The sequence below is a fragment of the Spirosoma endophyticum genome (assembly GCF_900112365.1).
Lineage (GTDB): Bacteria > Bacteroidota > Bacteroidia > Cytophagales > Spirosomataceae > Spirosoma > Spirosoma endophyticum.
Genome location: NZ_FOLQ01000001.1, coordinates 922,267 through 979,937, shown reverse-complemented (window position 1 = coordinate 979,937; position 57,671 = coordinate 922,267). Strand labels below are relative to the sequence as shown.

General features: G+C 49.7%; 44 protein-coding genes (2 of these 44 only partly in view). 26 read left to right on the top strand and 18 right to left on the bottom strand.

Annotation, left to right across the window (positions count from 1 at the left end):
• From BM202_RS03825 to BM202_RS03790, 8 genes are all read left to right on the top strand, one after another.
• Nucleotides 1–195 carry the end of a SusC/RagA family TonB-linked outer membrane protein gene (locus tag BM202_RS03825; RefSeq protein WP_093823114.1) on the top strand. It extends 3,282 nt beyond the left edge of the window, so only the last 195 of its 3,477 coding nucleotides appear in the window; the start codon falls outside the window, past its left edge; its stop codon occupies nucleotides 193–195.
• Nucleotides 196–291: 96 nt separating this feature from the next.
• Nucleotides 292–1,725, top strand: coding sequence for a RagB/SusD family nutrient uptake outer membrane protein (locus BM202_RS03820; protein ID WP_093823113.1), 1,434 nt, complete (start codon nucleotides 292–294; stop codon nucleotides 1,723–1,725).
• A gap of 59 nt (nucleotides 1,726–1,784) precedes the next feature.
• Nucleotides 1,785–3,794, top strand: a complete 2,010-nt coding sequence (locus BM202_RS03815) for an FAD-dependent oxidoreductase (protein WP_093823112.1) — start codon at nucleotides 1,785–1,787, stop codon at nucleotides 3,792–3,794.
• A gap of 167 nt (nucleotides 3,795–3,961) precedes the next feature.
• The gene (locus BM202_RS03810) at nucleotides 3,962–4,297 is read left to right on the top strand and encodes a DUF6660 family protein (protein ID WP_093823111.1); all 336 of its coding nucleotides are present in this window, start codon (nucleotides 3,962–3,964) and stop codon (nucleotides 4,295–4,297) included.
• A gap of 97 nt (nucleotides 4,298–4,394) precedes the next feature.
• Entirely contained in the window at nucleotides 4,395–8,900 is a 4,506-nt protein-coding gene (locus BM202_RS03805; protein ID WP_093823110.1) for a CusA/CzcA family heavy metal efflux RND transporter, read from the top strand.
• 23 nt (nucleotides 8,901–8,923) lie between these two features.
• Entirely contained in the window at nucleotides 8,924–10,087 is a 1,164-nt protein-coding gene (locus BM202_RS03800; RefSeq protein ID WP_245776509.1) for an efflux RND transporter periplasmic adaptor subunit, read from the top strand.
• An 18-nt stretch (nucleotides 10,088–10,105) separates the two neighbouring features.
• A complete protein-coding gene (locus tag BM202_RS03795) occupies nucleotides 10,106–10,732 on the top strand; it encodes a hypothetical protein (protein ID WP_093823108.1) in 627 nt (208 codons plus the stop codon).
• Nucleotides 10,733–10,739: 7 nt separating this feature from the next.
• Complete coding sequence (locus BM202_RS03790) at nucleotides 10,740–12,734, top strand: heavy metal translocating P-type ATPase (protein WP_093823107.1); 1,995 nt, start codon at nucleotides 10,740–10,742, stop codon at nucleotides 12,732–12,734.
• 29 nt (nucleotides 12,735–12,763) lie between these two features.
• On the opposite strand, the gene BM202_RS03785 is transcribed toward BM202_RS03790, so the two are convergent.
• A complete protein-coding gene (locus BM202_RS03785; RefSeq protein WP_093823106.1) occupies nucleotides 12,764–13,585 on the bottom strand; it encodes a DUF5694 domain-containing protein in 822 nt (273 codons plus the stop codon).
• A gap of 32 nt (nucleotides 13,586–13,617) precedes the next feature.
• Nucleotides 13,618–14,016, bottom strand: a complete 399-nt coding sequence (locus BM202_RS03780; protein ID WP_093823105.1) for a VOC family protein — start codon at nucleotides 14,014–14,016, stop codon at nucleotides 13,618–13,620.
• Nucleotides 14,017–14,141: 125 nt separating this feature from the next.
• Between BM202_RS03780 and BM202_RS03775 the strand changes: the two genes are divergently transcribed.
• Together BM202_RS03775 and BM202_RS03770 are read left to right on the top strand one after the other, a co-directional pair.
• Nucleotides 14,142–15,461: an aminotransferase class V-fold PLP-dependent enzyme gene (locus tag BM202_RS03775; protein ID WP_093823104.1), complete on the top strand. Its 1,320-nt coding sequence runs from the start codon at nucleotides 14,142–14,144 to the stop codon at nucleotides 15,459–15,461.
• 86 nt (nucleotides 15,462–15,547) lie between these two features.
• Nucleotides 15,548–16,528 carry a Gfo/Idh/MocA family protein gene (locus BM202_RS03770; protein ID WP_093823103.1) on the top strand — a complete coding sequence of 327 codons (981 nt, stop codon included), beginning with the start codon at nucleotides 15,548–15,550 and terminating at the stop codon, nucleotides 16,526–16,528.
• Nucleotides 16,529–16,743: 215 nt separating this feature from the next.
• Here the strand turns inward: BM202_RS03770 and BM202_RS03765 are convergent, their stop codons facing one another.
• From BM202_RS03765 to BM202_RS03755, 3 genes are all read right to left on the bottom strand, one after another.
• On the bottom strand, nucleotides 16,744–17,277 hold the full coding sequence (locus BM202_RS03765) for a GNAT family N-acetyltransferase (protein WP_177236496.1): 534 nt from the start codon (nucleotides 17,275–17,277) through the stop codon (nucleotides 16,744–16,746).
• Nucleotides 17,278–17,497: 220 nt separating this feature from the next.
• Nucleotides 17,498–18,352, bottom strand: a complete 855-nt coding sequence (locus BM202_RS03760) for an Rpn family recombination-promoting nuclease/putative transposase (protein ID WP_093823102.1) — start codon at nucleotides 18,350–18,352, stop codon at nucleotides 17,498–17,500.
• A gap of 69 nt (nucleotides 18,353–18,421) precedes the next feature.
• Entirely contained in the window at nucleotides 18,422–19,390 is a 969-nt protein-coding gene (locus BM202_RS03755) for a DUF4062 domain-containing protein (protein WP_093823101.1), read from the bottom strand.
• 696 nt (nucleotides 19,391–20,086) lie between these two features.
• Here BM202_RS03755 and BM202_RS03750 point away from each other — a divergent pair.
• On the top strand, nucleotides 20,087–20,422 hold the full coding sequence (locus BM202_RS03750) for a PadR family transcriptional regulator (RefSeq protein ID WP_093823100.1): 336 nt from the start codon (nucleotides 20,087–20,089) through the stop codon (nucleotides 20,420–20,422).
• Nucleotides 20,419–23,076, top strand: a complete 2,658-nt coding sequence (locus BM202_RS03745) for an ABC transporter permease (RefSeq protein ID WP_218160506.1) — start codon at nucleotides 20,419–20,421, stop codon at nucleotides 23,074–23,076. Before BM202_RS03750 ends, BM202_RS03745 begins: the two co-directional genes overlap by 4 nt.
• Here the strand turns inward: BM202_RS03745 and BM202_RS38095 are convergent, their stop codons facing one another.
• The 6 genes from BM202_RS38095 to BM202_RS03720 form a co-directional block, all read right to left on the bottom strand.
• On the bottom strand, nucleotides 23,077–23,373 hold the full coding sequence (locus BM202_RS38095) for a DUF6169 family protein (protein ID WP_262507660.1): 297 nt from the start codon (nucleotides 23,371–23,373) through the stop codon (nucleotides 23,077–23,079).
• Nucleotides 23,374–23,569: 196 nt separating this feature from the next.
• Nucleotides 23,570–23,785, bottom strand: coding sequence for a hypothetical protein (locus tag BM202_RS03740; protein WP_093823099.1), 216 nt, complete (start codon nucleotides 23,783–23,785; stop codon nucleotides 23,570–23,572).
• Nucleotides 23,786–23,819: 34 nt separating this feature from the next.
• Complete coding sequence (locus tag BM202_RS03735) at nucleotides 23,820–24,893, bottom strand: hypothetical protein (protein WP_093823098.1); 1,074 nt, start codon at nucleotides 24,891–24,893, stop codon at nucleotides 23,820–23,822.
• Nucleotides 24,894–24,901: 8 nt separating this feature from the next.
• Complete coding sequence (locus tag BM202_RS03730; protein ID WP_093823097.1) at nucleotides 24,902–25,537, bottom strand: ABC transporter ATP-binding protein; 636 nt, start codon at nucleotides 25,535–25,537, stop codon at nucleotides 24,902–24,904.
• 94 nt (nucleotides 25,538–25,631) lie between these two features.
• Nucleotides 25,632–27,743, bottom strand: a complete 2,112-nt coding sequence (locus BM202_RS03725) for a TonB-dependent receptor (protein ID WP_093823096.1) — start codon at nucleotides 27,741–27,743, stop codon at nucleotides 25,632–25,634.
• Nucleotides 27,744–27,780: 37 nt separating this feature from the next.
• Nucleotides 27,781–28,881, bottom strand: coding sequence for an SMP-30/gluconolactonase/LRE family protein (locus BM202_RS03720; protein ID WP_093823095.1), 1,101 nt, complete (start codon nucleotides 28,879–28,881; stop codon nucleotides 27,781–27,783).
• 193 nt (nucleotides 28,882–29,074) lie between these two features.
• On the opposite strand from BM202_RS03720, the gene pyrH reads away from it, so the two are divergent.
• The 4 genes from pyrH to BM202_RS03700 all read left to right on the top strand — a co-directional run bounded on the left by pyrH (nucleotide 29,075) and on the right by BM202_RS03700 (nucleotide 33,684).
• Entirely contained in the window at nucleotides 29,075–29,803 is a 729-nt protein-coding gene (pyrH, locus tag BM202_RS03715) for a UMP kinase (RefSeq protein WP_093823094.1), read from the top strand.
• 124 nt (nucleotides 29,804–29,927) lie between these two features.
• Nucleotides 29,928–30,488, top strand: a complete 561-nt coding sequence (frr, locus tag BM202_RS03710; protein WP_093823093.1) for a ribosome recycling factor — start codon at nucleotides 29,928–29,930, stop codon at nucleotides 30,486–30,488.
• Nucleotides 30,489–30,515: 27 nt separating this feature from the next.
• Nucleotides 30,516–30,743 carry a hypothetical protein gene (locus BM202_RS03705; protein ID WP_093823092.1) on the top strand — a complete coding sequence of 76 codons (228 nt, stop codon included), beginning with the start codon at nucleotides 30,516–30,518 and terminating at the stop codon, nucleotides 30,741–30,743.
• 949 nt (nucleotides 30,744–31,692) lie between these two features.
• The gene (locus BM202_RS03700; protein ID WP_093823091.1) at nucleotides 31,693–33,684 is read left to right on the top strand and encodes a hypothetical protein; all 1,992 of its coding nucleotides are present in this window, start codon (nucleotides 31,693–31,695) and stop codon (nucleotides 33,682–33,684) included.
• Between the two features lie 396 nt (nucleotides 33,685–34,080).
• On the opposite strand, the gene BM202_RS03695 is transcribed toward BM202_RS03700, so the two are convergent.
• On the bottom strand, nucleotides 34,081–34,335 hold the full coding sequence (locus BM202_RS03695; RefSeq protein ID WP_093823090.1) for a hypothetical protein: 255 nt from the start codon (nucleotides 34,333–34,335) through the stop codon (nucleotides 34,081–34,083).
• A gap of 139 nt (nucleotides 34,336–34,474) precedes the next feature.
• Here BM202_RS03695 and BM202_RS03690 point away from each other — a divergent pair, with 139 nt between their 5' ends.
• Complete coding sequence (locus tag BM202_RS03690) at nucleotides 34,475–37,063, top strand: hypothetical protein (protein ID WP_093823089.1); 2,589 nt, start codon at nucleotides 34,475–34,477, stop codon at nucleotides 37,061–37,063.
• Nucleotides 37,064–37,131: 68 nt separating this feature from the next.
• Here the strand turns inward: BM202_RS03690 and BM202_RS03685 are convergent, their stop codons facing one another.
• A complete protein-coding gene (locus BM202_RS03685) occupies nucleotides 37,132–37,254 on the bottom strand; it encodes a 30S ribosomal protein THX (protein WP_093823088.1) in 123 nt (40 codons plus the stop codon).
• A 62-nt stretch (nucleotides 37,255–37,316) separates the two neighbouring features.
• A complete protein-coding gene (locus BM202_RS03680; RefSeq protein ID WP_093823087.1) occupies nucleotides 37,317–38,303 on the bottom strand; it encodes a glycoside hydrolase family 43 protein in 987 nt (328 codons plus the stop codon).
• Between the two features lie 216 nt (nucleotides 38,304–38,519).
• Between BM202_RS03680 and BM202_RS03675 the strand changes: the two genes are divergently transcribed.
• From BM202_RS03675 to BM202_RS03650, 6 genes are all read left to right on the top strand, one after another.
• Entirely contained in the window at nucleotides 38,520–40,115 is a 1,596-nt protein-coding gene (locus BM202_RS03675; RefSeq protein ID WP_218160505.1) for a carbohydrate-binding domain-containing protein, read from the top strand.
• 137 nt (nucleotides 40,116–40,252) lie between these two features.
• Complete coding sequence (locus tag BM202_RS03670; protein ID WP_093823086.1) at nucleotides 40,253–41,911, top strand: SMP-30/gluconolactonase/LRE family protein; 1,659 nt, start codon at nucleotides 40,253–40,255, stop codon at nucleotides 41,909–41,911.
• A 276-nt stretch (nucleotides 41,912–42,187) separates the two neighbouring features.
• Nucleotides 42,188–42,637 carry a response regulator gene (locus BM202_RS03665; protein ID WP_245776508.1) on the top strand — a complete coding sequence of 150 codons (450 nt, stop codon included), beginning with the start codon at nucleotides 42,188–42,190 and terminating at the stop codon, nucleotides 42,635–42,637.
• 174 nt (nucleotides 42,638–42,811) lie between these two features.
• Complete coding sequence (locus tag BM202_RS03660; protein WP_093823084.1) at nucleotides 42,812–43,210, top strand: hypothetical protein; 399 nt, start codon at nucleotides 42,812–42,814, stop codon at nucleotides 43,208–43,210.
• Nucleotides 43,211–43,272: 62 nt separating this feature from the next.
• Nucleotides 43,273–44,439, top strand: coding sequence for a glycoside hydrolase family 43 protein (locus tag BM202_RS03655; RefSeq protein ID WP_093823083.1), 1,167 nt, complete (start codon nucleotides 43,273–43,275; stop codon nucleotides 44,437–44,439).
• 71 nt (nucleotides 44,440–44,510) lie between these two features.
• Nucleotides 44,511–45,569 (top strand): glycoside hydrolase family 43 protein, encoded by a 1,059-nt coding sequence (locus BM202_RS03650; RefSeq protein ID WP_245776507.1) that lies wholly within the window; start codon nucleotides 44,511–44,513, stop codon nucleotides 45,567–45,569.
• 129 nt (nucleotides 45,570–45,698) lie between these two features.
• Here the strand turns inward: BM202_RS03650 and BM202_RS03645 are convergent, their stop codons facing one another.
• Complete coding sequence (locus tag BM202_RS03645) at nucleotides 45,699–47,051, bottom strand: hypothetical protein (protein WP_093823081.1); 1,353 nt, start codon at nucleotides 47,049–47,051, stop codon at nucleotides 45,699–45,701.
• Between the two features lie 173 nt (nucleotides 47,052–47,224).
• On the opposite strand from BM202_RS03645, the gene BM202_RS03640 reads away from it, so the two are divergent.
• The 3 genes from BM202_RS03640 (at nucleotide 47,225) to BM202_RS03630 (ending at nucleotide 54,515) form a co-directional block, all read left to right on the top strand.
• Nucleotides 47,225–50,398, top strand: a complete 3,174-nt coding sequence (locus BM202_RS03640; RefSeq protein ID WP_245776506.1) for a SusC/RagA family TonB-linked outer membrane protein — start codon at nucleotides 47,225–47,227, stop codon at nucleotides 50,396–50,398.
• A gap of 107 nt (nucleotides 50,399–50,505) precedes the next feature.
• The gene (locus tag BM202_RS03635; protein ID WP_093823080.1) at nucleotides 50,506–51,990 is read left to right on the top strand and encodes a RagB/SusD family nutrient uptake outer membrane protein; all 1,485 of its coding nucleotides are present in this window, start codon (nucleotides 50,506–50,508) and stop codon (nucleotides 51,988–51,990) included.
• 44 nt (nucleotides 51,991–52,034) lie between these two features.
• On the top strand, nucleotides 52,035–54,515 hold the full coding sequence (locus BM202_RS03630; protein WP_093823079.1) for a hypothetical protein: 2,481 nt from the start codon (nucleotides 52,035–52,037) through the stop codon (nucleotides 54,513–54,515).
• A gap of 226 nt (nucleotides 54,516–54,741) precedes the next feature.
• Here BM202_RS03630 and BM202_RS03625 read toward each other — a convergent pair whose 3' ends face one another.
• The 3 genes in view from BM202_RS03625 to BM202_RS03615 are tightly spaced (at most 23 nt apart) and all read right to left on the bottom strand, a layout consistent with a single transcriptional unit that may run on beyond the window.
• On the bottom strand, nucleotides 54,742–55,677 hold the full coding sequence (locus BM202_RS03625) for a phosphatase PAP2 family protein (protein ID WP_093823078.1): 936 nt from the start codon (nucleotides 55,675–55,677) through the stop codon (nucleotides 54,742–54,744).
• Nucleotides 55,678–55,700: 23 nt separating this feature from the next.
• On the bottom strand, nucleotides 55,701–56,990 hold the full coding sequence (locus tag BM202_RS03620) for a DUF4833 domain-containing protein (RefSeq protein ID WP_093823077.1): 1,290 nt from the start codon (nucleotides 56,988–56,990) through the stop codon (nucleotides 55,701–55,703).
• Nucleotides 56,991–57,008: 18 nt separating this feature from the next.
• On the bottom strand, nucleotides 57,009–57,671 hold the 3' portion of the coding sequence (locus BM202_RS03615) for a DUF5686 and carboxypeptidase-like regulatory domain-containing protein (protein WP_093823076.1). It continues 1,905 nt past the right edge of the window; the window shows 663 of its 2,568 coding nt (coding positions 1,906–2,568); the start codon falls outside the window, past its right edge; its stop codon occupies nucleotides 57,009–57,011.

Sequence of the window (57,671 nt, the reverse complement as noted above, 5' to 3'; positions counted from 1 at the left end):
TCGGTGCTCAACAGCCTGAAAATTCAATCGGTACGCGTGTACGTAACGGCGCAGAACTACCTGACCTGGACGAGCTATTCGGGTTACGATCCGGAAGTGAACCGCTTCGGTCAGGACAGCCGAAGTCAGGGTTTTGATTACGCCAGCTATCCGTCCGCCAAAACCATCCTGTTTGGACTTAACGTAGGGTTTTAACTCACAATGATGAATTATGAATGATAAATGATAAATGATTAGCTAGAAGTGCCATCATTTATCATTCATAATTCATCATTAAACTAGACTTTAGCCATGAAAAAAAACATATTCTTTGCCCTACTTCTACTCGGCGCAATGACGTCCTGCGAAGTGCTGGACCAGAAGCCCGAATCGAATTTTACACCCGCGAATTTTTACAAAAACGCCGACGATGCCAAGGCCGCCGTTAGTGCGGTTTATGACCCGCTGAACAACGCCAACCTGTATGGTCAGATCATGTGGATATTGCAGGATCAGGCAACCGACGATGCCGAATGGGGGAATGGTCGTTCGACCGCCAACCAGCCCAAAAACGACCTCGACAAATACACGTTTACCCCGGCTACCAATACGTTTCAGTCGATCTGGTCGACCGTGTATTCGGCCATTAACCGGGCCAACGCCGTGATCGGTCGTGTACCCGCTATTACGATGGATGAGAGCCTGAAAGCCCGCTACGTGGCGGAGGCAAAATTTATGCGCGGCTTTTATTACTTCACCCTGTTGCGCCTGTTCGGTGGTGTGCCTATCATCACCACAGAAACAACGTCGTTAAATGATTTAGCTGTCGCACGGGCATCGGCGGATGATGTATACAAATTGGTTATTCAGGACTTTACCGATGCCGAAGCGGTGTTGCCAACGACTTATTCTACCGCCGATAGAGGGCGAGCTACCAAAGGAGCTGCGAAAGCATTTCTGGCCAAGGTATACCTGACCCGTCAGGATTGGCCGAAAGCCTCGGCCAAAGCCAAAGAAGTTATCGATTTAGGCGTTTACGACTTGTGGGCCAACTTTGCCGATGCCTTCCTGATCGCTAATAAAAATGGGAAAGAGGCCGTCTTCGAAATGCAGGCGCTGAGCGGTGGTTTTGGCGAAGGAAGTCTAATGCAGGGGTACATGCGTCCTAACTTCGACCGCATCAATGGGGTGGCCGGCTTCGGGGATGATCCCGCTACCGAAAACCTGTACAGAGCCTATCGCGCCGATGACAAGCGCCGGAACGTAACGCTGAAACTGTATTCGGCGACCAGCACACCCGCGGCTCCGGCCAGTGTTTTGTTTCCCTGCTACGTCTACAAATACCTGGACCCAGCTTCGACCGGCACCAGCGATGGGGGAAATAATTACCCCATTATCCGGTATCCCGACGTACTGCTGATGTATGCAGAAGCCCTGAATGAGCAGGCCGCCAATAGCACGGAAGCGTATTCGACGATTAACCGCGTTCGAAACCGGGCAGGATTACCAAGTCTGACGGCTAACCTCAGTCAGGCCCAATTCCGTGACAGCCTGCTGCTGGAACGTCGGCTGGAACTGGCTTTCGAGGGCCATCGCTGGTATGATCTGGCGCGTACAAAACGATTGATCAGTGCCATGAAAGCCCAGAATCCGACGATTGTGGTTGAAGAACGACATTATCTGTTCCCGATCCCGCAAACGGAGCGCGATGTAAATCCCAAACTGGATCAGAATCCAGGGTATTGATCCTGACATTTTTTTCATTGTTACCGCCGGGCTTTAACCCGGCGGTAAAATCAATCAGTATGAAAAAATTACTTATTCTTTTCGCTAGCCTTCCCTTTTTCAGTACACTTACCATTGCCCAATCGTCTCCGACAACGGTTGATATCTGCATTTACGGGGGTTCATCGGCGGGTGTCATTGCGGCTTATACCGCGAAGAAAATGGGGAAATCCGTCATTCTGATTGAACCTGGTCGTCATCTGGGTGGATTAACGACGGGCGGCCTGGGTTACACCGATATTGGCAATAAATACGCGATTTCTGGAATTGCCCGCGACTATTACCGCCAGATCGGGAAACACTACGGAAAGTTTGAACAGTGGATTTTTGAACCTCACGTTGCCGAAGACCTTTTCCAGCAATACGTCAAACGGGCCGACGTCAACGTCCTTTATTCGTATCGACTCGCATCAGTGGCGAAACAGAATGGCGTTATTCAGCGCATTACGGTGGAGCCATCGTCGGGAGCCAGCAAAACGCTACGTACCATCAACGCCAAAGTTTTTCTGGACTGCACCTACGAAGGCGATCTAATGGCTAAAGCGGGCGTGAAGTATACAGTTGGGCGCGAAGACAACAAGACGTATAACGAAACCTACAACGGTTTTCAACTGCTCGACAAACACCAGTTTGCTGACGGCGTTGATCCGTATAAAACGCCCGGCAAACCCGAAAGCGGGCTGTTATGGGGCATCAGTACAGCACCCGTGCTGGCTACTGGCACGGGAAGTAAGCTGGTGCAGGCCTATAATTTCAGAATTTGCCTGAGTAGCGATCCCGCCAACATGATTCCCATTACAAAGCCCGAAGGCTATGATTCCACCCGATATGAACTGTTGCTACGGGCCATCGACAAGAATCCCAAACTGGCGTTCAACACCATCCTGAAACCCGACCGGATGCCGAACCAGAAAACGGACATCAATAACAACGGGCCGTTTTCAACCGATATGATTGGCGACAACCAGGACTTCCCGGAAGGCAGCTACGAACGCAGGGCTAAGATTCAGCGGGCGCACGAGCTGTATAATAAGGGTCTGCTGTATTTTATCGGGCACGATCCCCGGATGCGGAAAGACATTCAAACGGAGATGCTCAAGTTTGGGTATCCGAAAGATGAATATACCGATTCGGGTAACTGGTCGACTCAGATGTACGTGCGCGAAGCCCGGCGCATGATTGGCAACTACGTGATGACGCAGGCCAACTGCCAGGGCCGCGAGGTGGTGACGGACGGTGTAGGCATGGCGGCCTACACCATGGATTCGCACAATTGCCAGCGGCTCGTGGTGGAGAAAAACGGCCAGCGAATGGTCAAGAATGAAGGTGACGTACAGATTGGAGGCTTTCCACCTTACCCCATTTCGTACCGCTGCCTGATTCCCAAGGCCGAGGAATGCAAAAACCTGTTAGTGCCCGTTTGTCTTTCGGCGAGTCACATTGCGTATGGTTCCATTCGGATGGAGCCGGTCTTTATGGTGCTGGCCCAATCATCGGCGATTGCGGCCAGTATGGCCATTGACGGAAAAACATCTGTGCAGGCCATCGATGTTAAGAAGTTACAAAGCGTGCTCAAAACTAACCCACTAGCCGACGGCAGTACACCCGAAATACTGGTGGACAATGACGACCCCACCCAGGTTACCCGTGCGAGTAACTGGACCCGTGACAACAATCCAAAAGGGGCGTATGGTCCTAGTTATTTTACTACGTTGGCCTCTGGCGGAGATGTTAAAACGATACGGTTCAGGCCTGCCGTGACCAAAGCCGCTACGTATCAGGTGTATATCTATTTCCCGAAAATTGCGGGTGCTTCGAGCAAAACGAATCTGTTGGTATCGGCGGGTAGTCAGACGAAAGACATAACGATTCGGGAATCCGACATTCGGGTTGAGGGCCAAACATCAGGCGAGTGGGTATTGCTGGGAACCTATAAACTGTCGCCGGGTGAGAAAAACTACGTTGACGTTACGACCAAAGATGCGGATGGCATCGTAGTAGCCGATGCCGTACTGTTCGTGCCGAACTAGAGAATTAATCCTATGTTGATATAACTTTCGCGTCTTACCCCCGACCGTCCTTCAGAGGATCGAGGGTAAGACGCAAATCCCGCACTCACATTACTATAAAGGCCTTTTTGAGCACTGGGAGGATATTTGACTACCGGTTGCATATACGAAAGGTGTATATTTGACACATGAAATCCCCTGTGTGTCTGCTATTGGGCCTTTACCTGCTGATGCTGTCGATGCTTCCCTGCGCCGACCAGTGCGAGCCGGTACGCTTACCCGCGCAGGCAACAACGATTGCGGCTGATGGTCATCAGCACCCGATCAATTCAGCCACGGGTGATTCCTGTTCTCCTTTTTGCGTTTGCAGTTGCTGCGGGTTGCCCATCGATACACCCCCGCCTGTATTCAGCTTTCACTACGTTGACCAGCCGTCAGATTGGCAACGTGCTCTTTTTACGTTGATTGAATCTGATTTTCCTTCCCCCTCGCTGACCACCTGGCAGCCACCCCAAGTAAGCTAAGACTGGATACGTGCGTCTTAACGAACCTGTGCAACTATGTTGCGTATGGAATTTCGTTCGCGCGCTACTCATCTGTTCACCTTAGCTATTTGGTTCTATGCTGGATTCTATCATCCGCTTTTCCATTCACAATAAACTCATTATTGGGCTTTTCACGCTGGCCTTGATTGGCTGGGGCAGCTACTCATTTAGTCAACTCCCCATCGATGCTCTGCCCGACATTACCACCAATCAGGTGCAAATCATTACCCGATCGCCCGCGCTGGCTGCGCAGGAGGTTGAACGGTTGATCACGTTTCCTGTAGAACAGACGATGGCGACCATTCCCCAGGTTGTCGAAGTACGGTCTATCTCGCGTTTTGGCTTATCGGTGGTCACGATCGTATTTACTGAATCGACCGACCTATACTGGGCGCGTCAGCAAGTGAGCGAGCGCCTGACCGATGCCCGAACGGTGATTCCGGCGGGTACGGGCGAGCCGACACTAGGACCTGTCAGCACCGGCCTGGGTGAAATTTACCAGTACGTTATCTACGCCAAACCCGGCTTCGAAAAACGGTATTCGCCGATGGAACTGCGGTCGCTTCAGGACTGGGTGGTCCGTCGGCAATTGCTGGGTACGCCGGGTGTAGCGGATGTCAGCAGCTTTGGTGGATTTGTCAAACAATACGAAATCGCGATTGATCCCGACCGGCTTCGGGCGTATGGCTTGGGTATCAATGATTTGTTTACGGCTCTATCCCGTAACAACCAGAATACGGGGGGCGCTTACATTGATAAAAAACCTAATGCTTACTTTATCCGAACTGAAGGGTTGGTGGGTAATCTGGACGACATTGGACGCATCGTCGTCCGGCGAACGTCGGGTGGTGCTCCGGTGCTGATTCGGGACGTAGCAACCGTGCAATTTGGCTCGGCGGTTCGGTACGGCGCGTTGACTCGTAACGCCGAAGGCGAAGCCGTTGGTGCGCTGGTGCTCATGCTCAAAGGCGAAAATGCCAATCAGGTCATTAGTCGAGTAAAGGCACGTATGGAGCAGATTCGCCGGACACTGCCCGAAGGCGTCGACATTCATGCCTTTCTGGATCGATCGGAGCTGGTTAATCGCGCGATCGGTACGGTGACGAAAAACCTGATTGAAGGCGCGTTGATCGTTATTTTCGTCCTGATCCTGTTTCTGGGAAACCTCCGCGCCGGGCTGATTGTGGCGTCTGTTATTCCGCTGGCCATGCTCTTTGCGATCGGAATGATGAACGTCTTTGGCGTATCGGGCAACCTGATGAGTCTGGGGGCCATTGATTTCGGCCTTATTGTGGATGGTGCTGTCATTATCGTTGAAGCGACGTTGCATCACCTCGCGCTACGAAAGAGTGAAAGAGCGAATGAGCGAATGAGTGAAGTTGGACGACTAGGGCGGAGTGAAATTGATGCGCCAGCCACTCATTCGCTCTCCCGTTCTTTCACTCTTTCACAACAAGAAATGGACGAAGAGGTCTTTGTCTCGGCCAGCCGCATCCGAACGTCGGCTGCTTTTGGGGAAATCATTATCCTGATAGTTTACCTGCCTATTCTGGCGCTGATTGGTACCGAAGGGAAAATGTTTCGGCCTATGGCTGAGGTCGTTAGCTTCGCTATTCTGGGCGCTTTTCTTCTTTCGATAACCTACGTGCCGATGGCCTCCGCGCTATTTCTGAGCAAGCATGGAAATCATAAACAAACTTTGTCCGACCGATTGATGAAGGCCGCTCATCGATTTTACACACCCATCATTCGCTGGGCATTGCAGGCTAAAACTCTGGTTCTGCTGGTAGCCGCCGGGTTTTTAGCTGGTGCTATCTGGCTCTTTACTACGTTGGGTGGCGAGTTTATCCCAACATTGTCAGAAGGTGATTTCGCCGTCGAAACGCGTGTCCTGACCGGCTCGTCCATCTCCCAGACGGTGGAAAAAACCATCCAGGCATCGGGGATACTGAAACGCAAATTTCCTGAAGTAAAGGAAGTGATCGGGAAAATTGGGTCCGGCGAAATACCCACCGACCCCATGCCCATCGAAGCGGCTGACCTGATGATTATCCTCAAACCCCAATCCGAGTGGACATCTGCCGATACACAGGAAGAACTGGCTGATAAAATGGCGGAGGCTTTGAAAGCGATTCCGGGTGTTACGTTCGGATTTCAACAACCCATTCAAATGCGTTTCAATGAACTGGCCTCAGGCGTCAAACAGGACGTGGCCGTCAAGATTTTTGGCGAAGATCTGGATCAGCTCACGCAGTTGGCCGCCCGTATCAGCCGATTGGTCGGTAGCGTCAAAGGAGCAACGGACTTGTATGTCGAACAGGTAGAAGGCTTACCTCAGATTGTGGTAAAAGCTGATCGTGAGGCTCTTGCTCGCTACGGTCTGGCCGTCGATGATATCAACCATACCCTCAGTGCGGCCTTTGCGGGCGAGAGTGCGGGGCTGGTCTATGAAGGTGAACAACGCTATGATGTCGTCGTTCGTCTGGGCGATCAGAGCCGCCGAAGCATTGACGATGTGCGAAACCTGACAGTCGCCATCCCCGGTGGTACACCGGTTCCTCTAGGTCAACTCGCCAGCGTGGAGTTAAAACCGGGTCCCAACCAGATTCAGCGGGAAGATGCCAAACGGCGGCTGACGATCGGGTTCAACGTGCGGGGGCGTGATGTAGAACATGTGGTGAATGAGTTGTCGCAAAAAATTAATGAGAAAATCAAGTTTCCGATGGGGTACTACGTCGTTTATGGTGGGCAGTTTGAGAATTTGATCGAAGCCCGGGATCGATTGGCCGTTGCGGTGCCAGTTGCCTTAATCCTGATTTTTGTGCTCCTGTTCGTTACGTTCAATTCGGTGCGGCAGGCGCTCCTGATTTTTACGGCTATTCCGCTTTCGGCTATTGGGGGCGTGCTGGCGCTGTGGCTGCGCGACATGCCGTTTAGCATCTCGGCGGGTGTCGGGTTTATCGCCCTGTTTGGCGTGGCGGTGCTCAACGGTATTGTGCTAATCGCCGAATTCAACCGCATCCGACGGGAAGAAAACGAACCCGATCTGCACGAAGTTATTTTCCGGGGAACGTACATCCGGTTGCGGCCCGTGCTGATGACGGCGACCGTTGCGTCACTGGGTTTTCTGCCGATGGCCCTGTCTTCATCGGCGGGCGCTGAGGTGCAAAAGCCGCTGGCCACGGTCGTCATCGGTGGTTTGATCACGGCTACGTTGCTGACGCTGATCGTATTGCCGATTCTGTATTATCTGGAGGAAAAGACGTTTGGTAAAAAACAGGCACCTCCGATTCCTATCACACAAACGGCCAGTTGGTGGCCGTGGCTACTCGTTGGTACGTTGCTGGGATTGGGCCATTCTACCCAAGCGCAGGTTACGAATCAGCCAAATTCTGTACGACAAACGGCTTCATTCAATCTTTCACAAGCGCTCGATCAGGCGTATCAGGCCAACCCGACGCTACGCGTGTCAGCACTTGGGGTGGGCTATCAGCGGGCGTTGCGCGGTACGGCAGGCGATGTGGGGAAAACGGATATTTCCGTCTCGGCGGGACAATACAATAGCCAATATTTCGACGGCTCAATCACGGTGGGGCAGCGTTTGCCTGCGCCTGCCCTGGTACGGGGACTGCGGTCATTGGCCGATGCCCGCGTTGATGGAGCCGAAGCCGAAGGACGACTAAGCCGACAGGAACTGGCCTACCAGATAAAATCTACGTACTACGTGCTGACGTACCTCAAAACCTTACGGCGGACGCTGGTTACGCAGGATAGTCTGTTGACGGCGGTTGCGCGTGGCGCGGCTGTGCGCCGACGAACGGGCGAAGGAACCTTGCTGGAGCAAACGGCCGCCGAAACAGCCGCCCGGCAGGCTACTTTATTGCAGCAACAGAACGAAGCTGACCAACAGATACTACGTCGGCGACTGCAAACATTGCTGGGCCTTCCTGCTTTACCCGTAACCGGTGACTCGGTGCTGAGCGCTCGTTCGTTGCCGGTCGTTGATTCGGTGATGTTAGCTGCGAATCCGGAACTGGCTTTGTTACGGCAGCAGATCGAAATTGTTCGGCGCGAAACGGATGTGGAACGGGCCCGGCTCAAACCCGATTTTTTCGTCAGCCTGACCAACCAGTCGTTGCAGGGCGTGGAGCAGGTAAATGGAGCGGACCGCTTCTACGGTTTTGGCAACCGCTTTACGTATGGCCAGTTTGGGCTCTCCCTTCCTATCTTTTCTAAACCTTTACGGGCGAGGGTACAGGCCAGTGAGTTAGCCCAGCAACGAACCGAAGCCAGCCTGACAGCCCGTCAACGTAGTCTGGAAGGGGAACTGGCCGAGCGCCTGGAAGCCTACGCCAAAAACCAGCAAACGCTGGCCTATTACCAGACATCAGCTTTGCCCCAGGCGGTTCAGATTCGGACGCAGGTTGATAAGGCGTATCGAGCTGGCGAGATTGGCTACGTTGAGGTGCTACAAAATCTACGTACCGTGAGCGACATCCAGACGGGCTACCTGACGGCTCTCAACGAACTGAATCAAACCGTTATCACCATTGAACTGCTGTTAGGCATCACCCAACCATGACGCTTTCTAAACGACTCTTTCTAATGATACTTCTGCTGGCTAATCTGGGCGGCTGCAAAGAAACTGACAAACCGGCTGAAACAGGAAACCCGGAAACTTCGGGAGATTCTACCCAGAAGGAAGCCGAAGCGGGCACGGTTGAACTCACCGAAGCCCAATACCAGACGGCGGGTATTAAGTTGGGATCGATTGAATCCCGAACGCTGAGCAACCTTATCCGGGTCAATGGCATACTGAATGCACCCCCTCAGCAACAGGTATCGGTGGCAACGCATTATGGGGGTATTCTGGCTACGGCCAATCATTTAGCGGGTACGTCCGTGCGGAAGGGGCAGGTACTGGCCGTGCTGGAAAATCCCGAATTTATTCGCCTGCAACAGGAATATCTGGAAACGGAAAGTCAGTTGACGTTCCAGCAACAGGAGTACGACCGGCAGCGCGAACTAAGCCGCGAAAACGTGGGCGCGCTGAAAACGTTTCAGCAGGCTACGGCGCAACTGGGTCTTCTTAAAGCCCGCGCCGAAGGGCTTCGACAACAACTCGCTTTATTGGGTATTCCAATGGCTCGCTTACGGGCTGGCACAATCAGTCGCACGGTCGAAATTCGTTCTCCTATTGATGGCACCATCACCGAGTCAAATGTGAACCGGGGTCACTACGTTAACGCCAACGACGTACTTTTTGAACTGGTTGGTACCAGCGGTTTACTGGCTGAACTGACCGTGTTTGAGGGCGACATCGCGAAGGTTCAGATAGGACAACGGGTTCGAATATCGATTGTGGGCGAAACGCGGGAACGAATGGGACGTATCAAACTCATTAATCGCCAGACAGCTACGGACCGCACGGTTAAGGTGTATGCGTCGCTGGATGGTTCTGGTTTGTCGCGACCCGGTACCTTCCTCAAAGCGGCCATTGAAACAACCGCATCGCCTGAATCGGCCTTGCCCGAAGGCGCTATCGTGCAGGCCGGGAATCAATCGCAGGTATTCGTGTTTGACCAGAAGGTGACCCACGACGGTGCGACGCATTACCGGTTTCGGCCGGTGCCCGTGCGGGCGGGCATTGTTGAAAATGGCTATCGGGCCGTTACGTTGCCCGCCGATTTCAAACCCGACTGGAAAATCGTAATCGCCGGTGCCTATGACCTGCTGTCGGTCATGAATAATGTGGAGGAAGAAGAATAAATAAACGTTGGCGAGAGTATGCTCTGGAATCTGCTCATTGGAAGTGTTTTATTAGGCGTTGTTCACGCGGCCATTCCCAACCACTGGTTGCCGGTAGTTCTCATCGGACGGGCCGAAGGCTGGTCGGAGCGGGAAACGCTGGGTGTGGTGGCGTTGAGCGGATTTTTTCATACACTGAGTACGGTATTGATCGGCGTGCTCATTGGGGCTATCGGCCTGGAAATCTCATCCCGACTGGAAGACCAGACCCGGCTCATTGCGTCGGTGCTGCTGGTTTTTATGGGGTTAATTTATTTCGCCATGCACAACGCCAGCGCCCCTCATGAACATATTCCTAAAGGTTTGGATCGTCCCGGCCGCTCGAAACGAGCCATTGTAACGACCTTATCGGTCGCCATGCTGTTTTCGCCCTGTCTGGAAATCGAGACCTTTTTCTTTACAGCCGGTACGCTCGGATGGCCTGCCATCATTACTCTGTCAATCGCTTACACGCTGGTTACCATCGCCAGCATGGTTGCCTTAACGGCTGTGTCTTTCAAGGGCTTAGCGCATTTGAACTGGCACTGGCTCGACCATCACGAGAAACGGATCACGGGTGGTATTCTGATCGTTCTCGGCATTCTTACTTTTTTTATTGAACTCTGATATTCCTATGGCGCATACGCACGACGATGATCACGACCACGACCACGACGATGTGGAATTGATCGAAGAAGGAACTACCCCAGTAGCGGAGGCATCCCCTAAAAAGGGGCCAGAACAAACCTGGACGACCTATTTGCCCGCTCTGCTTAGTTTGGCCGGGCTCCTGATCGGCATTCTCCTTGATAACCTGAAACCGGCCTGGTTCAATGGGCCGCTGCGACTGGGCTGGTACTTGACCACCTATTTACCTGTCGGCTGGCCGGTTTTGCGCCGGGCATGGAGCCGCATTTTACAACGCGACGTATTTACCGAATTTTTCTTGATGGGCGTGGCCACAGTGGGTGCGTTTGGCATTGGTGAATACCCCGAAGGTGTCGCCGTGATGCTGTTTTATACCATTGGCGAATTGTTTCAGGATGCGGCCGTCCTGCGGGCACGCCGATCCGTGAAAGCATTGCTGGACGTGCGACCCGATCAGGTGACAGTGCTGCGAAATGGACAAGCGACTGTCGTTAAAGCCGCTGCCGTGGCAATCGGTGACGTAGTGCAGGTGAAAGCAGGGGAGAAGGTGGGCCTTGATGGCACCATGCGCTCCGACAGTGGCTCGTTCGATACGGCTGCGCTAACGGGTGAATCCGTCCCGCGAACCATCCGAAAAGGAGAATCGGTGCTGGCGGGAATGATCAATCGGCAGTCGTTGGTGGATATGGACGTAACGGCTGTTTACGCCGACTCCAAGCTGTCCCGCATTCTGAAAATGGTGCAGGAGGCTACGGGTCGTAAAGCCCAGACGCAGGAGTTTATTGCCAGATTCGCTAAAATCTACACGCCGATTATCTGCGCATTAGCCCTTCTGATTACGGTATTGCCCTACTTTTTTGTGGCCGATTATCAGTTCAGTCAGTGGCTCTACCGGGGGTTGGTCTTTCTGGTAATTGGTTGCCCCTGCGCGTTGGTCGTCTCCATTCCGTTAGGGTATTTTGGCGGGATTGGTGCGGCTTCACGACACGGTATTCTGGTCAAAGGCTCGGTTTTTCTGGACATTATGACGCAGGTTAAAACCGTCGTGATGGACAAAACCGGTACGTTGACCAAAGGTGTTTTCAGCGTAACCGATGTCCACACGGAGGGTATGGATAAAGATGAACTTGCCCGCCTGACGGCGGCTCTGGAAAGTAAATCGACTCACCCGGTTGCTACGGCGGTGCTGGCGTATGCACCTAAAGACTACGTATCACTCACGGTCGAAGGCGTCGAAGAGATTCCTGGTCAGGGGCTGAAAGGCACGGTGAGCGGGAAACAGGTGCTAGCCGGAAACGCTAAATTGCTGCAACAGTTCGGGGTTACGTTTGATGAGAAACTAACCCAGATTCCGTATACCGTCGTGCTGGTAGCTATCGATGGAAAATTTGCAGGTCACTTCGTCATTGCAGATCAGATCAAAGACGATGCTAAGGACGCCGTTCGGCAACTGCATGAACTGGGCTTGAAAACGGTGATGCTGTCCGGCGATAAATCGGCGGTGGTAAAAGCCGTAGGGGATGCGTTAGGCATTGACACGGCCATCGGCGATCTGTTGCCTGAAGATAAGGTCAAACAAGTCGAAGCCCTGAAAGCGGAGTTGGCCAACACACCCAAAGCAAAATTAGCTTTTGTCGGCGATGGCGTGAATGACGCGCCGGTAGTTGCCCTGGCTGATGCGGGTATCGCGATGGGGGGCTTGGGTTCTGATGCGACCATCGAAACCGCTGATATTGTGATCCAGAACGACGAACCCTCACGCATTGCCACGGCCATTCGGATTGGCCGGGCCACCCGGCGCATTGTCTGGCAGAACATTACGCTGGCATTCGTGGTCAAAGCCATTGTGCTGATTTTGGGCGCTGGCGGGCTGGCTACGATGTGGGAAGCCGTTTTCGCGGACGTGGGCGTAGCGATGCTGGCCATTCTGAATGCGGTGCGCGTTCAAAACCTGAAATTTGATAAATCCTCAGGAAACTGAATGAACCAGTGGCTTCTTGAAGAGCATACTCATTTCAGTACGTCCGCTACCTCGATTACGTCAAAAAACGGGTGCATCTGGAAATAATGCCGCAACGGAAGCATGTGCGCCGACCCAAACAGTACAATGTGTAACTTATCGGTTGGCTCGGCCTGTCGCAAAATGTTGGTGAAAATCTTGGCGTTTCGCTCATACCAGCTCGTGATAAACTCAACACCCGTATAGTCGTTATCATACCCGCCTGCGGGCGCATAGACGAAATAATCCGCTCGGTTTCCGGCGTCATACTCTGCCGAATTGATATAGGTGTAGAAGTCGCGGAGTGTTGAGTTGGCCAGCTTCTGGGTCTTTTTTGGGTACGGATACGGCAGACTCAGTAATTTGTAGGTGGCCATTTTACGTAGCGCCACCGAATCCTTACTGGTGCGCTGGTCGAAGGCTTCCAGTTTGTCATAAGGAAGCGGCTGCTGATGATCGACACAAAACACCCGCGGCAGACCCGCTTTACGCGCTGTTCGGAGACCCACCTGAAAAATCTCGTTGCGTACGACATTGGTGTCGAGTGTGCCCTGACGATATTGGCTGTACAAACTATCCCAGTGCGCCTGCTGACCGGGTTCGTTCTCGACAAAAATTTTATCGGGCTTCAGGCGTGCCAACTGGTTTGTTAGCTGCTGAAGTTCCTGCTGTCGTTTCGCCGAAAATAAGTCATCAAACGACGTTTTTCCCTTGTCCTGTGTTTCGCCAAAATGAAAGGTTCCAAGCAGCAAAATCCTGATTTTAGGCGTCGGCTGCGCGTAAACCGACGTAGTGATAAGGAACGCGACCAGATAATTAAGAATTTGCTTCACGAATGAGTTGATAAAGAGGGTTTTGATACGTACTAGCTAGCCGTTTTAGGTTCAATAAAGTCCCACAGGTTGCCATATAAATCTTCAAAAACAGCTACTGTGCCGTAAGGTTGCTCAACTGGTGGGCGCACAAAGTTTATATTGTTAGCCACCATATTGGGATAATCACGCCAGAGATCATCCGTAAACAGGAACAGGAAAACGCGCCCGCCGGTCTGGTTGCCCACACGGCTTCGCTGCTCATCGCCATCGGCTTTGGCGAGCAATAACGAGAAGCCGTCGCTACCGGCAGGCGCAACTAAAACCCAGCGCTTTGATTCACTGAGGATTGTGTCTTCGACTAGTGTAAAATTGAGTTTCCCGGTGTAAAAGTTGATGGCTTCGTCGTAGTCATCGACGACCAGAGCCATATGGGCGATACGTTGTTTCATTCCGCTAAGAAAGTGATTTTAACTTTATCTATGGCGAAACGTACTGGTTACCCGTGTTTTGTTTGCTATCGCGTCAAAAATGCATATTTTTACCCTACCTCGTTCATCCTCACGTATATACAGCCATGTCGACTCGCAGAACCTTCTTTCGCCAAACCGCAGCCGCAGCCACCGGTGCCCTCACACTCCCACAGTTTTTGCCCGAAACGTTTGCCCGGCCCGTTGCTTTTGCCGATGCCGGACTGAAGTCGGTTACTCAGTGGGCGCAGGACGAAGATTTCTGGTCGTGGGTGAAATCGGAATATACGGTATCGCCAACGTTGCTGAATCTCAACAACGGCGGGGTTTGTCCGCAGCCGAAAGTGGTGCAGGATGCGCACATCCGGTTTTACCAGTACTGCAACGAAGCACCGTCGTATTATATGTGGCGAATTCTGGATCAGGGTCGCGAATCGCTACGCGAAAAGCTGGCTGATTTAGGCGGCTGTTCTGCCGAGGAAATCGCTATCAACCGGAATGCCACCGAAGGGCTAAACACCGTCATTTTCGGCCTGAATCTCAAACCAGGTGATGAGGTCGTACTGACCAAACAGGATTACCCGAACATGCTGAACGCCTGGAAACAGCGGGAAAAACGCGACGGTATCAAACTGGTCTATTTAAATCTGGATCTACCCAGCGAAAACGAAGACTCGCTTGTCGATCAATACGTTAAGGCGTTTACGGCCAAAACAAAAGTGGTACACGTAACGCACATGATCAACTGGATCGGGCAGGTGATGCCCGTTCGAAAAATTGCGGATGAAGCCCATAAACGCGGCATTGAAGTGATTGCCGATGGGGCGCACTCGTTCGCCCTATTCGATTTCAAAATCCCCGATCTCGGCGCTGATTATTACGCGACCAGCCTGCACAAGTGGCTTTGTGCGCCTTTTGGTAGTGGCATGCTCTACATCAGGCAAAATAAGATACGTAACGTATGGGCGTTGCTGTCGAACAACGAACCCGATGGTCCCGATATTCGTAAGTTTGAGAGTCTGGGCACCCGTTCCTTTGCGTCTGAAATGGCGATCGGTACCGCCGTTGATTTTCATAATAGCATTGGAACGGCCCGAAAGTTTGCTCGGGCGCATTACCTCAAAAATTACTGGATGGAGAAGGTCAAGGATTTGCCCGGCGTAAAAATTCATACGTCTCTCAAACCCGAGTTTGCCGGAGCTGTTGCGTTGTTTTCCATCGATGGCATGAAGACCAGCGAGGTGGATGGCCTGTTGCTAAACAAGTACAAAATCCATACAACGGGCATTGACTGGGAAAATATTCACGGAGTACGGGTGACGCCCCACGTTTATCATTCGCCAAAAGACCTCGACCGGCTGGTGGCTGCCATCACAGCTATATCCGAAAAACAGGCCGTAGCAGGCAAGCAGAAGAAAGCCGAGTAAGGTAGAGATCGTTTTTTGGTAGAAAATCCTCGGTTTATCCTTCTTGCGTAACAGGCTAAAGAGCTTGCTATTACGTACTAAACAGCATGGATCAAATAAACTGGGGTATCATTGGTTGCGGAGACGTAACGGAAGTGAAAAGTGGACAGGCGTTTAACAAAGTGCCGCATTCAAGTTTAGTAGCGGTGATGCGGAGGGATGCCGAAAAAGCCGCCGATTATGCCAAACGCCATAACGTACCGGCTTGGTACGACGATGCCGATGCCCTGATTAACGACCCCAATGTCAACGCGATATACGTAGCGACACCCCCCGGTAGTCATGCCGATTATGCCATTCGGGCTATGCGGGCCGGAAAGCCGGTCTATGTAGAAAAGCCGATGGCGCGGAATACCGCCGAATGCGAAGCCATGAGTCAGGTGAGCCGGGAAACGGGCATGCCGCTGTTTGTCGCGTTTTACCGCCGGGCGCTTCCCTATTTTTTGAAGATAAAGGAACTGATCGACACGAACGTCATTGGCGATATTCGCTACGTTCGGATTCAGCTGAACTGGCAACCAGCGGCCCGAGAACTGGGGGAGGGGCCAGAGCCGAACTGGCGGGTTTCTCCGGATATTTCAGGGGGCGGGCTTTTTCACGATTTAGCCTCTCACCAGTTCGATTTTCTGGAATACGTACTAGGCCCCATCAAAGCGGCCAATGGAATTTCCAGAAATCAGGCTGGTTTGTATGAGGCCGACGATATTGCCATGGCAAATTTTGAATTCCAGTCTGGCGTATTGGGGATAGGAAGCTGGTGCTTTACTGTAAATAAAGAGCAACGGCTTGAGCAAACTGAGTTTGTTGGCTCCAAAGGGAAACTGTCGTTTTCGTTCTTCGAAAAATACTTCATCCGGGTCGAAACAGAAACGGGCGTGGCGAATTACGACATTCCCTTTCCGGAGCACGTACAACAGCCCCTGATCGAGTTGATTGTGAAAGATTTGCGGGGTGAAGGGAATAGTCCCAGCACGGGCGAAACCGGCGCCCGAGCCAATGAATTAATTGACTGGATAACCGGCTCGTAGCCAATACAATGGATTGGAACACGGACGCTAAAAAACGCCTAAGTCCTAGAGGGGCTGATGGTCTTGCAAACTACCCAAAACAACAAACGTAGCAGCCCCTTGGTACATTGGGCTGCACAATATCCTCGTGGGCGTGGGTTTGTCGACGGCAGTCTGAAATGCCTGGATAGCGAACAAATCGATTGGTTGTTGTTACCAAATTGTACTATGTACGTTTATTCGAAAAATTCTCCAGGATATGTAACCATACCTGTGACGCCTGATAAACCGCTTTCAGTTAGAGCAATAATCATGCAGTTTGCTTCAGCAACTTTAATGGGTATACTGATAGTATAGTTACTGGTAAGTTCATACCCGAATTTGGGATAGTATTTTGCGTGACCCAGAACAACAATATATGTATATCCGAGATCTTTAGCTATTGAATGGCTTTGCCTTATTAACGCACTGCCAATGCCTTGATTTTGATAGGCTGGCTTTATCGATACTGGAGCTAAAGCAAGGCCTTCATAAGATTGATCTTGGTTTTGGATATGTATTTTAGTCAGTAAAATATGACCTACAATATTTCCATGATCATCTTCGGCAACCAGTGATAATTCAAGTATAAACGAACTTGACTTCCTTAATCTTTCTACCATAAACTGTTCTCTCTTATTACTATAGCCTACGTCTTTGTAAGCGTCTATAATAACATTAGCAATGGCAGTATGGTCAGATTCAGTTTCCTGCCTAACGTTAATTATCATCTATTTCAACTGTGAGAAAATAAGCAAAATTTGTTCTGTAGGTGCTCCTGACAGCTATTTGCCACGGAGACGTTAGTTTGCCACTTTTTATTACTGTTGTTTGTGTCACCCAACACCTTGAAGTGTGATGGAGACCGTAGAAAGCCATTTACACACATGGCCAGTTGAGCTGTCAACGTTAACTTTGGGGCGTGCTGCCTGTCGCTGGCGACCTGTCTTATTACTTTTTGAAAAGCCCTCGCTGAATTTCAAGTACGAAATCAACGCTAACACCACTGTCTTCGGCTATTTCTTCGATGGTGAGTTTGCCACGCTTTAATAATTTCGCAACAGTCTCGGTTTTTATCGACATCTCAGCTTCTTGAATTTTTTGCTTCTCAGCCTTGACCGCTTCAGCGTTGGCCGCTGTCACACGCGCAAAATACGCTCGCTCTTCTGGAGTCATCTTCCGTGTGTCCAACTCGTCAATGGCTCGCTTGAGCCACTCCTCGTTCCAGAAGGCCGGATATTGTGTGGGTTCGGTTGTATGAAGCGTCTTCATGGTATAAACCAGTTTGTCTAAATCACTCTCTATTTCAGCTACTTGCTTGTTAAACTTAGCTAATTCTACGGTAATAAACGTCATTTGAGTGTCAATGATTTTACCCTCCTCACTTCTCAGATTGGCAACGGTGTGAAAATGGGTCATTGGCAAAATGTTCTTGGCTAAAATAGCAATGGCGTAGATTTTGGGCAAATTGGCGTAATCAAACTCACCCCGTTCGACTATAGTGTTGAACTTGTGCAGGGCGTAGAACTTCATTCGTTGCACAAAATGTGGCGCCAAACCTAATTGCATTTCGAAGATGAATTGACTGCCGTTTTCGTCGGTGCAGGCCAAATCGAAAATACCGCTTCGGCTATCAATGGTCAGAGCCTCGAACGAATTCTTATCGAAATGAACTTCGCGGATGGGTGTATCCGATTTGATCAGTGCCTGCAAGGCTGTACGAAGGAACAAACTGTCAGCTTCGTTGCCAAAAGTGGCCTTGAAGCCGTAATCGGAAATTATGGGAATGTAAACACCTGTCTCCATGTAGCAAAGTTACCCGAAACCTCGAAAATGATTTATCAGATGTGGCTTGACTACCTATATACGCTGTTGTTAATCTGAATCTCCGTTTGGATTAGGTATTTCTCCAATTATTCTGAAAGAACTTTCAGGTAAACCAACTGCCTCCACAACTAACCGAGTTAATCTTTGAAAGCTATCAGGGCTTTGGTGAGTACCAAGATACAATTTCGTTAATGGAATTTTATGAGGGCGGCTGACCTTAGATTCATCGAATGTGAAAAACGTCGCCCGGTTATTGTTTAAATTCAAAAGCACATCAGGGTCTTTAATCCGCTTTTGTTCAGCAAACATTCCTAACACTTTTGTTAGCATGTCTCGCCAGTGCTCAACAGTATGTACGTTACCTTGTAGTTCAAATTGTTTCAAAGTACGTTTTGACTTTGATTGCTTAACACCGTCTTTGCGTAGGTTAGTTATCTCCTTTTTTAAATCAGCATTTTCTTGGGTAAGGGCAGATATTTGGCTTATTAGTGGCTTTACATCAACTACCTCGCTACCTCTTACCCATCCTTCTAAATTGTAACGACTATCAATTTCAATCATTGACTGAAAGATAGCCAATTTGATTCCATCCAGGCTATCAAAAAATTTGACGATTTTAGAGAGCACCAGTTTCTTAAATTTCTTATACTTATCAACATTATCTTGCTCAAACACTGATCTGCCAACTTGAGCTATTTTGGTATCAAGAAAAGCATCTGACATTACGACAGCAAAAACTGGCTTTTTCTTTTCGAGCGCGTATCTATATTCGACTTCTGTGTAAGCCAGCTTAGTCTTCGGGTCTAGAGAACCATATCTACCACCTAAAAGAAGCATATAAACATCAGAAGCGTCTATCCATCTTTCTATTGTGTCAAGTTGCGTTTCACTACCAGCGGCAAACAATTCCATACCTGCTGGTATATGACCAGCTTGCAGAATAGTTTCAACACAAGCTTGACGCTCTTCTAATAAATCACTGTATGTAGATGATATAAAGACTTGTAGTTTCTTCATGTTTGAAATCGGTCCCGACTAACCCTAAATGTAAGTATGAAAGCCGAATATGTAGGCTAGGTTAGCTTAAGATTACGTTTTATCGCCGGAAACTAGCCTAACGAGTGTCAAACCAAACCAACGAGAGCGTTCACTTTGTCAATCGGAACCCGACCAACGAACCTAAAGCTTACGTGTTGAGACGTGCGGCCTGTCGCTGGAGACCCGCCTTATGAACCCATCCTAGCCGGTTCACCCAACACATTATTGTACGCGGTTCTACAGAACTATATTTTGCTGTTTGTCAGTCACTTTTAGTTCCGCGGACCTTTCAACTCAGTTATGTTGGCTAAGACGTAAAGGAATGGAATAGCGGTAAAACTTCCAAATGTCGATTCAGCGAAATGCATAAACGGTATATAGAATTGTTGCTATAATGGACTTGGGACGTCGACGCCTATCCTGATTATTTCTTCGATGAGAATGATCGCTTCAATCGTCAGGGATAAGCGACCATCAAGTTCTTTTTCACACCCAGCGCATCAACGTCCATAATGGCACTTAATACGATTATAGCTGACGTTTGTAGGGCGTAAGGGGTTGCGGCTCTACATTGTCAGCACAAAAAATATTTTACATACAAATACAGAATTAATAAAATCAATTTTACATACATTTGATGAAATAATAGGCTTTGACCACTAATTGAACTAGCCCATGAAGGGGAGTAATCTGGGGGAATTTGAAGAACTGGTACTGCTAACGATTGCCGCGTTGGTTAACGACGCCTATAGCGTGGCCGTTTGCGATGAACTGGAAAAACACACGGGACGAGCCGCGAAACTGGGAGTTGTGCATGCTGTCCTGAATCGGCTGGAAGAGAAAGGGCTGGTGAAAAGCAGAATGGGTGAGTCAACCAGCGCGCGCGGAGGCAAACGCAAACGCTATTACGAGGTGACGCACACTGGTAAGGTCGCCCTGACCAAAGCCAGGGAGGTACGCGAATCGCTCTGGAATATTATTCCCGGTTTTAATCTGGAAGGCTCGATATGAAACGATTTGACAGCCAGAACGATCGGTCAGAAGCTGAATCGCCAAAACCACCCCGTTGGGCGCAGCGTCTGATCCGTTGGTATTGTCGGCCCGATCTGCTCGAAGACTTGCAGGGCGATCTGAATGAATACTTTGCCCGCAACCTGAAAGCCAAAGGGGCTGGCCGCGCCCGATTGATTTACTGCCTCGATGCCCTGAAATTTTTCAGGCCGTATACCGTTCGCAAACCCGATTTCCTCAACCTCTTCATTCACTGGATCATGCTTGGCAGCTACCTCAAAACCTCCCGGCGCAGCCTGGTGCGCAACAAATTATTTTCCTTTATCAATATCTTCGGGCTGGCTGTGAGTATGTCGGTGGGCTTGCTCGTTATTGCCCTGACCACGGATTTATGTTCGTATGATGATTTTCAGGTAAAAAAAGATCGGACGTACCGTGTCATCACGACGTATCAGGATCGGGATCAACCCATTATGAACTTTGCTTCTACATCCGTTAAGGTTGGCAAGAAGATTCGCGAAACGGTTGCGGGCGTGGAAGACGTAACGATTCTTAGCAATGGCTTTTCAGGCGATGCACACGTAGGGGAGAAGGTAATTCCTCTCGAAGCGCTGTGGGCGGATCATTCCTTTTTTAGGGTATTTACATTCCCCTTGCTGAAGGGTGATCCGTCTACTGCCCTGAGAGAACCTTATTCATTGGTATTGACGGAAAAAACAGCCCAAAAGCTATTTGGAAAGGCTGATCCATTAGGCAAATTCGTGCGGTTTGATACGTTGAACTACGTAGTGACCGGCGTAGCAAAAGATGTTCCTAAACTCTCGCACATGCGTTTTGAGGCATTGATCTCGTTTGCTACTACTGAAGCGAAACAGCCAAGAACAGATTCCAAGGTTTATAGTTGGGACAATATCTGGCAGAACTACGTATACATCGTTCTACCCTCAACTAGTGATCCAGCATCTGTACAGGCCACACTGAATAAACTGAGTAGACAGGAAAATGCAGCCATAAAGAACAAAAAAATTACGGTAGCCCTGCAACCGCTAAAAGAAGCCGCCTTGGGACGGAAACTTGAAAATGCAATTGGGCCAACCATCATGCCCATTGTCGTGTGGATTCTGGGTGGTCTGGCCTTTATTATTATACTCTCCGCCTGTTTCAACTACACCAATCTTTCCATTGCCCGCTCACTCCGACGCTCGCGCGAGGTAGGTATTCGCAAAATTAATGGCGCTCTGAAAAGCCACGTACTAGGGCAGTTTATGGCCGAATCCGTGATTATCGCCCTGCTGGCGCTGGTCTTTTCATTTGGTTTGTTTCTGTTCCTGCGCACGCAATTCCTGGCACTCGACTCACATATCAGTGATCTGGTTTCGCTAGACCTTTCCCCTAAAATTAGTCTCTATTTTGTCGTGATGGCGATAGCCGTTGGTTTGGTCGCCGGCTTTTTTCCTGCGCTGTTTTTCTCCCGCATCAACGCCCTTCAGGTGATCAAAGACGTATCGACGATGAAAGTATTCCGGCATGTCAGCATGCGCAAAGCGTTGATTGTCATTCAGTATACCATCTCGTTGATTTTCATTGCTACCACCTTAATTGGGTATAACCAATACCGGGGGTTTCTCTCATTCGATTTGGGCTTCACGACCGAGAATATTCTGAATATTCGCTTGCAGCAGAATAAAGGAAATCTGATAAAGAAAGAGTTGGCCGAAATTCCGGAAGTACGTGAAATTGCCCAATCGATGATGATCACCAGTCTGGGGAGCATTCATGGAACCAGCATGAAATACATGAACCCGGACGACTCAACGATGGTCTGGTTGAACTTTGTTGATGAGCATTATTTGCCCGTACATAACCATAAACTGGTCGCCGGGAAAAATTTTACCTTACGACCGAAGAAGGGTGAAGAACGCGAAGTTATTGTGAATGAACAGGTGCTGAAACGGTTCAATATTGCGAATAAAGACCCGCAAAAAGCCCTTGGTAAAATGATAACCGTGGACGGAAAGAAACTGGCAATCGTGGGCGTACTGAAAGATTTCCATTATGGAACGATGGACAAAAAGATTGAACCCGTCATGTTCCGCTACTCGTCCGACGAACCCTGGGGGTATCTGAATGTCAGGATTTCATCCACCGACCTGCCCGCCACGATGGCAAGTATTGACAACGCCTGGCGCCGTATTGACAGGATTCACCCACTGGATGCCAAGTTCTACGATGATCAGATTGAGCTGGCTTATAGCCAATTTGTGGTCATGGTGAAAGTGATTGGCTTCATTGCTTTCCTGTCCATCTGTATTGCTTCCCTGGGTTTGTTTGGCATGGTGGTATTCACGACCGAAACCAGACTGAAAGAGATCAGCATCCGCAAAGTGCTGGGAGCCAGTGAGAGTGGACTGATCTACCTGTTAAGCAAAGGATTTCTAAGCATGCTCCTGATCGCTACGTTCGTTGCCCTTCCGGTTACGTATTTCTTTTTCGACCAGGTCGTTCTAACTAACTTTGCTTACCATCAGCCCATTGGCCTGAGTGAACTCCTGGCCGGTGTTATGATCGTGATGTTCCTGGCCTTTCTCCTGATTGGTTCACAGACGCTAAAAGCCGCCCGGAAAAACCCTGCTAACGTATTGAAAAGCGAATGATTACTTTGGGTCGTTATACCCATTGGCAATGCGCTGAAACTCGGTAATGATGTCGTGAATGTGCGGATTCCAGAGACTTGTGATGAGCGTTATGTAATAGGACTGTCCGTCAATTAGATCGTGAATCATGTAATCGAAGCGGACCATTGTTCCTGGGTTGTAGGTCTGAAACCAACTGGCAAATTTGCGCTCCCGTGACTTTTGCCGCCCATCGGAGGAGTCGCAGATGTAAATGGTAATTGCCAGACTTTTGCGTGTATAAAAATCACGGATAATAGCAGCAAGAGTAGCTGGAATTACAAGGTCGAGCGAAGAGGATTTACCCGTTGGATTATCGACTAAGTCGATTACTAATTCGTAGACCTCATTATGAAAAACCTACTCCTCACTAATGATGTATGGAGTGGGTTTAAATCGGACCAGATATGCTATACCAGTTGATGTTGTAAATGCGTAAATGTTATCATTACCGCCTTCGAAACGAAAAGGATAACTAGTTGGTAGTGGATTGGTTGGTTCCATTCAGTTTCCTGAGTTCGGCGATAGTTTGCTGTAAATGAGGGTCATTCTTATAGCGTTCGGTAGCGGTTTTGCGCTCCTCTTCTTTTTTAATGACCATCCGCTTGACACCTTTGAGGAAACGTTCGTACGCTTCCCGATCTTTGGTTGTTGACTGTTTCGTTTCTATCGTTGTCGTGATTAATATCATCCGAGATACAATTTTTAATCAGAAAAGTTGACTGTTACGTGCTGCTACGTGTGGTAAACGATCTATCCCAGAGTCCAATAGCGCCCAGCCATCCTAAAGCCAGCCACGCGCCAACGGGTAAACCGAACATAATGGCTAGCAAGCCAATAATGAAGCCAGCAAACACGCCCGTTAACCAGCGATCCGGTACGATGTCGCGACCGTATGCAAGGCTGTGCATCAACATCAGCCATCCCCAACCGGTCAGCCAGAGCCAGATGACGTAATCGAGTCGGACTTCAGGTGGGCAGTTACGTAGCAGAATCAGCAATTCGGGGAGCCAGATCAGGCCGTAGATGAGCGCGTATCGGCCAAAACGCTGTAACCAGGATAACGGCAAGTTCTGTAGGAAAAGCAAATACTGCCGCTCAAATGCGCTGATTTGCCCGCCCACCTGTGCGTGCCCCAATATGGCGAGCAGTAGCCCAATTAGTAACAATCGCTGGTCGTAATCATCGGTAGGGTAGAGCCGACAAACGCCCGCTAGCAGTAGGCCCGAAAACGCTTTCGTCAGCACGAGCGAGAGCGGTTCGTGCCGGAGCCAGTACGTCGGAAAAAAGAATTCGTATGGTAATTTGAACGTAAAGTTTGGTAAGCGATACGTATCGGGGCTAGGATGGCGCAGGCGATAATCGTTCAGTGCAGCACCTGCCAGAATCAAACTCACAACGTAGGCAATAATGGCGCTCAGTGAATCCCATTTCTGGTAGGTCGTCGCTATCTGAACCATCCAGCCTGCATAGGCCATGACGGGAAACAGTAGGGCCGTTTGCACCACCAGCCACAGCGCAAAGCGTGTTACGTTCGGCACGAGCCAGAAGGATTGCAGAAACAAATGCTCAGGAGTGCTTAACGCCTGCCGGACGAATGAAATGGTTTTTAATAAATACAGACCCCACAAGACAAACACGATGACTAGAAGAAACGGAGAGCCAAGAGCCGCCGTAATCAGCGCTTTGTGTTCGCGACCACTCAGGAAACCAAACGCCAGCAATAGGATAACCAGAAACGTACCGGCATTTTTGGCGTAGAACGGACCAACGAAAATACGGTTTAGGAATGGCAGCATTGGTTAGTTTAGTTTACGGCTGCAATAACCCGTTCGCCAACCTGCCAGGTGCCCGTTAGGTCAAGGCCCGTCAGGCTGATGTCCTGGTGCGACGTGAGCAGAAACGATACGTTCTGTTCGGTGCGAAGTTGCCGGATATAGTCAAATAGCTTTGCGGCTGTTGCTACGTCTAAAGTCGTCAAAGGTTCATCGAGCAATACAAGTCGGGGCTCTCCAAGAAAGGCCAGTAGTAAGGATAGTTTTTTGAGCATGCCGCTCGAAAAAGTACCCGTCGTTTGTGTCCAGAATTTATCGACACCCAACGTTTCCAGTAACGTATCGACTTGACCAGGTGGGGCTTTCTTGGCCTGTCCAACGAATCCGACCAGGTCTCGGGGCGTTAGAAAGGCAGGGTAAAGAGGTTCAGCTTCCGCATAATTAACGCGAAATCGGTACGCCACCGGATCACGGTTGATTTCGTACTGGTTCTCCAGCAAAATCTCGCCCGAAAATGGCAACAGACCCGCAACGGTTCGGAAAAATGTTGTTTTCCCGGAGCCGTTTCCGCCCCGAAAATAGTGAATGCCGGGCGACAGACGCAGTTCCGGTACCATCAGAACAGTACGACCGCTGTACGCTTTAGTGAGGTTAGTAACGGTAAGCACTAGTGGAATGATAAATGATGAGTGGCAAGTTAAATAGAAGCCATAAGCTGATACGTACCACTCATCATTTATCATTCATAATTCATCATTCCCATTACCATTTCACGCTTAACCGAACGCCACCGAGGCCATTACGGGCGGGAGCTGCGTTAAAATAGCGGTTGCCAACGGCATTCAGGTCGTAGCCCAGCGAGTAGGTTCGATCCAGTAAATTGTCGCCACTGGCGTAAACATCAAGCCCCCAGTTTTTGCCCAGCGACCGACGGTAACCCACCGTGGCCTGTAGCAATTGATAGGGGTCCGACAACGCGGTGTTGGCATCGTTAAGCGGAAATTCTTTCAGGAACTGGAACGTCACGTGCGCATAAAAACCCGAGCGGGTTTCGGCATCCAGGCCCGTAACGTAGGTGGTTGGCGCTACGCCCGGTACCCGGTTGTTCGACAGGTCGGCCGTGCCTTGCTGGTAATCCTTAAAGCGGTAGTTCGTGAGGGTCAGGCTGTTCCAGAATCTAAGCAGGGAGAAAAGAGACGTTGGTGTCGCCGTGGGCGAGATGAAATCATAGGCCAGTTGGGCTTCCAGTCCCTGCTGATCCGTGCGACCCGCGTTGACAAAAAATTCGGCTCCGGCCGCATCCGATCGCCGGACAATGGTTTCGCGGAGTTGAAACTGATAAACGGCTACGTCAAAACGAAGCTTGCTGTTGAAAGCCAATCCACGGATGCCCACCTCATAACTGGTGCCACGTTCGGGATTGAGTGTCGTGTTAAAACCGCCCGCCGAAGGGCGAACTTCCTGACTCGACGGGGCTGAATAACCGGTACTGATGCTCAAAAAAGCCGATACGTTCTGGCCGAACGTGCGGAGCAGTGAGACGCGCGGCAGCCAGACCGGCGTGAAGGTTCGTGCCAGCAACGTAGCGGGTAACGCACCAATGGCCCGCGTTGGAAAGCGGGTGAAATCATAACTGACATTATTGCGACTCAGGCCCGCTGTCAGTCGAAAACGGGCGGGAAGTTCGACTTCGGCCTGGGCAAAAAGAGTCGATTGTCGCGCGATCAATTCTTCGTCAGTCTGGATCGTGTCCGCTACACCAAGTCGATTGCCGAAGTTACGGTCTACCGTAAACGTGCGCAGAAATTCTCCTCCGAACGTAACAGTTGCGGGTAATGGAGCATTCGGGAACCGAACTTGTGTAACGGTTCGGCCGCCCAGTCCCTGATCAGTACGCCGTTCGTAATTGGTGATAAATGGGTTGGCGAAATCAGTGGTGGAACCGAAAATGACCGTTGTATTCTGAATTCGATCATTCCACTTGTATTCGTGTGAAAGCCCCAGATAGCCTACTTTCTGATAAATACCCGCCTGTTGGGCAGCACTGCTCGGCAGCGTTGCGGTGGCCGGACGCGACGCGCGTGGATTTGCTCTAAATTGGGCTTCGGTCAGGCCGCCGGGCGTTTGATAATGCAGGTCTGAATATAAGGCCAGCACGGAAATGGTTCGTTTTGGACTGACTGAAAATGAGCCAATCAAGCTCAGATTGTCGCGCACAACGGCGCTCTGGTCCCGATAGCCATCTGACTGCAAATGATTATAATTGAGGGATATAGCGGAATTGTTCTTGCCGGTTTGTACCGAAATGCCGTTACCGTACAACCCATAACTTCCACCCAGTGCCGACACTTCGACACTGCTTTTATTAGCCGGAACGGCCAGTCCACTAAACAGAATCGTGCCACCCGTGCCCGCTCCATACAAACTTCCCGACGGTCCTTTTATGACTTCAATACGTCCCAATGCCCGCACATCCAACGCGTTGAGGGGCGTGTTTCCGCCCGCGTCTGTAAGCGGCAATTCATTCCAGTACGTCTTGATGTTTCGTACGCCAAAAGGTGAACGTATCGCACTGCCCCGAATGGCCAGCCGGTAACTCCCCGGCGACCGCTCGTCGGCCCGCACACCGGGCAACGTATTGAGCGCGGGTACGAGTGTAGGAATGCCAAAGCGCTGGTTCAAATCCCGCCGGGTCAGTAACCCGACTGACGCCGGTGTTTCCAGTAACCGCCGATTGGTTGCGTAGCCGCGCACAACGACCTCGTTGAGTTGGAGCGTGTCATCTAAAGAGGTTGGGGTAGGGGTTTGGGCGAGAAGAACCGTTGAGGAAGCTCCAAGGATTGAAGTAGCTAGTAGTAAAAGTACGTTGCGCATGTAATTTCAGAAATGTCTGTAAAAGTACAACGTAGCGTTATGGAGTTGGCAATTTCACCCGATATAATCCGAATGGATAGGCCACCTTATCTTCGCCGTTATTGTATCGCTTGGTCCGTTGAATCTGGGCGGCCGTTACGTAGAGATACCCATCGGAGCCAATGCCGAAACTGTCGGGCCAGAGAAGTCGATCGTCCTGTACCAGCGTTTTAAGCTGGTGGTCAGGTGTGAAGTAACGTATCGCTTTATGGGGCGAATCTGTCAGGTAAACGTTTCCGGCTTTGTCGGCAATCATGCCGTGCGAGACGCCTGTTTCGCCCATTATCTCGACGTGTGAAGCTAGCTCGGTGGGCGTGAGTGCCGGATTCGCCAGGTAATCGGTAGCAATACGGAACAGTTTGGTTTGGGTAATCGGTCGAAAGTAGAGGTACTTAAAGTCGTGGGTCAGGGCAATACCGTTGACGTTGCTCTTAAAAGGATTTCCCTTGCTGTCCCGCACGTCTTTACTGTCGATGTTCAGCACAAAATTCGGATCAGCTTTCGTGGATTTATCGTTTTCCAGAACCGTCCGGCTTTTGCCCGAAGACAGATCCAGCACAACAATGGCTGCCCGACCGGGGTCTGACAAATACGCTAACTGCCGGCGTGTATCAACCTGCACATCATTCAGGCCCGTACGTTCGCGCGGTAAATCCTCGAAGCGATAGATTTTCTCGATTTTATTGGTTGTCAGGTTAATCTTCAGAAGTTTAATGCCCATGGGCATAGACTTCATACCGGCCGGGCTGGCCGGGTCAAGTACCCAGAGGGCGTTGGTCTGATCGACGAAAAGCGCCTGAACATTGATGAATCGATTCTGCGGATTCAGCGAGTCCCACTGATTCCATTCAGCATTGGGGTAGGGGCGTCGCTTTCCTTCGCCAGCTTTCCGGTCAACAATTTCCGCCAGCCCGTAATCATAATTTTCCGGATTTTTTGGAAACGTAACGAAAATCCGATTTTCCCTCGAAATGCCAAGCCCAATTGGCTGATGTTTACCAAACTCGGCCACTGTTTCCAGCTTCGGCGATTGAGTCGATTGAGCCGTGACAATCAGGCTGCTACAGAGGAAGAAGGTAGTGAAGAATGGTATTTTCATGAGAAAAATAGCGTCGAAGATACAGGTATAACGCCTGATGCTGGATAGAGTTTACACCCGGTAAGAACATCGGCCATACAAAAGGAAGCGGTCCTGAGTACGGGTCATTCAACAACCTTTTAGGCCTTCTTCGCCTGTTGCTCTTTCCTGCTTCCTCCCTTTTTACCTATCTTTGTCCGCAAAATTTCCCTTCATGACATCGCAAACCAAGTATAAGCGCATCCTGCTCAAATTGAGTGGGGAGGCTTTGGCTGGGCCTACCGGCTACCACATTGACCCTGCCGTACTGGAACAGTACAGCAAAGAGATTAAGAAAGTAGTTGACATGGGTGTACAGGTAGCTATCGTTATTGGCGGTGGCAACATCTTTCGGGGTGTCTCGGGCGAACGCTCGGGTATCGACCGTGTCCAGGGTGACTACATGGGTATGCTCGCAACGGTTATCAATGCCATGGCAATCCAGAGTTCACTCGAAAAGCACGGCATGTATACGCGTGTGATGTCGGCCATTAAGATGGAGCAGGTTTGCGAGCCCTACGTGCGTCGTCGGGCTGTACGCCACCTCGAAAAAGGCCGGGTGGTCATCTTCGGAGCGGGGATGGGCAACCCTTATTTTACGACGGATTCGACGGCGGCCTTACGGGCCATTGAAATTGAAGCGGACGCCGTATTGAAGGGTACCAAGGTAGATGGCGTTTATACCGCCGATCCGATGAAGGATAAAACCGCTACGCGATATACCTGCATCACCTTCGAAGACGTTTACGAAAAGAAACTAAGCGTAATGGATCTGACCGCGTTCACGCTTTGTCAAGAAAACAATTTGCCAATCATTGTTTTTAACATGAATCAGGGTGGAAGTCTGGTAAGGCTGATTCAGGGTGAAGACGTTGGTACGTTGATTTCTGCGGAATGTGCCTAGAAATTACGTGGAGAAGTTGTAAAGTTAGTTTGTTGTAGAGTTATAAAGTTCAGATTTACAGCGCTTAACGTTACATCTCTAGTCCTTGCAACTATATAACTGTACTACTTTATACCTTTTTATAATGGAAGAGATCGAGCTGTTTCTCGACGATGCAAAAGACACGATGGAAAAAGCGCTCAAGCACTTGTCCATCGAATTAACTAAAATTCGTGCCGGGAAGGCCAACGCTGGCATGCTTGATGGAATTCAGGTTGAATATTACGGGATGCCATCGCAGTTGCATACGGTAGCTTCCATCAACACACCGGATGCCCGTACCATTGTGATCAAACCTTTTGAAAAAAAGCTCATTGGCGAAGTTGAAAAGGCGATTCGTAACTCTAACCTCGGCCTCAATCCGAACAATGACGGGGAACAAATCCGGTTAAGTATCCCGCCAATGACCGAAGAGCGTCGTCGAGATCTGGTGAAGAAGGTAAAGCAGGAAGCCGAAACGGCTAAAGTGAACATCCGTAATATCCGTAAGGCCACCAACGATGATATTCGCAAACTGGTGAAAGATGGCGTATCGGAAGATGCAGTGAAAGTGGGCGAAGAGCGTGTTCAGAAATTAACCGATGCGTTCATTGCCCGCGTTGACGAGACGTTCGTGGCAAAGGAGCGGGATATTTTAGTGGTATAATAGCAAACTACAAAACGCGACCTGGCGATGAAGACAGCAGCACTTATAGTACTTGGCGCCATCGGATTCTGGTCGTGCGAGGGGGGGAGTTTCAAGAAAAAGAACTGCAAAAGCTGTGAAACCGTGACCACCGGGCAAAACTCGCAGCCAACGCGCATCACAAATGACGTTTGTGGTGATGACGAAGTGGCCGCGCACATTGTAGCCAACACGACCAGTAATAGTAGCGTAACCGTTGTCACTACGTGCAAATGATCTTTTCATTAAACAGTTGTGTTGCCGGCACTGCTCGATTGGGTGCTCGAACATAGATTAAAACTGTTTGAGAGCTTATTTGCTAAACATACAAACGCCGATCCTTTTAAAGATCGGCGTTTGTATGTAATTCATATTTTCGGGATCTTAAGGCGACTTATACGACAGAATACACACAAGATGATAATTGTGACGGTTTTTGATGCCGATTTTTATAGTCAGGTTCGTTAAATTCTTACCTTGCGATACCCAAGTCATTGGGCTAGATAAACTATTGGAATCCCGGCCAGCATATGCCAGCCGGGATTTTCTTGTTTCCACTTTCTACAACTTTCCAGCCAAGGTTATGTTTGAAATAAGTTCGCCTATTTTTGCCCTTGAACTGTTCGCACTTACATAGTATGTATTCATGTAAGGCCAATGATCGAGTGACTACTCTATTGAGCACGTTATATTAATCAGTAAGCTATTTGTATTAATAGAGTCAGCCTAAAACAGCCTCATAATCCAGCGGACGATAAATACCAACAGCGTACCCGAGATGAGGAAAATGAGTGTCCAGGGACCGGGAATGAGTGGGAAAGATTTCTTTTTCATACTTGATAGACACAAAACTAACTAAAAGTAGCAACAGCCTGTGCATATATGAAATGTAACTATTAAAAGATTTGAATAAATACTTATTTATCAAGTGGTAGGCTGAATATATGAATAAGTGATTGAATCAACAGAATATGGTTATTCTATAAATTGATGTAACTAATGTTAGGTACGTATGTCGAGTATTTTGCCAGACAGTGACGTATACTTAGCTAAGTATTTACTCCCACTGGATTTGTTTCTATCGTTTGCCAGAGGGAACCTCCCTGGCAGCAGAGATTCAGGAATCAAACATAATTGGGAGAATAAAGCGTTAAGCGGGTAGTAGTTCTTAATCGACAAGGTTAGCATGAAGGCAAGAAAATTTCTTTTTGGGCTCGGGTTTACGTTCATCACCATACAGCATTCGGTCGAAGCACAGCCGTATCGCTACTCAATAGCAGCAGGGTCCAATAATACACAAGTCATTAAAAAAGAATCGAAACCCAACTCCAATGTCTTTGACCAGGTAGTTAGCACCCTGCCGTCTGATGCTGTGCAGGGGCGATCGGGTGGGCGCTCGTTAGTACCCTACGCACCAGAACCGAAAGGCCAGGTCAATATGACACAGTTCGGCACGGGCAAGTACTACTCCCCAAACTTTCATTTCTGTATCGATGTACTGGGCAATAAATCGGTGACAGAGCGGAAGGCAGTCGGTATCAATACATTCACGACCTGGTCGGTTAAGCCTGAACACAAATCACAACTGGTTTTTGGCGATGAGATGCACTATGCCACCGAGAATTTTCTGGGGGATATGCGGAATGCAAACTTCTATTTCAACTCGCTGCAATCGTTTTTTAATTTCGCCTGGGGCGCCGTTCCCGCCATGGGCTATGGTGGATGGGCGAATACCAAGTACCTTGTTTATGACATAGAAAGCAGTCTCTGGCTAAATGCCGGTAACGCTGAAGAAGGCCCACTACCTGGCTGGAATGATGCGGGTTACTTCTCAAAACAGGGGAGTAGTAATGGAAATTGGCACGACATCAAGAAGCGGCCTATTCAGCTGGAAAGCTCAAAAGAAACGATTACGATTGAGCAATTGGCGGCACGTGGGCAAGCGGCCTGGATGAATGAGATGTTTGTTCGCCGGGCTAACCGACTTACATTACTCCTGGAAATCGCTCGCCGGAAAGGGAAACCCGGCAGTAAAGTCTCGTTAGGCGCTTCGATGGCGCAGGGTGAACCCCGCATAGACTTCGAAAAAGGGAACGGTATCTTTCTGGAAGGAATCTGTGTCGTGTCGAATATCGGTGGTGACAGTCAGGGAAATCTTACGCTCAAGAAGCCAGGGGGAGGCACAGAAACCTTCCGGTTCAATGGTGGATTCTACGATCACGAAGATTTTGATCAGGGCTACTGGTATCGCGGTTATCCCGATTTTGATGAATGGGACAAGGAGGACATCTTCACGAAGAAAAAAGCGGGAACGCAAACGTATCCGTATGTGTGGAGCAAAATCAAACCGCTCCACATCGTTGGTGAGGAGAAAGGGTATATTCAGGAAAATCGACGGTTGATGCGGGCCAGAAATGGCAAGGTACGTCCGTTCTGGCGCCAGATCGAGCCATTCTACGAAGGCGACTGGCACGCGCCTTTCGCGGAGGTTCAGAACATTCGCCGGTATGGAAATGACAACTTTCGTGATACGCCCAAGCTCTGGCAGCCGCCTTACGAACAGTATTCGCGCTACGTGGTCACGCGATTTTTTGCGGGCGACGAACCCGACTGGGGTTTTTATCTCTTCCCAACCGATCCGCCTGATATTACCAAAGACCTGAGCAATCCGGCAGATCCCGATACAAAGGCGTACTATAATTTCTATCAGCACCCGGTTTCGGCTATGCTACAGGCCCGAGCGGATTTACAGCCCTACGAGACGTATTATCCGGGTAGTACGTTGGTTGAAGACCCAGAAGTACAGGTTAATCAAACGGGTAGCTTTGTGGCGTATAACGGGGTGGCTGCGGTAAATAACAATGCGGGAAATCATGGACCCAAACGACCGGCCTACATGCTACGTTACAAAGCTGTACCCGGCGGCTGGCGCGTGTTGATAATGGGCGGTATGCAGCAGAACTGGGGTGAAGAACGTATCGATATTGTGCGCATACCGGGGGGTGGATTAAACGGTAATCAGTTCAAGGTTAAGCTACGAGGCCCGGCGGCCCAGGTCTACGAGTTTATGGTCAAGTCGGCCGATAGAAACCAAACTTACGAAGTGTTGCCTGCTGCGCAATCCGCCTGGGAAAAGCCCGGCTATGCGGGGCGAGTAGGCGCTTTGCCGAGTAATTGACGTAACGCAGGTTGCCTGCGTAGTGTACAAAACCAAAAAGCCGGTCATATCTAAATATGGATCGGCTTTTTGGTTTTAAGTTGGTCTGAGTGAGCCGCAGAAATCATTAGGTCGTACACTTTAAGCAGGTCATTTAGCTCGTTTATCAACTGACTTTGCAGTTCTCTGCACGTTGAAGTGATTGGCGTAATTGTATCAGCATACATACGTATCCACTTTCCCACCACTGCATTATCCGGATCGATCTCTACGTGCCGAGTCTACAAGATTTTGGGTTTATATGGCGAACTACCAGGGAAATAGGGATTGAACTTGTAGGAAACAATACGAATAAACGAACAAGCCCGGCGCATTGGTCGGGCTTGTTGGCTTCTGTACATCATAGGTTGGTAAATGCTAGGTCGTATGTCGAATGGCGGCCTTCAGATAATCGAGGGCGGTTCGGCTGATGATTTGATCATCTACATCGGATATGCGTTCGCCCCGGTGTTCGTAGGGCCATACCTCACCCGTGAGCGCGTCGAAAATGCCGTAGGGAACCAGATCGTATTCTTCATAACCCCAGAACAAAAAATCATGTGCGTCGGAGGTGTTGTCGAACCCCACGGCGTAGCCAATTTCCTGCTGAGCGAAAACAACGATGTAGCGCATATCACTATATACGCGAAAAGCGATACTGCGGTTGCGTCGTTGCTTTTTTTGTTGGATAATTCCCTGTCAACAATCGCATGCCTGGTCTATCCGTTTTACCACAAAGCCGTATCTTTGGACTACGTATTGTCTTTGTTATATGAACCAACCAACCCTGTTCCATCGCCTGCGCCCGCACCTGATTGCGGTGCTGGGGCTGCTCGTGCTGGCCATTATTTACTTCTCGCCGGTGCTTTCGGGCAAAACACTCTCCATGTCCGATGTACAACAGAGCATGGCCTCCGCCCAGGAAATTCGTGATTTTGCCAAGCAAACGGGCGAAAAGCCACTCTGGACGGATGCTGTTTTCAGTGGTATGCCGGCCTACATGATTGACTTTAATTATCCTTATATTTTTGTTTACAAGGCCGTTATGGGGGTAGTTAGCCTGCTGCCCAATACAGCGAGCGTGGTGTTTGTCGTCATGCTCTGTGCCTATTTACTACTGGTTGTGCTGGGGTGTAATCCCTGGTTATCGTCCTTAGGGGCAGCGGCTTATGGCTTCGGTACACTGGGTATCGTTAGTCTGGAGGCCGGTCACATTTCCAAGCTCTATGCTATGGGCTTTGGGGCTGGTTTACTGGCAGGCGTCATACTGGCGCTACGGGGTCGTTACTGGCTCGGAGCTGCGGTAACGGGCCTTTTCTTGAGTTTAGAGTTCGGAGCAAACCACATCCAGATCACGTATTATCTGTTCCTAACCATTGGGCTGTATGTGCTCATCGAGGGTATTGCGCTGATTCGGGGGGGAAAGACAAAGCAACTGGCCCTGGGCCTGGCAACGTTGGCCGTGGCGGGTGCATTGGCGGCTGGAAGCTTTGGCAAGCGGTTGCTGGTGCTCAATCAATACACCAAAGAAACCATTCGCGGTACGTCGGAGCTAACGGCCAAAACGACTAATCCCGATGGGAAATCAGCGAGTAGCGAATCGAAAGGTGGATTGGATAAAGACTACGCGTTCACGTATAGCTATGGTAAGGCCGAAACCTTAACGCTGCTCATACCCAATGCGTTCGGGGGTGCTTCGGGTGGTGGTCTGGGTACTGATTCCGAATTTTATAAAGCCATGACGAGCCGGGGTGTTGACCCCGCGGCTGCCAAGCAGATGGCCGAGCTGGGTGCGCCAACGTACTGGGGCGATCAGCCGATGGTAGGCGGGCCTGCCTACGCGGGGGCGGCCCTGATCTTCCTGTTTGTGTTGAGTATGTTCGTGATCCGAACCCCGATCCGGTGGTGGCTGCTGAGTGCCACGGTGTTCATGATCATGCTGGCGTGGGGTAAAAACTTGCTGGCGTTCAACGGATTTCTCTTCGATTTTTTACCCTATCTGAACAAGTTTCGGGCAATGACGATGGCGCTTTGCCTGGCGCAGTTATTCCTGGGTGTAGGAGCGGCATTGGGCATACAAACGATTGTAGACCAGAAGTTAACCTTCGCACAACTGCGGCAGCCGTTGCTTATCAGCTTTGGCCTGACAGGCGGTTTGGCCTTGATACTGGCCTTGCTGGGTAGTGCGTTCTTTAGCTTTCAGACACCCGTTGACCTTGACCGGCTAGCGTCCTATTTTGGCGAAGCGGCCAAAGACTTTCAGACCGCGCTCATCAGCGATCGGCAGAGTATGCTACGTAGTGATGCCTTTCGTTCATTGATCCTGATCCTGATAACGGCAGGGGCTCTTTGGGCGTTTGTAACGGGCAAAATCAAATCCGGTATTTTCTATCCCGTGTTGCTGGCCGTCGTTATTTTCGACCTGTTTAGCGTGGATAAGCGGTTCCTGAATAACGCCGATTTCATTACCAAGACGCAGGCCAACCAGATTTTTGAGCCGACAGCAGCCGACCAGCAGATTTTACAGGATAAATCGCTGGGCTATCGCGTGTTCGATCAAACGGGCTCGTTCATGGAAACCAACCGGACGTCGTATTTCCACCGGTCAATTGGTGGTTATAATACGACCCGCTTACGTCGGTATAACGAACTGATCAACTACGCTTTTCAGCGTAATACGCACCCGATTCTGAATATGCTGAATGCAAAGTATGTGATTCAGCAAGGGCAGCCTGACCCCGCCAATCCGCAACAGCAAACGGGACCCGTTGCGTTGCCCAATCCTGAAGTGATGGGCGCGGCCTGGTTTGTCGGAACGGTGCAGCAGGTAGGCAATGCCGATGAGGAAATGGCAGCCATGAAGACGCTGAACCCACGCGATTCGGCGGTAGTTGACAAACGGTTTGCGGCCGAGCTAGGTGGCTTGCCGGGTACCCTCGACCATACGGGTAGCACAATCCAACTCACGAGCTATAGACCCGATAAGCTGATTTATCAGGCCAACGCGGTTAAAGATGGCCTGGTGGTTTTCTCTGAAGTGTATTACCGGGGTCATGAAGACTGGCAGGCATTTATCGACGGCAAGCCGGCCCCACACCTACGCGCTGACTACGTACTGCGGGCCATGAAAGTTCCGGCTGGTAAACACACCATTGAGTTCCGGTTCGATCCGCCCCTGGCGCACACCGGCGACACGATTGATCTGATTTGCAACGTATTACTGATTGCCCTGATTGGTTTTGTTGGCTTTCGGGAAGGTCGTAGTCCGCGCTCTGAATCAACCCCTGCGTCGCCCATTGTCCCCGTGGCTCCGGACGTACTGAAACCCGAAACAAAGGGAGCGAAAGTAAAAACGCGCTAACAGAGTAGCTTACAAAGCAAAACGCGTCGCTATCAATCAGATGGCGACGCGTTTTGCTTTGTAACGAATCAATCTTTTGGTTTTGCCTCCGGTATAGAGACGATCAGCTTTCTGGTTGGGTGAGGACGGCTAAGCCCGTATGAACTCCTTGCAATTTTTCCTTTGCGGGTTTTTATATCGCCTTTGCCCATGATCGAAGATTCGTTTAGTTATCTAGGTAGTACAGATAAAAGACTGTATTTGTTCAGTTTACTTACTTCAAAGCTCGGGCCTCCACACCGGCAACCGTAATTTTAACGGGTTTGATGGTGCCATTGGCATCGAAATACATCCGGTCAATGCAGGTTTCGCGGTGATTACCATCTGTCTCGCCCAGTGGACGACGGTGATAAACGATGTACCATTCGTCGGTGCCGGGAACCTGAATAACTGAATGATGACCCGCGCCGGTTGCTACGGTCGGGTCCTGCTGGAGAATTTTGCCCACCCGCTCAAACGGTCCAAATGGCGATTTGGATACGGCATAAGCCACTGAGTAATCGGGGCCGGTCCAGCCGCCTTCCGACCACATGAAATAATACTGGCCATTGCGAACAAACATGATTGGGCCTTCCACGTAGTTTTTGGGCGTGACCTCGCGATACGTAGTACCGTCGGAAAATGGTAGAAAGCCGGTAAAATCGTCGTTCAGTTGGGCGATGTTGCAATGGCCCCAGCCGCCGTAAATCAGATAATATTTGCCATCCTGGTCTTTGAAAACAAACTGGTCGATGGGCTGGGCACCGTTGTGAATCTGACCTACCAACGGTTTGCCTAAATAATCACGGAAAGGACCCGCCGGACTGTCGGCCACGGCTACACCAATGCCGCCTACTTCTTTCTTGTCGTCATGAATGTCGTTAGCGCCAAAGAACAAATAATACTTGCCGCCTTTTTCGATAATGGCCGGAGCCCACATGGCTTTTTTTGCCCATTTCACCGCCGTTGAATCCAGAATGCGACTGTGTTTGGTCCAGGTTACCAGATCCGGTGACGAAAACGCATCGAAGAAAATCTGCTGCTTGTAAGGTGCCGAAAAGGTTGGGTAAATCCAGTAGTTCTTGCCAAAAATAGTTGCTTCGGGGTCAGCATACCAGCCCGGAAAGACAGGATTATTCACTTTTTTGGCAGTTTGAGCCAGACCGGGAAACGTAATGAACGTAAGAGCGGAAACTGCGAAAGCTAATCGTAAACGAGACATACAGGGAGTAAAGAGAAGGTAGAGATTACAAAGAAAAGTAAAAACAAAACGTATCAGGGTACTACTGTGCCAGAAAGTGAAATTGACGGGTCGCCGGTTGATTGTGCGCACCCTTTACCGACACAATCGCCCTATTTACCGCAAACCTGTTTCCCTGAGCAACACCCCATTGGCTGAATGCGTACTAACCAGTAGATAACCGATCAAAACATCAATATGACAAGTGAAGGCAACGAATTCCTGAAAAAAAGTTTGACTAGCCTCTCGGGCGGAAAAGCGTCAAAGCGGGCAACAGCTATGAGTGCCGTTCTTTTTTTAGTGTTGGCCACGCTATTTTCCTGCTCCAAAGAAAGTGACAACGTAACGGCCGGAGGTGGTACGTCAACAACGGGCACATCCATTGCTATTGACAGTACCACTACCTCGGTTAGTACGCCGGAAGGAAGTACGGCTACCGCCACCAATGCCGATGATTTGCTGGCGAACTCAATATTTTCGTCAACGGTGACGATTGGTTTCGGTACAACCAGCACAATTACCAATCCGCTATCTGCCAAAGGTGTTACGATCACAGAAGCTAATGGCGATGTTACGATCAACTCGACCGCTTCGGAAGTTGAGTATATCCTGTCGGGAACAACCACGAATGGCTCGGTGAAAATCTACAGCGATAAGAAATTTAAACTCACGCTGAACGGGGTCACGATTACGAATGCCGACGGTCCTGCCATCAACATTCAATCGGGCAAACGGTCATTCCTGGTGTTGAACGACAACACAACCAATACGTTGACGGACGGTGCTACGTATACAGCCAGTGGCACGGAAGACATGAAGGGGACTCTATTCAGTGAAGGCCAACTGATCTTTACGGGTAATGGAACCCTGAACGTAAGAAGTAATTACAAGCACGCCATCAGTAGTGATGATTATGTGCGTATCCTCAGCGGGACGATTAATGTGACTGGTGCCGCATCGGATGGCATTCACACAAATGATGCGTTTATTGCCGATGGGGGTACGGTATCAATTACGGCATCGGGCGACGGCATTCAATGCGATGAGGGATATATCGTGATCAACAACGGTATGTTTACGATCAACGTAGCCGACAAAGGAATTTCGGCGGCCTACGATACAGACACTACTATCGATCCCTATCTTGTCATTAATGGTGGTACGATTGCGATCAACTCGACGGCTGGCGAAGGGATCGAAACGAAAAGTACCATGACCATCAATGGCGGAAACATCACCACAAAAACCCTGGACGATGGGTTGAACGCGAAATCGTTTATCTACATTAACGGGGGGAACATATATGCTTACAGCACGTCAAACGACGCCATCGACTCGAACGGCAAGATTACAGTGACTGGTGGTAAGATCGTAGCCGTCGGGGCTGCTTCGCCCGAAGAGGGATTTGACTGCGACAATAATACATTTAAAATAACCGGCGGCATACTGGTAGGCGTTGCCGGTGCTACCAGCTCACCTACCGCGAGCGCTAGCACCCAACCGGCTGTCATTCTGGGTGGCGGAACGGCCAATCAACTGGTCAATATTCAATCTAATGATGGGGCCGAATCGCTGACCTTCCTGATTCCAAGAACGTATACAACCATGCTGTTTTCAAGCCCTAAATTGAAAGTTAATACGTCCTACAAAGTGTATACGGGCGGCAGCGTGACGAACGGCACAAACCTCAATGGCTTATATACGCGCGGTACGTATGTCATAGGAACCCAATCATCTACATTCACTACGAGCAGCATGGTAACGAAAGTTGGGGGTAACACTGGACGAGGGTAGATGACAGCCTGGGCTCGAAACGAAGCGATCGTACCTGCTACCTGAAAGATATTTTTTCAGGTAGCGGGTACGAAGTATAAATGCCTTTCTGCATACTTCAGGCTTGTAACGATCCTAGTACTCATGCCCTTCCGTCTATGAAAGTCCTTCATCTGCTTTTCTTTTTCGCCCCCGTTTGGCTTTTGGCTCAAACGCCCGATACGTACCCGGTTCATCCCGATGCGCAGCCACAGGAGGGGACTCCCAAAGGTGAAGTTCTTAAATTTACGTTTGAAACGTCCAGAATATTTCCCGGTACTTGGCGTGAGTATTGGGTCTATGTTCCCGCCCAGTATCAACCGTCTCAGCCGGCTTGTGTGTATGTCAATCAGGACGGTGTTCAGTGGCAGGCCCCCGTCGTTTTTGATAATCTGATTCATAAAAAAGAAATGCCCGTGACGATTGGGATATTCGTCATGCATGGGCGTGTCAAAGCCGCCAATGCTGACGCTGCCCTTGACCGATTCAATCGTAGTTATGAGTATGACGGTTTGGGGGATAACTACGCCCGGTTCTTGCTCGAGGAGCTTCTTCCCGACGTAGAAACTAAAAAAACGACTGACGGACGCGCCATTCGCCTGTCTCACAAGGGCAATGACCGCGCCATTGGTGGATCGAGTAGTGGGGCTGTTTGTGCGTTCACGGCCGCCTGGGAACGCCCCGATGCCTTTAGCCGGGTATTCAGCACGATTGGTACGTATGTCGGTTTGCGCGGGGCCGATCGGGATCATACACTCATACGGAAGTTTGAACCCAAACCACTACGTATTTTTCTACAGGACGGTGCCAACGACCTCAACATCTATGGGGGCGACTGGTGGATGGCGAACCAGACCATGGAACGAGCGTTGACGTTTGCCGGCTACGATGTGCAGCATATCTGGGGGGAAAGCGGCCATAACGGCAAACACGGAACGGCCATTTTTCCGGATGCCATGCGCTACTTATGGAAAGGCTGGCCCGAGCCTATCAAAACGGGAGCGTCAAAAAATCAGATGCTTACCGATATTTTGGTGCCCAATGAAGGCTGGCAACTGGTTGGCGAAGGCTATCGGCTGTCAGCAGGGCTTAGTGCCAATGCGAAAGGAGACATTTTTTTTGAGGATGGTACGGCCGCTAAGCGATGGAAGATAGACCCGGACGGTAAACTAACCAGGGTTGATCAGACCAATGAAAAAATTACCTCTATTACTGGGGGAGGTAAGGGCAATGGTCGTGTCGTAGACAATCGGGGAAACAGCTACGTTACCAGCCCGTCCCCGAAGGCCAATGAGCGGAGTAACGTATGGCTGATTCGGCCCGATGGTAAAAAAGTTGTGGTCGATACGGGTCTTATTTTGGCTAGCGGTGTAGCGCTTTCACCTGACCAAACGCTGTTGTATGTTGCCGATAAACGCTCACACTGGGTATACAGTTTTTCAATCGAGCCCGACGGAACGCTGGCGAATAAACAGAAATATTACTGGCTTCATTCGCCGGATACAGCCGACGATGCGGGCGCGGACGGAATCAAAACGGACCGCGACGGGCGACTCTATGTAGCTTCACGACTAGGCATTCAGGTATGCGACCAGGCGGGGCGGGTCAATGCCATCCTGCCAACTCCCAATGGAAAAGTGTCTGACATCTGCTTTGGCGGAGCGAACTTCGATATTCTCTACGCGACCTGCGGGGAGAACGTGTACAAACGCAAGCTGAATGTCAAAGGCGCTAACGCCTGGGAAAAACCCAACAAGCCTGTTGCACCGAAGTTATAAGTTAATTCGACAGGATTGAGCCTAGTAATCAGAAAATTCAAACTGAGGCACTCGCATTTTTAATGGAAGCCGCTTCTTTCAAAGTCTGCATATAGTTTATCGGGAGCTTTAAAAGTAAATGCAGCTAAATAAAGGGATACGTTTGTTATTAACGCTTTTTTTAGCCAGATGCTAATCAAGATTAGACTACCTTTCGCCTAATCAGTTTCAACTGAGTTCCTTCCCCGCCCCCTGCTCACTTAGCCGTCGGTCAAGTTGCTCCTTACCAACGTACTCTTGAAACCTAAATTTCTTATCATGCTGGTGGATGATGATGCTTTACTGTTAGGCATCTTGAGCCGGGCAGCCCAGGTCAGTTTTCCCGAAGCCTCCTTTATTCAAGTGCATACGTCTTCCGAGGCCACAACCTACATTCAGTCCTTAGAGGGTCATGGTCCCAAACTTGTTTTGTTAGACATTGATTTAGGGGGTAAACGGAGTGGCTTTGACTTCCTGGCTTTTCTGCGGATGCATACCGAAGCCCGCTTTTTGCCCATTGTCATACTGACGGTCGATGACTTGCCATCGACTATTGGGAATGCTTATAATGTGGGGGCCTCTTCCTTTACGGTCAAACCAACCAGCTTTGAGGGATGGAAGACTTACTTAGCCACCCTACAGCTTTACTGGTTCAGCACGGTAACCATCCCGCCCATTCGATTCCGAAAATGGGATTATTGGAAATAATAGCAGCGGCTCAGGTTAAATTTTATTGATCAATGCTGGAGTTTCAGCCCGGATTTTAGTTGGTGGAACTGAGTAAGAAAAAAGAAAGCCACTCCCGAAATGAAGCCCAATTAATGGCCGGGTTTATTTCGGGAGTGGTGTAACTTAGTACATACAAAGCCATATTACACGCTAATGGAACATAACAAGCTAAAGTTCAGCAACCTTCTGGAACAGTATGTATATGGCATAACAAGTATATATATTGCCCATGTTGACAGTGAAGCGCAATCCAAACTAATTAAGTTATTTAACAGTATTAATAAAGAACTACCCCTGAGAGCAAAGCAGTCAAAAGGGGAAGTAAGCGCTATTAAACAATTGATTGCAGCTCATCAGATCAAAATCAATCTTACCCTTTCCTACATCTTGCGGGTGGATACGCTGGTAGTAAAAGCAGAGAAAATTAGTCCAAATTCCGTCAAAACGGTTCGTTTAATTAGCCGTTATCTATCCCTGAAAAATAAGTATTCAGACGCTCTGGTTAAAATTCGGGTTCTCCAAAAAAAAGACATTGATAGCATTAAGAGATAACCAATGGTAAGTTTGAAGAGAAAAATAATTCAAATTGAGACAATACCCCAAAGACCAGTATCATGAACTATTTACGGCTCCTGTTTGGCTTTTTCGCGCCCCTGTTTTTTTGCCAGTTGAACGCCCAAACGACACAACGTATTACTACGGCCAAAGCCACTTATTCCAATCCACTGCCCGTCCAATTTGGTGATCCCTACGTTTTATACACCCAGGGTACCTATTATATGTACGGAACCGGCGGTGGGGCCGATAAAGGCTTTGTCACTTATTCATCAACAGATATGGCGAATTGGAAGCCGCAGGGGCAGGTATATTTCCATACGAACAAAAATGGCTGGAGCGATCCAAAAGCCAAATGGGACGGTGCTTATTGGGCACCTGAGGTATATGAAGTAAAAGGAAAGTTTTACCTTTTTTACAGCGCCCAATGGCGGAAAAACCCTACCCAGGAAGTGGAAAACTTCCGGATTGGCGTGGCCGTGGCTGATAAGCCTACCGGTCCGTTTATTGATCTGGCAACCAAACCACTTTTCGATCCGGGATACCCTGTTATTGATGCCAATGTGTTTTTTGAGCCCAACGGCAAAGCGTATTTATACTTTTCGCGTTGCTGCTACAAACATCCGGTCAAAAGTGAAGTGGCCACATTAGCCCGGGAAAAAGGGTGGTTCAACGAAATTGAAGAGAGCTGGGTATACGGCGTCGAACTCAAACCCGATTTTTCCGGCGTCATTGGTGAACCAGTCTTACTACTACGTCCACCTGTTGCCCTCAGCGATAAACAGGCCGAATGGGAAAGTCGATCGGTTACGGCTCGCGAAGTCAACCGCCGTTGGACGGAGGGCTCGGTTACGTTCAAAAAAGACAACACGTATTACATCATGTATTCGGCCAATCACTTCGGTGGCCAGTACTACGCCATTGGGTACGCTACGTCAAACTCGCCATTAGGTCCGTTTAAAAAAGCAGTCAATAATCCAGTATTGCAGAAAAATACCGATCAGGGAGGATCGGTAACGGGCACGGGGCACAACAGCATTGCTTACTCGCCGGACGGTAAAGAAATGTTCTGCGTCTACCACGCAAGAACCGAAAAAACCGGAGAAGAACGAGTTGTTTGTATTGATCGCATGGAAGTGAAAAACGGAAAAATAACAATCTTGGGCCCCACCACTACGCCCCAAAAGTGCCCTTCAGGCGTTGCAACGGCGGTTCATGGCCATTGATAACATTCGTTTAGGTATAGTCTATAGTTGAAAATTCCAGCATGATGCGGCTTACACCATTATTTATTGTCTTGATTATTGCCCTTGGAGAAGCCCTGGCGCAACCTAAACGCGAAGTAGCACCCCAGAGCGTACCTGGTCAGGAACAGCTTAAAATTGACGATCATAAAGACGTCTGGATGCTGACCTACTTTCGGCAGCGTTACCCAACCCGTATTGAGATTGATGCGAAGGGGAATACGGTTGAGGTACCCTTACCAGATCCCATGCTGATTAATAAGTTGCACATTGCCTTATCCACGGACGGACGCCATTGGACACCGTTAAACGACAATAAACCCGTATGGGAGCAGCATGTCCGTGATCCGTACGTTCGTCGGGGGCCAGATGGTCTTTGGCGGATACTATCAACGGGTGGCGGAAGAGGTAATGACCGGGAGAAAGTAGGACCAAGCTGTCTCTACATTACCTCTAAAGATTTGATTCATTGGCAGCCTGAAGGGTCGTTGCCCTTGATGAAAGGCATACGGGATGAGTCAGGCGCCTTAGCTGGAAATATCTGGGCTCCCGAATGGTTTTATGATGCAAAAACAGGGGACTATCTCTTACTCTGGTCGTCGTCCTTTAAAGATGCGGGATGGAAGGAAAGTCGGCTCTGGTCCTGCAGGACACGGGATTGGAAAACATTTACACCGGCGAAAGTATTTTTCGCCCCGCCTTACTCCGTGATCGATGGAACGTTGTTAGATCATGAAGGAACCTATTATCTGTTTCATAAAGAGGAGGAATTTGGTGTCAAAACGGGTGAACGGCGGGCCATTCGAGTGGCTACATCGAAAAATATTGAGGGGCCCTATAGCCTCATGGAAGGGCCGTTAAACAAGGGACAAATTGTTCCGGTCATCACCGAAGGGCCTACGGTTATAAAAGACCCGCTCCGACCAGGTTGGTTATTACTGTATGACTATTGCATGACGAACCGTTTTGGGGTGTCCTATTCACCCGATTTGATTCACTGGACGGTTGAAGAAGATGTACGTTTCCCGTCTGAAGCCCGGCATGGTTGTGTTTCGCTATTAACGCCTGAGGAGGCTAAGACGTTACTTAAAACGTATCCAACGACTCACTGACAAAGTGCCTAATGGCTTAAAAAATTGAGGAGTACCTCTTTGCCATAATACATTTTGTATATCCCCGAAACAAAGGATTTCCATAAGTGCAAAAATCTGCCGCGATCTGATAATCAGTCAACCAGTACGTTAAAAGCTTCCATCGAATATAGACTTTGTTTTTAGATCGTTCAATGAAAAGGCATCAACGGTTCCGACGCCGGCAAAACGGATTTTAACGCCATAAATCTGATGAAGGGGCTGAGTGTAGCGTGTCTTGAAAACTTGTCGATTGTTGATAAAAATAACGGCCTGTTTATCGACAACCCGCAGCGTCAACGTTCCGCCCGATCGTAGATCGGCGCCCATAAAACTCAAATCGTCGCGCTGACCGCTTTTTTGTATGTCAGAATTCTGGATCAGAATCCAGTGCGCACAACCCGGCCTCATCACTTCAAACATATGTTGCGACGACTCACCCCATACCGTAATACCGATCTGTGAACAGCGAACCCCCGCCCTGTCGGGAGAGGTTCTTACTTGGGTCGTTAGTTCAAAATTATCGCCATCAATCCGGGTAGGATGGCTGTTGATAAACTCCATAAAGAACGTGCGGTTCGTATCGACACCGGCGCGGGCGGCTTCGGGAGCGCTAACGCTTCGGCGTCCTTGGGTAAATAAATGCTCAACCTCAATCGGGTAGACCCGGCTGGTATCGTGCATCATGTTGGCGGTAACGGTCCAGCCTTTCGTCTGCAAATAGACAGTTGACGTATCAATATTTACGCCGTCCCGTTGCAGGATGGCAAAATAGCGGCCCGGCCGTTCATAATAGTGCGTGGTAATACTGTCAGTAGCGTTAAGATGTTCTCGTTTGCCATCGCCAAACAGAATCGAGTAGCTGCCTGCTTCAACTTTTGAACCTGGGTGCTTGAGTTGAAACACGGCAGAGTGCGGATTTTCACCTAAAGGATTTCGACAGATGAGCTGAGTCGATTGGCGACCTGTGCTTTGACGCTGTACAAGCAGCATGACAACAGTGAACAAAAAAGCACCACCAACCAATAAAGGTAGTCGCCGGTTACGCTTCGTATGTTTTGAAGAAGAAAAGAGTGGCGGATTGTCAGACGTTAATGGATGTGGCAGATTCTCTTCTTTGGTAAACTCCTGGTCTATCCGCTCGGCATGCCGGGTCGTCCACTCCTGCACTTTTACAAAATGATCCCAGTCGAGGTGGCCGATGTAAATAGCCAGTGCGTCCCGGGTGGCTTTCTGGGGGTAATACCGGGAATCGGTTTTGATTTTACCAAAAATACGTTTCAGCGTATTCGGGCTAATCCGTACACGCGTCTGCTTAAAAAGTATATGACTCAGGCTAACGTAGTCGCTGTTCGTCCACGTGTCCCAGTCGGGCTTGCCATAGGTTTCGCTAACCCGTCGACAGCTACTATCTAAAAGCGCAAAGACTTCGGCTTTCCCGGGTTGTCCATCCTCGGTGATCATTTAAAATAATTACCTGTTAATCAGTTAGTTGACTTATACAGAATTTTGACAAACAAAATGGTCAGGCTGATTAGACCTTCGCCATATAATACAAAATTACCTTTGTATACTCTTATTTGGTGTAAGCAGTGCGTAAGAACTCTACTCCTTTAATCTATAAATATCTGAATAATATGCGACAAAAACGTTTACTGTATTACGTCGTTTTGTTAGGATCACTGCTACCTCTGTTGACGCATGGTCGGCCGCTGATTGGTTCTAATCCAATCAAAACGTCAAAAGATTATTTCAGCACCAGCGCTATCGTTGACTACACGAAACTGGTGACTGAAAAAGTACCGTCCCACCCAGCGAAGACCAAGCAAATTCTGGTGGATGACCGACTTATTTCTGGCACCATCACCGATGAAAAAGGAGCCACGCTTCCGGGTGTGAGTGTCTTGCTAAAAGGGACCGCGACGAGTCGGCAACGTGGCGTTGTTACGGATGCGAAAGGCATGTTCCAGTTAGCCGTACCAGAGGGAGCCACGCTGGTTGTGAGCTTTGTTGGTTATTTAACGCAGGAGGTAGCGGTTGGCAGCCGGTCAACTGTTAACGTCCAACTCGCCCCCGATACGAAAGCACTGGAAGAAGTTGTGGTGGTGGGGTATGGCACACAGCGTAAAATTGAAACAACGGGCGCCATTGCTTCCGTTAAAGCTGCCGATTTGTTGCAAACGCCCGTTGCTAACGTAGCGCAGGGCTTACAAGCGAGAGTTGCTGGCGTGCAAATCACGCAGAATTCAGGTGCTCCAGGCGGTAATGTCAGCGTTCGAATCCGGGGCACAAACTCGATTAATGGTAGTTCTGAACCGCTGTATGTCATTGACGGTATTCAGATTGCGAACACGGGGGGCATCACCGATGTGAGTCCGCTTTCCCAGATCAATCCGAATGATATCGAGTCAATTGAGGTGCTAAAAGATGCCTCGTCCACGGCTATTTATGGTGCAAGGGCCGCAAACGGGGTTGTGCTGATCACCACGAAGCGCGGCAAAGATGGGGCAACCCGCGTCAGCTACGATGGCTACGGCGGGGTACAGCAGGTTAACAAGACGCTGGACGTACTGAACGCCCGGCAGTTTGCCCAGCTTGAAAATGAGGTCTACAAACGATCGATCTATGCTGACCCGTCGAGCGTGGGAGAAGGCACCAACTGGCAGAACCTGATTTTCCGAAAAGCGCCTATCCAGAGCCACCAGCTTTCGGTTACGGGGGGTAATCAGAAAACACAATTGGCCCTGTCCCTGAATTACTTCAGTCAGGATGGAATCATCAGAAAATCAAGTTTTGATCGCTACTCATTTCGCTCAAACATCGACCATAGATTGACTGATCGGATTAAGATTGGCACCAGTTTGTACTATGGCTATTCGGTTAGTAATGGCGTGAGTGTGGGTGGTACGGGTTCCGACGTAACCAGCAGCCGGGCGGGTGTACTCGGAGCGGCCGTGGCGGCTCCGCCGACGCTGGTGCCTTATCGGGCCGATGGCAGCGTGTTCCCGTTTCAGGATCAGATGAATGGGCAATATCAGGAAGTAACGAACCCGCTGAACTTCATTACGCCCATTAACCGGCAAACGAGTCAGCGGATTTTGGCCAATATCTACGTTGACTTTTCTTTGTTCAAAGGCTTTACCTATCGGCCTAGTTTCAATGTCGATCTGGGCAACACGCTATCGGAATTTTACTCGCCGTTGTCGCTCCTGAGTCAGTCGCAGTTAGCATCGGGTGGTGGTAGTGCATCGAATATCAGCGCTTACGGCCGTACGCTGTTGCACGAAAGTATTTTTACGTACCGGACCCGCTTGGCAGAGCATCACACGCTGGCGGCTACCGCAGTTCTAGCCACCCAGGCCAACGTCAATCAGAGCTATACGCAGACTGCGACTAACTTTCCGAACGATATAACCGAAAATAATTCCGTGGGCCTGGCGGTGAACCAGCGCCTGAGCAGCGAAAAAAGCAAATCCAGACTGGACTCGTACCTGGGACGTATCAACTACGGTTACAAAGACAAATACTTTCTGGACTTGACGGCACGGGTCGATGGGTCCAGCAAATTTGGGGAGAACAACAAATACGGCTTTTTCCCCGCGATCGCTGGTGCCTGGCGCCTTGTGGAAGAGCCGTTTATGAAGTCGGTTTCAGCTATTTCTGATTTAAAACTACGCGGTAGCTACGGCATAACGGGAAACGCGGGAGCTATTGACCCCTATAAATCGCTGGCTACGGTTAGCGGAGAGCCATTGGGACTGAATTATAATTACAATCACAACCCGGTCACTGGTATCAATCCGAGCGCCATTCCGAACCCGGATTTGAAATGGGAACGCTCCACGCAGGTCGATGTAGGCCTTGATGTCAGTTTGTTCAACAACCGCCTATCGGTCGTGGCTGATTATTACAACAAACGCACCGATAACCTTTTGTTCGAGAAAGTATTACCCATGTCATCGGGTTATACATTCATCACTGGCAATTTCGGGTCGATCCAAAACCGGGGCGTTGAACTGGCCGTCAACGGCCGGATTCTGCCCGGTGGTAAACGAGGGCTTCAATGGGATGCGTCGGCGAATATTACGTTCAATAAAAATGAGGTGCTGGCCCTCGACGGCATTCTGGATGAACTACCTCGCTCGGCGTTTGCGCTGCTCAAAATCGGGTATCCGATGGGCCTTTACCGAACTTATATTTTCGACGGAATCAGTCAAACCGGGGAGGCCGTTCTACCCGGCTATGACGGACGTATTGGTGGCCAAAAGGTGAAAGACGTTAACGGGGACGGCACGATTACAGCGGCTGATCAACTCATCGTGGGCAACTCCCAACCGAAATACACCTTTGGTTTCTCGTCTTCATTCCGCTACCGGGGCTTCGACCTGAACCTGTTTGTACAAGGTGTGCAGGGGAATAAACTCATGAACCTGTTCCGGTATACCTTCGAAACGGCGCTTGGCCAGCAGAATGTACTGGCGGGGATGGCAAATCGCTGGTCGGCGACGAACCCGAACAATGAGTATTCCAGTGGATTTCAGGGCGGACGGCTGCCCATTTCAGATCGGTACGTTGAGGATGCCTCATTTGTGCGGCTGAAAAATGTGTCGCTGGGCTACACATTTCCTAAACTCAAAGGGATCAATCAAATTCGGATCTATGTCAGCGCCAACAACGCGTTTACGATCACGAACTACACGGGCTTCGATCCGGAAGTGAACAACTTCGGGAATGCCACGACGCAGTTTGTCGACAACGGTACGTATCCAATTGCCCGGTCGTTTCTGGGCGGTCTTCAAATCACTTTATAAAAAGCGAAAGAGCGAGAGAGTGAAAGAGTGGCTGGCACAAAAACGCTCTTTTACTCTCTCACTCACTCTTTCGCTCATTCACTCTTTCGCTCTTTCATTTTCCTTCCATGAAGAAACAAATCCTGCTGCTGCTGGCTATGTCGGGCCTGACGATCTCGTGCAGCAAACTAGATGAAACGGTGTATTCATCCATTTTTACGACCAATTTCTACAAAACAGCCTCCGATGCCGAAGCAGGAATAGCGTCTTCGGCCGGGTCGCTCATCAACCTGTATGGCTTCCCGTTAGTTGCCGTATCCGATTTCGCGGCCGATCAGGCGTCCCCGCGCGCTGTTGTGGGGCGGAATACCATTACGCTGTTTTCGTACGATCCATATTACACAGCCCAACGGAACTCGGGACGTCATGAAACAGAAGGGCCGCAGGGTGTCTGGCGATTTAGCTACAAGGGAATCGAAAACGCCAATTGGGTTATTGAGAAGGTTCCTGCCATTCAGATGGATGCCCAGCGCCGGACGGAAATTGTTGCCGAAGCCTATGCTTTACGAGGCTTATATCACTGGATGCTTACCAAAACGTTTAACGAGATTCCGGTAAAAATAAAAGCCAGCTCCAGTGAAGCTGAAGCGCTCGTTACTAAAAATTCACGGGCCGATATTTATAAACAGATTTACAGTGATTTAGATCAGGCTATTGCTGGACTGCCTTCTTACTCAGTCAGTTTGGTGAAAGGTCGGCCTTCCAAGGAAGCGATTCAGGGGCTCTATGCTAAAGTAGCGTTGTACAACGAAGACTGGGCAAAGGCGTTGCAACTGGCGCAGGCAACGATCAATTCGGGCAAGTATTCGCTAATGCCAAATGTGCTGGATGTGTTCGATGTGGACAAAGAAGATGCGGCCCGGATCGAGAATATGTGGGCCGTTGAAGCGGATCGGGTAACGCCCAGCCGCTGGTTGACCGTGATGGGTATTGCCGGTCCCCGCAACAGTTCCGGCCCGGATTATGCCAAAGTGTCTTTCGGGTCCTGGTTTGCCTATCAGGGTTTCTACAACTCGTTTTCTCCCAGCGACAAACGACGGCAGTTGCTGGACACGACGTATCGTGATGTGTCGGGAAAGATCGTGCCGCAGAAAGACATCACGCCTGTTACGCCCAAAGGTGTTTTGATCCGTAAATACCGTGATCCGAACTCCATCGCCGAAGCCAATAACTGCAATTTTCCCATTATCCGGCTGGCCGACGTGTATCTGGTTGCGGCTGAAGCCGAAGCTCGGCAGAATGGAGCGACAGTTGCCGCCTATGGGTACATCAACACGGTTCGCAAACGGGCGGGACTGGGAGACCTTACTCCGGGCCTCGGCAAGGACGCTTTTATTGCCGCTGTCCTTCAGGAGCGTTCGTGGGAGCTGTTTGCCGAGGCTGACCGCTGGTTCGATCTGACCCGGACGAACACCTTCCTGACCGTCATCCCGAAAGCGGTAAACGATGTGTATCCCACCCGTACGCCACAGGCCAAGCACCGGTATTATCCCATTCCACTGGAAGAAATTCAGGCTAATCCGAAACTAACACAGAATCCCGGCTGGGAGTAAATCAACACCAGCTACTGTCTAACTATCAACTTATTATTAACGCAATGAAAAGGTTTTTTCTTTCGGTTGGCCTAATTGGATGGCTGCTTGCACACGGTAATATAGGCATTGCTCAGTCCAAAAAGGTGTCGTCATACAGCGGGATTTATCCGCAACTGGCCATGTACAACAATGAGGGCGAATGCGGTACGGGAGCCGTTGTTCCCTGGGCGGGCAACCTCTGGGTTGTTACATATGGTCCGCATTTACCGTTTGGGTCGTCCGATAAATTATACGAAATAACACCCGATAAAAAGCAGATCGTCCGGTCTGAAAGCATTGGTGGCACCCCCGCCAACCGAATGATTCATCCCGAAAGTAATCAGCTATTCATTGGCCCCTATGCCATTGACAGCAAGGCACATGTTCGGGTTATTCCCTACAAAACGATGCCTGGGCGTCATACCGGAAATGCGCGCCATCTGACCGATCCGAAAGGGAAAATCTATTACGGAACGATGGAAGAAGGTTTTTACGAAGTAGACGTAAATACGCTGGCTCCGACTATGCTCTATGAGGATGGCAATGTCAATCGGAAAAAAGAGTCTGACGAATCGAATAACCTGGAAAACACGCTGTTGCCAGGGGCGCACGGTAAAGGCGTATACTCTGGTCAGGGCGTTATGGTCTATTCTAACAATGGCGAGCCTGGGGCCAAGGCGCTGGTCCAATTTGATGTAGATGCGGGCTCACTATCGGAATGGAACGGCAAAGACTGGACTGTAGTCCGGCGAAATCAATTCGTTGAGGTGACGGGTCCAGGTGGCATTTATGGCAATAAAAATCCGGGAACGGACCCCATCTGGGCCACAGGCTGGGATCATAAATCGGTACTGCTGGGCGTGCGGGACAAAACGACGGGCTGGCATTTTTTCCGGCTTCCTAAAGCCAGTCACTCATACGATGGCGCTCATGGCTGGAATACCGAGTGGCCCCGCATCCGGGACGTGGGTACAGCCCAGCAACCGGACTATCTGATGACTATGCACGGTATGTTCTGGCGGTTTCCCGGTGGTTTCACCGCAGCGAATACGGCCGGTATCAGACCCCGATCCGCGTATCTGAAAGTGATTGGTGATTACGCCCGCTGGAATGATCAGTTGGTTTTTGGCTGCGATGATTCCGCGCAAAAAGAATTTTTGAACAAACGGAAAGTAAAGGGCAGCCTTGAAGGTCCCGGCCAATCGAATTCAAATCTGTGGTTCACCTCCCTAAATCTACCCGATCAACTTGGGCCAAATACAGCCGAAGGCGCCGTCTGGCTCGATGAACCCATCAAAGCGAATCAGACCTCCGAGCCGTTTTTATTTGCTGGTTGGGCCAACCGTTCAGCCTGGATTCAAAACAACAGCGACACTGATGTTCAGATCACGTTTGAGATCGATAAAACCGGAACGGGTAGCTGGTCTTCACAGCAAACCGTGACCGTTGGGGCGCATAAGGCTACCCACGTACCCTTCGGCGCGGAGGTCCCCGGCGAGTGGATTCGAATTAAGTCGGACAAAGCGGCCAATTTATCCGCTCACTTCTCGTATTCAGCAAACGATACGCGTACTACGACGGCCGGTTCATTATTTGCCGGGCTTAGCACGGTCTCAACGGCTAATACATCGGGCGGGTTGATGTATGGATTAGGCGCTAATCGGCGGGCATTGGGCATGGCCGCGTCGACCTACAAAGGTGGGCAAGCCACGGATGTTGGCTATTATGAACTGAATGCCGATATGCAGCTCGTTCGGAAGGATGATGCTGGAACGGTAGACGTTATTAAGACCAAGTTCGCTATTCCTCAGAACGTTGTAACGATCGAGGAATCGAGCGTTTTGATTGTGGACGACAAGGGACGGCGCTGGCGGTTACCACTCGGTAGCAATGCCTATACCGACCTGACCAATCAGGCTGCTCTTCGGATTTGCCGGGAAGTGGCTACCGAACGTGACCTGCTCAATTGCCACGGCACGTTCTATGAACTGCCTGCCGAAAATGCCGATGGATACGCTAAAATGCGCCCCGTTTCGTCTCATAATCTGCGTATTAATGATTACGCGTCGTACCGTGGGCTCCTGGTCATGACGGGTATTGACATGAGCGCAGCCGGAAAGAACGAACATATTATTGTTTCTGACGATAAAAAGGCGGCCCTTTGGGCGGGAACTATCGACGACCTCTGGAAACTGGGCAAGCCAACGGGTCATGGTGGGCCCTGGAAAAATGCGTCGGTGAAAGCCAATGAAGCCTCTGATCCCTATCTGATCGGTTTCTACGACCAACGCAGCCTGCAACTTGCGCACAAAGCTACCCAACCCGTAACGGTTACCATCGAAGCGGACCCCGTCGGTTCGGGCGTCTGGATGACGTATAAGTCATTTACGGTCGCTCCTGGCAAAACGGTCGACTACGAATTTCCGAAGAATTTTCAAGCCCGATGGATTCGCTTCAAAACGGACAAAGCGTGTGAGGCCACGACGTTGCTGAATTATAAATAAAAGTAACCCCGGTGGCTGAAGCAGGTGATTACAAACGTAGCGTAAATGATAGTAATAGCACAAAGCCGCACTCAGGTTCGTCGGGTGCGGCTTTATAGTGCACTCGTTTTCTCGAACATACAGGAGAAAGAGACCGTTGTATCCATCCATTTCAGGCACTCTCAGAGACCTGACGACCGGATAAATACCCCGACATCATCGTTAGCTTCGGTAAGGAGCAGCAGGATTAGGTTGTTAAAACAACCAGTCGCCGATTAAAAGCAGTTAGCCAGCGTGTTTTAAACAACTGGTTAAACAGAATAATGCCGATCAGGGCGCAGCTGATGCCTGCCAACACATCCAGTACGTAGTGATGACTTGTGTAGACGGCTGAAAACCAGATGCCCCCCATCACAATCAAAAAGAATACATTAATCAGGCCTGCTTTATTCTTTATACCATAGTACAAAACAATCACCGGATACGACGAATGTAGTGAAGGCATGGCGGCAAAAACATTGGAGCTTTTGGCGTAAATGGAACTGAAGAGATTGATGCCAAAGTACCGGTCGAAATTAGCTAAGCCAGCCGTATTGCCAGGCGTGTTCGGATGAAACGTAAAGCCGTAGTGCTGTATATACCAGGGGGGAGCGGCAGGGTAGAGATAGTAGATGATAAACCCTAACAGATTGACCAGCACAAATGTCAGCGCCAGGGGATAAAACGATGGCCGGTCTTTAAAAAAAAGATACGTAGCGAACAGGAGTGGAATTGGAATCCAGCTTACATAAAATAAGCCAGTCAATACGTTCAGTAATGTGGTTCGGTGAAGCAGCCAGTACTCATTAGGCGTTAGAATTGAAGCCCCGTTGGCAATGCCAAACAGCTTCTTTTCCAGCATGTAGAGTGATTCAATGTGCACCGCATTGTATTGGTAATTCGGGAACGCTTTCATATAATCGAAAACAATCCAATACACGATGAAAATAGAAAAACCGATAACAAATTTGCGGCTTTGGGCTGACGCAAAATACAATCCATTCACTAACCCAACCAGAAACAACTGATCTGATTTAAACCCAACCAGCACAAAAGACAATAGCAGATAGCCAAGCGATATCAGGCTTAGGGTCAGCACCTGCTTATAAAAAGATGGACTGGCAATTGAAGAATCAGGTGTCATTTTAGGGGTAAACAAGTACGGTATTAAACCATAATTCGTTCGACGGTGCTTTCTCCGGTGGACGCGTTAATACCTTCTACCTGAATGTACTTTACATTCGGCATCCACAAGGTTCCACCTTCAATATGCAGATAAAGACGTCTCAGAATCACTTTTTTCTGGTTCACATTCGCATAAACGTAGTAACCGGCGTCCCGCTCCGACTTGACCAGACGTAATGGAAATTTTTTATAGGACACAAAGTTCAATTCATATTCCTCATTCGACAGGGCACGCGCTTTGATGCCGTAGGCAAACGTGCGCTGAAGGTAGGAAAGCTCTTTCGGCTGACTTTGCTCGGTATACCGAATCCAGAAAACATGAACCGGGTCGTGCCTGTCCAGTTGACCATTTTTCAGGTTTAATGCACAGATAATCGTATTCGGATTGGGGTCCCGTTGAAGATAAAATAACTGATTGGGAATATTTTTGGGCACGGGGAAGCTCAGTTTCGGCTTTTCCTGATTGAGCCCGAAAGCTACTCCCTTCGCTTCGGCCGAATGGCCCATTACAGAAGTCAATATAAGAAATGCCAGCATCAGCACAGGTTGCCGGGACTCGGATTTCTCTTTTTGAGCCAGTGCTTTTTTTGCATCTATTAACCGGTTATAGGCGGTGATATTTGTCATGAACGCCATGAGGGTTAGCGGCAGCGTAAAAATTGACATCGTTTCAAATACATGTACCGGAATGCCCGGTACGTATACTTTAAAATCAGGACCGAGAAGAGGGTCCAGGCAGCCGCACGCCAGCGCCGACACGCCAATGGTAATGACCCGTTCGGGCCTCTGCATGAGTCCGCCTTTACTTTCGATGCCCAGGCCTTCAGCACGGGCGCGGGTATAGCTGACCATGATGGAACCGATCAACGCAATAAAGGCAAACAGGGAGCCGAAAAAATAATGATGTGCAATCAGGTAGTAGCATATACCTAAAAACAGAATCAGTTCGCTGTATCGATCCAGCACCGAATCGAAGAGCGCTCCATAGAGTGAACTCATCTTACCCAGCCGCGCTACCTGCCCATCCAGCATATCAAATAAACCGGCAAACAGCACCATCGCTCCCGCCCAGCCAACATAGCTCAAATCGCCCCGGTTGCCTTGTTGAGCACCCAGAATAAAGATGCCCGCTACCCCGATGTTTAACACCAGACCGATAGTGGTGATCATGTTGGGCGTTAGCCCCAACCTAATTAGTAATCTGACGAAGGGGTTGATGAGGGTGTAAATACCCAACTGAACTTTTGTGCGGAATGGAAGTGCCTGTTGCATAGTGGTAGGCGTTTTATGTTAAAAATCAAAGGTGGCGCGGGCGCGGATACCCCATTGAGACACATTTGGATGATCTAGATAATTAAGTCGTTTGACCAGGTCAATCCGGAAAAACTTCAGCACATTAGCTACACCAGCACTGGCTTCGATATAGGGCGTTCGGGTTAACGTGTATGTAGAAGGCACACCCTGGGCATCGGTTGGGAACTGGTACAATGACGGATTCTGCTGTGGATCATTCTGACTCCGTAAACCACCGTATAACGCTTTGATCGAAACCGCTTCCCGCCATTTCAGCTTTTTGAATAACGGGATTTTATTGAAGAAAAATCCATTAAATGAGTGATCTATGTCTACACTGGCGTAGTGATCGCTGACAAATTCCAGAAAATTCATCAGGTTATACGAGTTTAACTGATACGCATAGGTTTGGTTGGCCCGGTGAATCGTCAGGAGAGGGAACGGCACCTGGCCGAAAATATAGCCACCCTGTAGCGTTACGTTTGAATACCCCAGTTGGGATAGGAAAAAGCGTTTGCTGATACTGCCGGTCAGGTTTTGATAGTTGTATGAACTATTGAGCAACCCTTTTACACCAGCGGCAAATCGTAGGGTATATACTGGATATTTGCCCACAATCGGCACCCGGTAAATCTTGCCCTGATAGAATTGCTCATTGGG

Bases quoted from the DNA above. Each gene is read 5' to 3' on its own strand.
- BM202_RS03790 (WP_093823107.1), top strand. From the start codon at position 10,740: ATGGCGCATACGCACGACGATGATCACGACCACGACCACGACGATGTG.
- BM202_RS03800 (WP_245776509.1), top strand. From the start codon at position 8,924: ATGATACTTCTGCTGGCTAATCTGGGCGGCTGCAAAGAAACTGACAAA.
- BM202_RS03640 (WP_245776506.1), top strand. From the start codon at position 47,225: ATGCGACAAAAACGTTTACTGTATTACGTCGTTTTGTTAGGATCACTG.
- BM202_RS03695 (WP_093823090.1), bottom strand. From the start codon at position 34,335: ATGCGCTACATCGTTGTTTTCGCTCAGCAGGAAATTGGCTACGCCGTG.
- BM202_RS03750 (WP_093823100.1), top strand. From the start codon at position 20,087: ATGAAGGGGAGTAATCTGGGGGAATTTGAAGAACTGGTACTGCTAACG.
- BM202_RS03755 (WP_093823101.1), bottom strand. From the start codon at position 19,390: ATGAAGAAACTACAAGTCTTTATATCATCTACATACAGTGATTTATTA.
- BM202_RS03760 (WP_093823102.1), bottom strand. From the start codon at position 18,352: ATGGAGACAGGTGTTTACATTCCCATAATTTCCGATTACGGCTTCAAG.
- BM202_RS03740 (WP_093823099.1), bottom strand. From the start codon at position 23,785: ATGATATTAATCACGACAACGATAGAAACGAAACAGTCAACAACCAAA.
- BM202_RS03725 (WP_093823096.1), bottom strand. From the start codon at position 27,743: ATGCGCAACGTACTTTTACTACTAGCTACTTCAATCCTTGGAGCTTCC.
- BM202_RS03720 (WP_093823095.1), bottom strand. From the start codon at position 28,881: ATGAAAATACCATTCTTCACTACCTTCTTCCTCTGTAGCAGCCTGATT.
- BM202_RS03770 (WP_093823103.1), top strand. From the start codon at position 15,548: ATGGATCAAATAAACTGGGGTATCATTGGTTGCGGAGACGTAACGGAA.
- BM202_RS03670 (WP_093823086.1), top strand. From the start codon at position 40,253: ATGAAAGTCCTTCATCTGCTTTTCTTTTTCGCCCCCGTTTGGCTTTTG.
- BM202_RS03765 (WP_177236496.1), bottom strand. From the start codon at position 17,277: ATGATAATTAACGTTAGGCAGGAAACTGAATCTGACCATACTGCCATT.
- frr (WP_093823093.1), top strand. From the start codon at position 29,928: ATGGAAGAGATCGAGCTGTTTCTCGACGATGCAAAAGACACGATGGAA.
- BM202_RS03655 (WP_093823083.1), top strand. From the start codon at position 43,273: ATGAACTATTTACGGCTCCTGTTTGGCTTTTTCGCGCCCCTGTTTTTT.
- BM202_RS03775 (WP_093823104.1), top strand. From the start codon at position 14,142: ATGTCGACTCGCAGAACCTTCTTTCGCCAAACCGCAGCCGCAGCCACC.
- BM202_RS03705 (WP_093823092.1), top strand. From the start codon at position 30,516: ATGAAGACAGCAGCACTTATAGTACTTGGCGCCATCGGATTCTGGTCG.
- BM202_RS03820 (WP_093823113.1), top strand. From the start codon at position 292: ATGAAAAAAAACATATTCTTTGCCCTACTTCTACTCGGCGCAATGACG.
- BM202_RS03645 (WP_093823081.1), bottom strand. From the start codon at position 47,051: ATGATCACCGAGGATGGACAACCCGGGAAAGCCGAAGTCTTTGCGCTT.
- BM202_RS03675 (WP_218160505.1), top strand. From the start codon at position 38,520: ATGACAAGTGAAGGCAACGAATTCCTGAAAAAAAGTTTGACTAGCCTC.
- BM202_RS03635 (WP_093823080.1), top strand. From the start codon at position 50,506: ATGAAGAAACAAATCCTGCTGCTGCTGGCTATGTCGGGCCTGACGATC.
- BM202_RS03795 (WP_093823108.1), top strand. From the start codon at position 10,106: ATGCTCTGGAATCTGCTCATTGGAAGTGTTTTATTAGGCGTTGTTCAC.
- BM202_RS03805 (WP_093823110.1), top strand. From the start codon at position 4,395: ATGCTGGATTCTATCATCCGCTTTTCCATTCACAATAAACTCATTATT.
- BM202_RS03625 (WP_093823078.1), bottom strand. From the start codon at position 55,677: ATGACACCTGATTCTTCAATTGCCAGTCCATCTTTTTATAAGCAGGTG.
- BM202_RS03660 (WP_093823084.1), top strand. From the start codon at position 42,812: ATGGAACATAACAAGCTAAAGTTCAGCAACCTTCTGGAACAGTATGTA.
- BM202_RS03735 (WP_093823098.1), bottom strand. From the start codon at position 24,893: ATGCTGCCATTCCTAAACCGTATTTTCGTTGGTCCGTTCTACGCCAAA.
- BM202_RS03745 (WP_218160506.1), top strand. From the start codon at position 20,419: ATGAAACGATTTGACAGCCAGAACGATCGGTCAGAAGCTGAATCGCCA.
- BM202_RS03685 (WP_093823088.1), bottom strand. From the start codon at position 37,254: ATGGGCAAAGGCGATATAAAAACCCGCAAAGGAAAAATTGCAAGGAGT.
- BM202_RS03630 (WP_093823079.1), top strand. From the start codon at position 52,035: ATGAAAAGGTTTTTTCTTTCGGTTGGCCTAATTGGATGGCTGCTTGCA.
- BM202_RS03690 (WP_093823089.1), top strand. From the start codon at position 34,475: ATGAACCAACCAACCCTGTTCCATCGCCTGCGCCCGCACCTGATTGCG.
- BM202_RS03680 (WP_093823087.1), bottom strand. From the start codon at position 38,303: ATGTCTCGTTTACGATTAGCTTTCGCAGTTTCCGCTCTTACGTTCATT.
- pyrH (WP_093823094.1), top strand. From the start codon at position 29,075: ATGACATCGCAAACCAAGTATAAGCGCATCCTGCTCAAATTGAGTGGG.
- BM202_RS03780 (WP_093823105.1), bottom strand. From the start codon at position 14,016: ATGAAACAACGTATCGCCCATATGGCTCTGGTCGTCGATGACTACGAC.
- BM202_RS03700 (WP_093823091.1), top strand. From the start codon at position 31,693: ATGAAGGCAAGAAAATTTCTTTTTGGGCTCGGGTTTACGTTCATCACC.
- BM202_RS03620 (WP_093823077.1), bottom strand. From the start codon at position 56,990: ATGCAACAGGCACTTCCATTCCGCACAAAAGTTCAGTTGGGTATTTAC.
- BM202_RS03810 (WP_093823111.1), top strand. From the start codon at position 3,962: ATGAAATCCCCTGTGTGTCTGCTATTGGGCCTTTACCTGCTGATGCTG.
- BM202_RS03815 (WP_093823112.1), top strand. From the start codon at position 1,785: ATGAAAAAATTACTTATTCTTTTCGCTAGCCTTCCCTTTTTCAGTACA.